Genomic DNA, 56,970 nt, shown 5'->3' with positions numbered 1-56,970 from the left:
CAAGGGCAAGTCGGTGGACCAGGCCACCAAGGAGGCGGACGCCGCGATCGACCAGCTGATCAACAAGGCGTCCTGAGCCGCCCCGCCGCCGTCCGCCCTCCCGTCTCCGGAGCGGCGGGCGGCGGGCGGTGGGTCGGACGGAGGTCCGACGGGAGGCCCGGAGACGGATCGCGCGCCGGGCGCGCGGGGCGCACGACGGGCGTGCGGCAGGGAAGTTCGGAGGTGCTCCGGGCCGGGCGCGCCCATAGGATTGCCGGGCACGAAGAACCGCCGCGAGTGTGCGGACTCGCCGCCGTAGAGGTCCCCGTCGGGCAGCCGCCCGGGCGGGGTCGAACCGTCTCATCGGAGGCAGACCCAGATGTCCGACCCGCACACCGCTCCCGTCCCCGGCCGGATCATGGCGGCGGAGATGGCCGAGCAGCCGGCCGTCCTCCAGCGCATCCTCGACGAGGGTGCCCCGAAGATCCGCGGGATCGCGGCCGAGATCGCCACCCGCAACCCGCGCTTCGTCCTGCTCACCGCGCGGGGCACGTCCGACAACGCCGCGCTGTACGCCAAGTACCTGGTCGAGATCCTGCTCGGCAAGCCGGCCGGTCTGACCTCGATGTCCACCACGACCGCGTACGGCGCCAAGCCGGACCTCACCGACGTCCTGGTGATCACCGTCAGCCAGTCCGGCGGCTCGCCGGACCTGGTGGCCTCCACCAAGGCCGCCCGCGAGGCCGGCGCCATCACCCTCGCGGTCACCAACAACGCCTCCTCGCCGCTGGCCGAGGTCTCCGAGTTCCACATCGACGTGCTGGCCGGCCCGGAGAAGGCGCTGCCCGCCACCAAGACCTACACCGCCGAGCTGCTGGCGCTCTACCTGCTGGTCGAGGGCCTCGCGGAGGCCTGGGGGTACTCCCGGCGGGAGCCCGGGGAGGGCTCGGCCGCCGAGGGGCTGCCGGCCCTGGCCGCGGGCGTGCTGGAGCGGCACGCCGAGGTGCGGGCACTGGCCGAGCGCTACCGCTTCGCCCAGCGCCTGGTCATCACCTCGCGCGGCTACGGCTACCCGACGGCGCGCGAGGCGGCGCTGAAGCTGATGGAGACCACCTACATCCCGGCCAGCCCGTTCTCCGGCGCGGACCTGCTGCACGGCCCGCTGGCCATGGTGGACAACGTCTCGCCGGTCATCGCGATCGTCCCGGACGGCAAGGGCGGCGAAGCCCTGCAGCCGGTCCTGGACCGGCTGCGCGGCCGCGGTGCGGACCTGGTGGTGATCGGCCAGCAGGCGCAGGTGGACGCCGCCTCGGCGGGCTTCGTGCTGCCGGCCGGGGTGCCGGAGGAGGTGCAGCCGATCCTGGAGATCCTGCCGCTGCAGCTGCTGGCGTACGAGGTCACCATCGCCCGCGGTCAGGACCCGGACTCCCCGCGAGCGCTGGCCAAGGTCACCGAGACGAGGTAGGCCCCGGTCGACCGAGGAAGACCGGCCCGCGCGCGGACCGGCCCCCGTCCACAGCCTGTGGACGGGGGCCGGTCCGCTGAGCGGCGGAAACGTGGTCCGGGGCCGCGCGGCGGCCGGAGAGCACTACGGGCCACGGCGCCGACACGGGACCCTCAACCCGTGCGGCACCGCAGCCCGGAGCTGTCGTCGGGCGCCGGGGACGATCGAGGACTGTGCGGGGTCCTCGTTCGGCGGCGTCCGACCGAGGAGGGGCCGCGCGCGGTCAGGGCAGTTGCGCGGGGTCCGCTCCTTGGTGCCCTTTCATTGTGGACTAGACCAATCTGGGTTGTCCAGGCCGCTCGGGGAATTGGTCTAAACAACTCCGGGCCGTCGGGAGGCCGTCACGCGCCGTCCGCCCGCCGGTCCGCCGCGCCCCGCCCGGACCGGCGGCGCTACCCTCGCCATGTGCCCTCGCTGAACGAACTCGTCCGCCGCCACACCACCCTCACCGGGGCCGACGTGGAATGGCTCCACATGCTGGTCTCGGAGTGGCAGCTGCTCTCCGACCTCTCCTTCGCCGACCTGGTGCTGTGGATCCCCACCTGGGACGGCATCCGCTACGTCTCGGTGGCGCAGATGCGGCCCAACACCGGGCCGACCTCCTACCAGGACGACATGGTCGGCCACCTCGTCCCGCGCGGTCGGCGCCCGCTGCTGGACGCCGCCTTCGACGAGGGCCGGATCGTGCGCGAGGGCGACCCGGAGTGGCGCGAGGAGGTCCCGGTCCGGGTCGAGTCGATCCCGGTCCGGCGCGAGGGCAAGGTGCTCGGGGTGATCGCCCGCAACACCAACCTGCTGACCGTCCGCACCCCCAGCCGGCTGGAGCTCACCTACCTGCAGAGCGCCTCCGACCTGGCCCAGATGATCGCCGCCGGCAGCTTCCCCTTCCCCGGCATCGAACAGGTCGACATGGACGCCGCCCCCCGCGTCGGCGACGGCCTGATCCGCCTGGACGCGGACGGCATCGTCACCTACGCCAGCCCCAACGCGCTCTCCGCCTACCACCGCCTCGGCCTCACCACCGACCTGGTCGGCAGCCACCTCGGCCGCACCACCGCGGACCTCGCCCCGCCGTCCCGCGGCGCCGTCCACGAGGCACTGGTGAAGGTGGCCAGCGGCTGGGCGCCCCGGCAGACCGAGGTGGAGGCGCAGGGGGGAGTGGTGACCGTGCGGGCGATCCCGCTCAAGCCCAAGGGCACCCTGACCGGATCGCTGGTGCTCTGCCGCGACGTCACCGAGCTGCGCCGCCGCGACCGCGAGCTGATGACCAAGGACGCCACCATCCGGGAGATCCACCACCGGGTGAAGAACAACCTGCAGACCGTCGCGGCCCTGCTGCGGCTGCAGTCCCGCCGGATGGAGTCGGAGTCCGGCCGGGCCGCGCTGGACGAGGCGGTGCGCCGGGTCGGCTCGATCGCGATCGTGCACGAGACGCTCTCCCAGGCCCTGGACGAGCAGGTGGCCTTCGACGAGATCGCCGACCGGGTGCTGGCGATGGTGATGGAGCTGTCCCAGGACGGCCGGGTGGCGACCCGCCGCACCGGCAGCTTCGGCATCCTGTCCGCCGAGGTCGCCACCCCGCTGTCGATGGTGCTGACCGAGCTGCTGCAGAACGCCCTGGAGCACGCGTTCGGCCCGACGGCCTCCGGGAACCTGGAGGTCAGCGCGCTGCGCGGGCGGGCCCCGGCGACCGGGATGGGCTGGTCGGACAGCTGGAACGGCGGCGCCCGACCGGAGGAGTACCTGCTGATCACCGTGCAGGACGACGGCCGCGGCATGCCGGAGGGGTTCGACCCGAAGACGGCGGGCAACCTCGGCCTGCAGATCGTCCGGACGCTGGCCACCGGCGAGCTGGGCGGCACTTTCGACATGGTGGCCGGTCCGAACGGCGGTACGAAGGTGGTGCTGGAGATCCCGGTCCGCTGAGGACCCGGGCCCGCTGCCGGCCCGGTGCGCCGGGTCCGGCCCGGCTGAGATTCTGCTGAGAATCCGTTGCACGAGGGCGTTCGCCGGGGGCGCGCGTTCGGCGGAAGCGCCGGCTCCGCGCTCCGGCCGCCCCAGGCCGCTTCGGCCGGACGCGGACGCGGAGGCGGAACGCGGGAGCGCGAACGGTCGCGGAAACAGAAACGAGGCCCTGTCGACCGGGGGGGGTGGGTCGACAGGGCCTCTCAACCCGTTCCGGCCGTCGGGGGGAGTCGGCCGGAACGGGGGCTCTGGGTAGAGCGACACCTCGCCGGTGCGTTGCACACGGTGAGCGTCACAGCTCCACGATATTGCTCTAAGTGAACAGTATCAAGTGGCTGGACGGGTCCGGTGTCGCGGGACCAAGCCGGGCAAGGTCCTTTGTGCGGAAGGCTTCACCAGGAGGTGCAGGGAAGCCTTTGATCATGTGTTGATCGGAACTGCGGTCACTGCTGGTGCTACGCCGTGTGATCGGCGCGATCAGGCGGTGCGGGCGCGGTTGCGGGCGGCGCGGCGCTTCATCGCGCGACGCTCGTCCTCGCTCATGCCGCCCCAGACGCCGGCGTCCTGGCCGGTTTCGAGGGCCCACTGGAGGCACTGCTCCATCACCGGACAGCGGCGGCACACGGCCTTGGCTTCCTCGATCTGCAGCAGAGCAGGACCGGTGTTCCCGATCGGGAAGAACAGCTCCGGGTCCTCTTCGCGGCAGACAGCGCGGTGGCGCCAGTCCATGGTCGTCCAACTCCTCCTGCCGACGGGGGTTGCCCGGGCGGCATAATCGATGGCTTTGTGAATGTGAACGCTTTCACGAATCCCGCAACAGCAAAAGAGACCAAAGGCCTACCGGGCCCGGGTGGTCTGTGCTGGGGGGGATTCGGCGATTCGAGGGACACCCCGCGGTCGGTGTTCCGTGGTTCCGGAGTCGCCGTCGCTGCGATGTGTCCCGATCGCCATGTAGAGGTTCGCAAACCTCGGGCTCGGATACAACCCCCTTCGGGGAGGAATTTTTGATTCTTCGGTGTCGCCTAGCTCACAGCCAGTACTTCTATGGAGTGAAGGGGGCTTGTGCGTTCGAGAAGAAGGGTGAACCCCGCTTCCGGTCACACAATCACACGCAGTGCCCGCCGAACGCCTGTGAAACTGACGCGACTCCTGTCTCCAAGATGGTCGCCGTCCACCTGGAACGGGGCCGGTTCCTCTGAAACCAAGGTGAAGTGCCGGACGTCGTGGTAGGAGACGACGTGCTTCCCGGACGGGCCGACCGGCGGTGCGCCGTCGCTCGAAGGCGTGTGTGACCGCAGGATCTGACGGATCGTTCGAGCCGTACCGAACGCCGTCATCCGGGTGATGCCGAAGACGTCGAGGTCCGTGTCGAAGGAGGCGAGCGGTGAGGGGTAGACCGGGCGGTTGCCGAGGAACGTCCACGGCGAGGTGTTGCTGACTATCGACAGCACGAGCCCCGGAACGGCCTCGCGGCCCGGCAGCTCCAGGGAAACCGGGCCGGATCGGCGCTGCTCACGCTGGGTGAAGTAGTGCCGGATCGCCTGCGTGACGTAGAGGGCGTGGGTGGACTTGCGCCCGGCCCTGCGCTGCTCCTCGACCCGGCCGACCACGCCGGCGTCGAAGCCGAGGCCGGCGGTGAAGGTGAACCAGCGGTCCGGCAGGCCGTCGGTCATCGCCTTGCCCAACCCGATCGGGCGCTCCTGCTTGTGTTCCAGCGCGTGCAGCAGGGCCCCGGTGGCCTCCACCGGGTCGTTGGGCAGGCCCAGCGCGCGGGCGAACACATTGGTCGAACCGCCCGGCACCACGGCCAGTCGCGGGACCTTCTCGCCCGGGCCGTGCGCCAGCAGCCCGTTCACCACCTCGTTGACGGTGCCGTCGCCCCCCAGTGCCACCACCAGGTCGACCGTGCCGTCCTCCGCCGCCTCGCGGGCCAGGTCGCGCGCGTGGCCCCGGTACTGCGTCTCGGCCACCTCCAGCTTGAGGTCGCTGCGCAGGGCGTGGATCAGGACGTCCCTGGTCCGGCCACTGGTGGTGGTGGCCTTGTGGTTCACGACCAGGAGAGCGCGCATGGGGAAAGCCTACGGGGCGGTACGGACCAACCGGCGGCTACCCTGCTGGAGTGACCGCAGAAACCTCCGCACCCGTACCCGCGGCCGACTCCGGCCGTCCGGCGTCCCTGACCCTGGGCGCCGCCATCACCGCCCTGGAGGGCGCCGCGCTGGCCGTCGTCGGCGCCTGGGACATGGTGGCCGCGCTGTCCGGCCAGTCCAAGCAGCTCGCCCTGAACGAGTTCGGCGGCGTGGTCATCGTGCTGCTCGGCGTGTTGCCGGTGCTGGCCGCCCGCGCGCTGCTGAAGGAGCGCCGCTGGGGCCGCAGCCCGGCGGTGCTGACCAACTCGATCTGCCTGCCGGTCGCCTACTACATGTTCCAGAGCGGCGGCACGATGATCGCCGTCGGCGCCCTGGTCGGCCTGCTCGGGCTGGTGGGCATCGGCTCGCTGCTCAACCCGAAGTCGACGGCGGCCCTGTACGCCCCGTCCGAGGACTGAGCGCACAGGGCCGCCGGAGGGCCGGACGGCCGCGCAGCCGGAGCTGAGCGGCCGTCAGCCCTACTCCTCCACCAGCAGCTTCTCCCTCAGCTGGGCCAACGTCCGGGCGAGCAGCCGGGACACGTGCATCTGGGAGATCCCCACCTCGGCGGCGATCTGCGACTGGGTCATGTTCCGGAAGAACCGCAGCACCAGGATCTTCTGCTCCCGGGGCGGCAGTTGGGCCAGCAGCGGCTTGAGCGACTCGCGGTACTCGACGCCCTCCAGCGCCTCGTCGGTCGCGCCCAGGGTGTCCGCGACGGCCGGCGACTCGTCGTCGCTGTCCGGCACGTCCAGGGACAGCGTGGAGTACGCGTTGGCGGACTCCAGGCCCTCCAGGACGTCCTCCTCGGAGATCCCCAGGTGCTCGGCCAGCTCGTGCACCGTGGGGGAGCGGCCGTGCCGCTGGGAGAGCTCGCTGGTCGCCGTGGTGAGCGACAGCCGCAGCTCCTGCAGGCGGCGCGGGACGCGCACCGCCCAGCCCTTGTCGCGGAAGTGCCGCTTGATCTCCCCGACGATGGTCGGCGTCGCGTAGGTGGAGAACTCGACCCCGCGCTCGTGGTCGAAGCGGTCCACCGACTTGATCAGGCCGATGGTGGCGACCTGGGTGAGGTCGTCCAGCGGCTCGCCCCGGTTGCGGAAGCGCCGGGCCAGGTGCTCGACCAGCGGGATGTGCATCCGCACCAGCTGGTTGCGCAGCTCGACCCGCTCCGGCGAGCCCTCGGGCAGCGCCGACAGGCGGACGAACAGGGCGCGGGCGGCCTCCCGGTCCGGGGCGCCGGAGCGGTGCGCGCCCTGCGCGGGCACGGCGCCGTGCAGCTCAGCCTCGGCCGTCTCGTCCGCCCGGTCCGCCGGCTCCGGCGGGGGGACGGAGTCGGGCGTCGGCTCAGACGTCGGCTCGGTCGGGTGGCTCATCCGGTGGGCGTCCTTCGGGTGCGCTTCGTCGTTGGCGGCGAGGCCGGGAACGCTCGCCTGGGTCGGTACGGCAGGTCCCGCCGTCGCGAGGCCGGTACGGTCCAGATCACTCACGGCCATTCCCCCGTTCCGTTCCGGGAGCACCGGGGCCGCGGCCCCGGAATCGTCTCGTTGGTCGTACCGCCCGGAGGCGGTACCGGGAGCCGTCCGCCCGGCCCCGGGAGGGGGTGCGGCGGACGGCCCTTGCGCGGGTGCTGCTCGGTCTGTGCGGTGCGGTCCGGCGCCCGGCTAGTGGGCCGTGGACCCGCCGCGCTTCTTGTGCAGGCTGATCGACACGGTGTTGTCCTCGCCGACCGAGGAGTCGACCTCGCCGGCCAGCGCGGAGAGCACCGTCCAGGCGAAGGTGTCCCGCTCGGGGGCCTTGCCGTCGGTGGTCGGGGCGGCGACGGTCACCTTCAGCGAGTCGCCGACCAGGCGGAACTCGCAGGAAAGGACGGAGCCCGGCACCGCCTGCTGCAGCAGGATGGCGCAGGCCTCGTCGACCGCGATCCGCAGGTCCTCGATCTCGTCGAGGGTGAAGTCCAGCCGGGCCGCCAACCCGGCCGTCGCTGTTCGCAGCACGGAGAGGTAGGCCCCCGCCGCGGGGAGCCGGACCTCCACGAAATCCTGAACACCGAGATCGCCGTCGATCTGGGACACCCTTGCCTCCTGGGTGACGCGCTGTGCTTGCTTGGTACCCCGCTTGTTACCCCTGCTTGCCGCCCCTCAAAGGAGGCACCGGGGTTGCGGGTCCGCCATCACTCTGCCTGCCCCGTTGCACCCCGGTTCGGGGTTACTCATGGTAAGGCATTGCGACGCAGGGTGGCAGACCCTTTCCCGGACTCCGTCGGTCCGCTCAGCGGCGGCCGGCGGCGGCGAGCGCCTCGTCGGTGAGCCGGTACACGGTCCACTCGTCCATCGGCACCGCACCGATCGACTTGTAGAAGTCGATCGACGGCTGGTTCCAGTCCAGCACCGACCACTCCACCCGGGAGTAGCCGCGCTCCACGGCGATCCGGGCGAGCTCCAGCAGCAGGGCCTTGCCGTGGCCGCCGCCGCGCGCCTCCGGGCGGACGTACAGGTCCTCCAGGTAGATCCCGTGGGTGCCGCGCCAGGTCGAGAAGTTGCGGAACCAGAGGGCGAAGCCCACCGGCTCGCCGGTCGTCCCGTCCTCGGCGATCAGGCCGAACACGGCCGGATCGGCCCCGAACAGGGCCTCGCGCAGCTGCTCCTCGGTGGCCACGGCCTCGTGCGGGGCCTTCTCGTACTCCGCGAGCTCACGGATCATGGCGTGGATGACGGGAACGTCGGTGGCGACTGCGGTGCGGATCATGCCAGCGAGCCTACTGCTCGGGCCCCGTCTCGTCCCAGGCCTGGACGGAGGTCTGGTCGACGATCCTTCCGTCCCGCAGGTCGGCCATCGAGGCCATCAGCACCCGGACGCCGTCCGGGTAGCGGCAGGACTCCAGGAAGGCGACGTGGTCGTCCTGGACCACCACCTGCTCCAGCTTGTGGGTCATCTCGCGGCCGTAGATGTCGCTCAGCATGGCGCCGATCTCCTCCAGCCCGTGCATCACCAGGGGGTGGCTGGGCTGGGTCTTCCGGTCGACCACACGCAGTTCGGCGTCCTCCGCGTAGAGCGCCAGGAGGGCGTCGGCGTCGCAGCGTTCGATGCCCTCGCGCAGGGCGCGGGCGTCGAAGGCGGCGGGGGCCGCCATGGTGGTCATGATTCGCTCCTCCGGTCGGGGTCCGTCGGCTCGTACCTAGAGCCTACGCCCGGCACCACCGACCGGAGGGGCCGGAGACCGGGCCGGTCAGCGGGCCGGCACGGTGCGCAGGTACTCGGCCAGGGTGCCGATCGCGGCCGGGTTGCGCGGGCTCTCCACCAGGTCGACGTAGTCCAGTACGAAGATCCGGTCGTTCCTGATCGCGGAGACGCCGGCCAGCGGCGGGAAGGACTTGAGGAACTTCCGCTTCTCCTCGGCGCCCGGGGTCGCGTAGTCGTTGATCACGATCACCTCGGGGTCGCGCTGCACCACGCTCTCCCAGCCGGCGGTGACCCAGGTGTCGGCGAGGTCGCCCATGATGTTGGTGCCGCCGGCCTTGGCGATGATCTCGTCGGCGGCGGCGAACTTCCCGGCGGTGTACGGCTTGTCCTGCCCGCTGTCGTACAGGAAGACGGACGGGCGGCGCTCGGGCTGCGGGACGGCGGCGATCCGGGCCCTGGAGTCGGCGATCAGCCGGTCGGCGCGGTCCTCGACGTCGAAGATCTCGCCGAGGTTGGCCAGGTCCGTGTAGAGCGCGTCCAGCGGGTCCATCACGCCGCGTTCGGTGCCCCTGCCGCTGCGGCAGGACTCGCTGAGCACGTACGAGTCGATGCCCAGGGCCTTGAACGCCTGCGGGGTGACGCCGCTGCCCTCGTCGAAGCCGTAGTGCCAGCCGGCCAGCACCAGGTCGGCCCTGGCGTCCAGGGCGATCTCCTTGGTGAGCACCTTCTTGGAGAGCCAGGCGGTCTGCTGGTAGCCGTCCTTCCACGGCACCTTGTCGACCCGGCCCTTGTCGTCGGGCATGACGTAGCCGGCCATCCGGTCGGCCAGGCCGAGGGAGAGCATCAGTTCGGTGATGTTGACGTCGTTGGTGACCACCCGGGCCGGCTTCTGCGGGAAGGTCAGCTCCTCGCCGCAGTTCTGCACGGTCACCGGGTAGTGGGCGGAGCCGGTCGAGGCCTCCCGGGGGGCGATCTCCGCGCCGCAGGCGGTGAGTCCGAGGACGAGCAGGGCGGCGGCGGCAACGGCCTTGGTGCGCACGGTGGTTCCTCCGGTGGTTCAGGCGTCGGTGGTTCGGGCGGTCCGGGCCCCGGGCGGCCGGGCGTCGGGGGAGCGGTCGAGGCGGTCGAACAGCAGCTGGAGGGCGCCGGTCTCCGGGTGCCGGACCGGCGTGGCCCGGACACCGAACACCTCGGCCAGCAGGGCGGGCCGGAGCACCTGGGCGGGCGGCCCGGAGGCCACGATCCGGCCGGCCCGCAGGACGTACAGCAGGTCGCAGTGGCTCGCCGCCAGGTTGAGGTCGTGCAGCGCGGTGAGCACCGTCGGGCCGGCCTCGCGGGCCAGCGCCAGGACCTCCAACTGGTGTGCGACGTCGAGGTGGTTGGTGGGTTCGTCGAGCACGAGAAGGCGCGGCTCCTGGACCAGCGCGCGGGCGAACAGCACCCGTTGCTTCTCGCCCCCGGACAGGCTCAGGAAGCCCCGTTCGGCGAGGTGCCCGGCCCGGACCTTGGCCAGGGCCCCGGCGCAGCGCTCCCGGTCCCCGTCGGCCGGGCCGCCGAGGCCGCGCCGGTGCGGCAGCCGGCCCATGGCGACCACCTCGGCCACCGTGAAGTCGAACTCGGCGGAGTGCTCCTGGGTCAGCGCGGCCACCCGCCGGGCCGTCTCCCGCGCGGAGAGCGCGTGCAGGTCGTCGCCGTCGAGCCGGACGGCCCCGCCGGTGGGCTTCAGCACCCGGTAGACGCAGCGCAGCAGGGTCGACTTGCCGCTGCCGTTCGGTCCGACCAGGCCGACCACCTGCCCGGCGGCGGCCGCCAGGCTCACCTCGTGGACGATCCGGGTGCCGGCCGACTCCACCGAGACGGTGTCGACGTCGAGGTCCTGGGCCTTCGCCCGGTCGGGCAGGGCGGTCGAGCCGGTCGAGCCGGTCGAGCCGGTCGGGCCGGTCGTGCGGATCGCGTCGGTCACCGTCGGCCTCCGAAGGCGTGGCCGCGCCGACGCATCATCAGCAGGAAGGCGGGCACGCCGAGCACGGCGGTGAACACCCCGACGGGCAGTTCGGCGGGTGCCAGCAGGGTGCGGGAGGCGATGTCCACCCAGACCAGCAGCAGCGCCCCGGCGAGCGGGGCGACCAGCAGCACCCGGCGGTGCCCGGCGCCGACCAGCATCCGCGCCACGTGCGGCACCAGCAGCCCGACGAAGCCGATCGCGCCGCTGACCGCGACCACCGTGCCGGTGACGGCGGCGGTCACCACGAACAGTTCGCGGCGCATCCGGTCCGGGTCCACGCCGAGCGAGGCGGAGGTCTCGTCGCCCATGGCGAGCGCGTCCAGCCGTCCGGCGGCGCAGCCGAGGTGGGCGAGGCCGGCCAGGACGGTGCAGGCGGCGATCGGCACCGAGCCCCAGGTGGCGCCGCCGAGGCTGCCGAGCAGCCACATCATGGCGTTCCGGGCGGCGTCGCCGCGGTCGGCGGCGAAGACCATCAGGGTGGTGGCGGCGGCGAAGCCGTAGGAGAGGGCGGTGCCGGTGAGCACCAGCCGCAGCGGCGTGAGCCCGTACGCGGTGCGGGCGGCGACGTAGACCAGCGTCATCGCGAGCAGTGCGGAGCCGAAGGCGGAGGCGGAGATCGCCCACACCCCGAGCGAGGCGAAGGCGCCGAACAGCAGGACGGCGTTGGCGCCGACGGCCGCGCCGGAGGAGATGCCGAGGACGAAGGGGTCGGCGAGGGCGTTGCGCACCAGCGCCTGGACGGCGACCCCGGTGGCGGCCAGCCCCGCCCCGACCACGGCGGCCAGGACGGTGCGCGGCAGCCGGATCTCCCAGACGATGGCGTACGCGGCCGCCTCGTCGGCCTCCAGCCGACCGCCCGTCAGTCCGGCTCCCAGCAGCCGCAGTACGTGCGGGAGTCCGATCCCGGAGGAGCCCAGCGCGACCCCGCAGACCAGCGACAGCAGCAGGGCGGCGCCGAGGCCGACGGTGAGCGGGAGCACGGGTGTCCGGTGGACGGACGGGCCGCCGGCTACGCGTGTCACGGCTACGCGTGTCACGGGTGCGCGGGTCACGGATGCGCGGGTCACGGATGCGCCTTGCCTCGGGCCGCGGGTACGCCGGGGCGGGCGCCGGCCGGGGGCGTGCCCGGGCGCCGTCCCCCTCGCAGTCCACGGCGAGTCGTCGGGAGTCCAACGGCCGAGGGCGATCGGGCTGGCGCGGCCGCACCGCGGGGGCGGGCCGTGCTCACCGTTGCGGGTCAGCGCCGGATTCTCACCGGACTTCCCCCTCGGACGCCCTGGCAGCATAACAGGCACTCAGGGTAGGCAACCCTTACCGGGGTCGGGCCGGGCGTGAACGCACGACCGCCCCCGTCCGGCGGTGCGGACGGGGGCGGTCGGGTGGCGACGCGTCAGGCTCAGGCCTGCTTGGTCTCCCAGAAGATCTTGTCGACCTCGGCGATCAGGTCCAGCAGGGCCTGGCCGGTGGCCGGGTCGGTGGACGCCTTGGCGGCCGAGGCGGCCTTCAGGGTGTCGTTGATCAGCTGGTGCAGCTGCGGGTACTTCTCGAAGTGCGGGGCCTTGAAGTAGTCGCTCCACAGCACCGAGATGTGGTGCTTGACGGCCTCGGCGCGCTGCTCCTTGATGATGACGGCGCGGGCGCGGAAGTGCGGGTCCTCGTTGGCCTGGTACTTCTCCTGGGTGGCCTTGACCGACTCGGCCTCGATCCGGGCCTGCGCCGGGTCGTACACGCCACAGGGCAGGTCACAGTGGGCGTGAGCGGTGGCACGCGGTGCAAACAGACGAGAGAACATGGGAGTCCTTCCTTAGATCGTCTTCCCGCGCCCGAGATTACCCTTCCGCCCTCGTGGTTTCGCGATCGGGCGGTGGGCCTAGGGCAAAAGGCGGACCCGGAACCGGGGTAATCCGGACACCGAACAGGTGACGGTCCGTACGGCAGACTGGGGGCGGGCGTGCGGGAGGAGGAGTCGTGGCACGGAGCGCGGAACCGGAGGGCCGGACCGGGGGCGGCGTGTTGCCGTTCGGGGTCGTCGACGTGGCGGGCCCGTCGATGGTTCCGACCCTGCGCGAGGGCGACCGGCTGCTGGTCCGCTACGGCGCGCCGATCCGGCCGGGCGCGGTGGTGCTCTTCCGCCACCCCTTCCAGCAGGACCTGCTGGTGGTGAAGCGGGCCGCCGGGCGCCGGCCCGGCGGGTGGTGGCTGCTGTCCGACAACCGTCCGGTGGACAGCGACAGCCGCAGCTACGGCGCGGTCCCGGACGAGCTGGTGCTCGGCCGGGTGCTGCTGCGGCTGAGCCCGCGCCCGTCCTGGCTGGCGCCGGGCCGCCGGCTGGAGCGGCTGCTGCTCGCCCCGCGGCTGGCCCGGGTGCCGGGTCTGGCCCGCCGCCTCGGCGCCTGGGTCGAGGACGTCTAGAAGGGCCCTGGGGCCTACTGCCCGCCGCCCAGCGCGGCCTCCGCCTCCTGGCGCTTGCGGGCCCGGTAGGCCGCGACGTTGGCCCGGGTCGCGCAGCGGTCCGAGCAGTAGCGGCGGGAGCGGTTGGTCGAGGTGTCCAGGTAGGCGTTGCGGCAGGGCGCGGCCTGGCAGATGCCCAGCCGGTCGGCGCCCAGCTCGGTCAGGTGGACGGCCAGGCCCATGCAGGCGACCGCGCTGAAGTGCGCGGTGGCGGTCGGCGAGTTGTCGGCCAGGTGCAGGTGCCAGCGGGGCCGTCCGGCGTCGTCCAGGTAGTCGTGCCCGGAGATCAGCGGGCTGACGGGGTACTCCATCAGCAGGCTGTTCAGCAGGTCGACGCCGCGGGTCTCGTCCCCGTCGGCGGCGGCCTCGAAGACCCCGCGCAGCCGGGTCCGCACGGCCCGCAGCCGGGGCAGGTCGGACTCGTCGGCGAGCGCGGCGGCCCGGGAGGAGTCGGAGAACAGGGCGCGCACCGCGTCCACGGAGGTCAGCGTGTCGGTGCCGCGCTCCGGCTCCTCGGTGTTCACCAGCCGAACGGCGAGGTCGGCGTACGAGGCGAGCTCCACGGCGGTCCTTCCAGAGAATCGGTAACGGGCTGACTGCTTCCAGCCTATTACCCGAGTGGGGAAAACGTCGGCGCCCGGCAGGAGCTGCCTGCCGGGCGCCGACGGGATGGGCTCAGAGCACCTTGGAGAGGAACGCCCTGGTGCGTTCGTGCTGCGGGTTCGTGAGGACGTCACGGGGGTTGCCGGACTCCACCACCACACCGCCGTCCATGAACACCAGCGCGTCGCCGACCTCGCGGGCGAAGCCCATCTCGTGGGTGACGACCACCATGGTCATGCCCTCCTCGGCGAGGCCGCGCATGACGTCGAGGACGTCGCCGACCAGCTCCGGGTCGAGCGCCGAGGTGGGCTCGTCGAACAGCATCAGCTTGGGCTTCATGGCCAGCGCGCGGGCGATCGCGACGCGCTGCTGCTGGCCGCCGGAGAGCTGCGAGGGGTAGCTCTTCGCCTTGTCGGAGAGCCCCACCCGCTCCAGCAGGGCCATCCCGCGCTCGCGGGCGTCGGCCTTGCTCTCCTTGCGGACCTGCACCGGCGCCTCGATGACGTTCTCCAGCGCGGTCATGTGCGGGAAGAGGTTGAAGTGCTGGAACACCATGCCGATGTCCCGGCGCTTCTCCGCGACCTCGCGGTCCCGGAGCTCGTGCAGCCGGTCGCCCTTCATCCGGTAGCCGACCAGCTCGCCGTCCACCGAGAGGAGACCGCCGTTGATCTTCTCCAGGTGGTTGATGCACCGCAGGAAGGTCGACTTGCCGGAGCCGGAGGGGCCGACCAGGACGAACACCTCGCCCTTGCGGACTTCGAGGTCGATGCCCTTGAGCACCTCCACCAGTCCGTAGGACTTGCGCACGCCCTGCGCCTCGACCATCGGGACGGCCGTGGCGTCCCCGGGTTGCGGCTTCGTCAGATCGGTCATACGTGGCCACCTCCTTCGAGGCCCGTGACCACGTCGTCCTTGGCCTTCGGCACGGGCTTGCCGGCGAAGAGCCGGCGCAGTCGCTGCAGCGGCGTGGGCGGGAGCACCCGGTTGGCGCCGCGCGCGTAGTGGCGCTCGATGTAGTACTGGACCACGGTGAGGATCGAGGTCATCAGCAGGTACCAGATGCTGACGACGAGCAGCAGCGGAATGGTCTGGAACGTGCGCGAGTAGATGTTCTGGCCCGCCCGGAGCAGTTCCTCCAGCGAGATCGCCGAGACCAGCGAGGTGGTCTTCAGCATCGAGATGGTCTCGTTGCCGGTCGGCGGGATGATCACGCGCATGGCCTGCGGCAGGATGATCCGCCGCATGGTGTTGAACTGGCTCATGCCGAGCGCGTGCGCGGCCTCGGTCTGGCCGAGCGGCACGGACTGGATGCCGCCGCGGACGATCTCCGCCATGTAGGCGGCCTCGTTGAGGCCGAGGCCCAGCAGGGCGGCGACGAACAGCGGGATCGCCTCGTTGGTCGGCTCGGACCAGAAGGCCGGGCCGAACGGGATGCCGATCGAGATCTCGGCCCAGAGCGAGCCGAGGAAGTTCCAGAACAGCAGCTGCACCAGGACCGGGGTGCCGCGGAAGACCCAGATGTAGAACCAGGCGGTGCTGGAGAGCACCGGGTTCGGCGACAGGCGCATGATCGCGAGCGTGATGCCGCCCGCGATGCCGATCGCCATGGAGAGGAACGTGAGTTCGAGGGTGACGCCGAGGCCGTGCAGGATCGAGGGATCGAAGAGGTACTGGCCGACGACGTCCCACTGGAACTGGGGATTCGTGGTGAGGGCGTGGATCAGCATCGCCGCGACGACCGCGACGACTGCTGCCCCGACCCAGCGTCCGGGGTGGCGGACCGGGACGGCCTTGAGGGTTTCGGGCCGTCCCGGGTGCGCCGACCCCTGGTCGGAAGTGTTCACTGTGTGGCCTCAGGGGTTGGTTTCAGGACCGCGGATTCAGCTGGTGGCGCCGTTGACGACGGACGAGTCGATCGCGCCCGCCTGAACGCCCCACTTCTCCAGGATGGCCTTGTACGTGCCGTCCGCCATCAGGGACTGGACGGCGCCCTGGACGGCCTTGGACAGCGGCGAGTCCTTCTGCAGCACGACGCCGTACGGAGCGGTGTCGGTCACGGTGCCGACCTTCTCCAGCTGGCCGTTGGTCTGCTTGATGGCGTAGTCGACGACCGGGGAGTCGGCCAGCATGACCTGGTCGCGGCCGGAGACCAGCGCCTGGGTGACGTCCGTCTGCAGGTCGAACTTGTCGCCGTCGTTCGGCACCGGCGGCTTGCCGGCCTTCACGCAGGCGGGGTTGATGGTGTCGGTGATCTCCTTGGCCTGCGTGGTGCCGGTCTGCACGGCGACCTTCTTGCCGCAGAGGTCGTTCGGGTCGATCTTGTCGGGGTTGCCCTTCTTGACCGCCGCACTGGTGCCCGCGCTGAAGTAGGTCACCATGTCGACCGACGCCTCGCGCTCCTTCGTGTCGGTGAAGGAGCTCAGGCTCATCGTGTACTTGTTCCCGGTGATGCCGGGGATGATCGCGTCGAAGGTGGCGTTCTGCACGTCGGCGTTCAGGCCGAGCTTCTTGGCGATGGCGTTGGCCATGTCGACGTCCATGCCCACGATGGCGCCCTTGTCGTCCTTGAACTCGTTGGGCGCGTAGGAGGCGTCGGTGGCGACGACGATCTTGCCGGCGGACTTCACGTCGGCGGGGACCAGGGCGGCCAGAGCCGGGTCGGCGGTCACGGCGGGGACCGACGCGCTCGGGTTGGCACCGGTGGACGAACCGGACGACGACTTGCTGCTGCTGCAACCGGTCAGCACGAGGGAGACCGAGGCGGCGACCACACCGGCCGCGAAGAGCCGGTTGCGCTTGGTACGGGCGGTCATGAGGGGGATCTCCTCCTGGGAGAGAAGGTCGGGCGGAGCGCGCCGCGGGAGCGGCGCACCGGGGTTGCGAGCCGTACGGCGCCGTACGGGTGTGCGTCGTACGTCGTCGTACGTGCAGGCCGGGTTTTGCAGTGCCTGGACGCTGGGACCGCCCAGGGTTGAACGAGGTACTGCATCCGCCACCCTCCGCCGAGGTGGACGTTGACCGAACCGCCTCGACCAGTGGCCGGCTCGATCCGAGATGGGGGGAATCCTGCCATCTGAGGACGGTCAGGTGACCCTCATCCAGATCAAAATCGGATAACGAGGGGTCACACCGTCCGCTATTCGGACCTATTCCTGGCCCCTGTCACCCTCCGCATAAGTATGCAGATCCCTCTGTGCTCTGCCCGGAGGCCCGCCGCCCGTCCGCTCAGATGCCCCCGTTGACCACGGCGTTCTGGGCCGCACCCGCGCTGACGCTCCACTTGGCGAGGATCTTGTCGTACTCGCCGCTGCGGATCAGCTGGTCGACCGCCTTGGCCATCGCGTCGCGCAGCTGGGTGTCGGTCTTGCGGACCGCGATCCCGTACGGGTTGGAGGTGGACTGCCCGCCGGTCACCTCGAAGCGGTTGCCGCCGTCGGTGGTCTTCGCCGCGTAGGCGGCCACCGGGAAGTCGTTCAGCCCGGCCTGGGCGGCGCCGGAGGCGACCTCGGCCAGCGCCTTGGCGTCGCTGTCCAGCTTGTGCGTGGTCAGCTGACGGCCGGTGCGGGCGCAGACCCCGACCTGCCGGGTGGCGATCTCGTCCTGGGTGGTGCCCTGCTGGAGCGCGATGGTCTTGCCGCACAGGTCGTCCAGGGTCTTGATCCCCTTGGGGTTGCCCTTCGGGACGACGATCGAGGTGCCGGCGATGAAGTAGTCCACGAAGTCCACGCCGGGGTTCGCCTGCTTGCCGCTGTCGTCCAGGCCGTCGCGGCGCTGGCGGATGTCGCTGATCGCGGACATCGCCACGTCGTACTGCTTGGACTGCAGGTTCGGTATCAGCTTGGCGAACGTGGTGTCCACGAACTCGATCCGCACGTCGAGGATCTTGCCCAGCGCGGTGGCGATCTCCGGGTCGAGACCGGCCGGCTTGCCGTCCGCGCCGCGGAACTCCACCGGGGCGTAGTTGACGTCCATGCCGATGCGCAGCACCCCGGCGGAGCGCTGGGCGGCGGGCAGCTTGTCCCGGACGTCCTTGACCGGGTCGTCCGGAGCGGCGGCCTGCCCGCCGCCTCCGCAGCCGGTCAGCAGCAGGGCACCGGCGGTGGCCAGGACGGCGCCGACGAGCACCGGACGACGGAAGGGGAGGAGGTGAGGCATGAGGGGCTGCTCCTGTGGGAGGGACGTGCGGCCGCCACGGTGTCGCGGTGGTGTACGCGAAATGGCGGCCACGCGATCCTGCCATCCCGCCCTGCCGGGCCCGGCGGCGGGTGTGTCAGAATTCGGTACCGGGTGACCCCCGAACGCTCGAACCAGACCGCCGGGCCCCGACAGGCTCGGGGTGCTCGGGAACGGAAGTCCTCACGCGGCTCCGTATCCGGAGTGCCGACTCCCCCTGCGTCTGAGTTCACTCCTGCGGGTGCGCGTGCGCTCATGCCGTTGCCGCCGCCGGTGCCCGGCGCTTCCGACGCCGGCCCAGTGACGCGACAGCGCGGCGATGAACCGCACGTGACGAGGACGAAAAGGCACAGGTGCGGTGCCTTCGTCCGACCTAGGCTCGGCCCGATAGCACTAACGCGGACAACACAAGACCCCATAAAACCCTCATCCGAGGGCGCCGCCCGACGGCAGCGCCCCGACCCCGTTCCGGGTCCGCTCAGGCGTACCCGGTTTCCGGTTTCCGGACGGGTCGCCCTGTCCGTCGGTCGCGCGTCCTCGCCAGATCAATGACGAAGAGGTCATCGTGGCAGCGGAGATCATCAGCAGCACCCAGGACACCGACGATCCGGTCGACGCGGTTTTCGCGCTCCACCGCGGCGGCAAGATGGAGATCCGGGCGACCGTCCCGGTGCGCGACGCGGACGACCTGTCCCTCGCCTACACCCCCGGTGTCGCCCGCGTCTGCACGGCCATCGCCGAGCAGCCGGAGCTGGTCAACGACTACACCTGGAAGTCCAACACCGTCGCGGTGGTCACCGACGGCACCGCGGTGCTGGGCCTCGGCGACATCGGCCCGCAGGCCTCGCTGCCGGTGATGGAGGGCAAGGCCATCCTGTTCAAGCAGTTCGGCGGCGTGGACGCGGTGCCGATCGCGCTGGCCTGCACCGAGGTCGACGAGATCGTCGAGACCGTGGTCCGGCTGGCGCCCTCCTTCGGCGGCGTCAACCTGGAGGACATCTCCGCCCCCCGCTGCTTCGAGATCGAGCGCCGGCTCCAGGAGGCCCTGGACATCCCGGTCTTCCACGACGACCAGCACGGCACCGCGATCGTCACCACCGCCGCCCTGTGGAACGCGGCCAAGGTGACCGGCCGTGAGATCGGCTCGCTGCGGGCCGTCATCTCCGGTGCGGGCGCGGCCGGCATCGCCATCGCCAAGATGCTGGTGGCGGCCGGCATCGGCGACGTGGCGGTCTGCGACCGCAAGGGCGTGGTGTACGAGGGCCGCGGCGACCTCACCGACGTCAAGGCCGAGATCGCCGGGCTGACCAACCGCACGGGCGTCAAGGGCTCGCTGGCCGACGCGCTGGCCGGCGCCGACGTGTTCATCGGCGTCTCCGGCGGCACCGTGCCGGAGGAGGTCGTCGCGACCATGGCCGAGGGCGCCTTCGTCTTCGCGATGGCCAACCCGACCCCGGAGATCCACCCCGAGGTCGCGCACAAGTACGCGGCCGTCGTGGCCACCGGCCGCAGTGACTTCCCGAACCAGATCAACAACGTGCTGGCCTTCCCGGGCATCTTCGCCGGTGCCCTGCAGGTCCGGGCCAGCCGGATCACCGAGGGCATGAAGCTGGCCGCCGCCAAGGCGCTGGCCGGCGTGGTGGCCGACGAGCTGACCCCGCAGAAGGTCATCCCCTCGCCGTTCGACGAGCGGGTCGCCCCGGCGGTCACCAAGGCCGTCGCCGAGGCGGCCCGGGCGGAGGGCGTCGCCCGGATCTGACGATCCGGTCCGACGATCCGACCGGACATCCCGTACACGGCCGAGGCCGGGACGCGCGTCACACCCACGCGTGGTTCCCGGCCTCGGCCGTCCGCCGCTATCGTCCGGATCATGTTTGCTGCCTACGCCGCACGTATCGATGCCGACGACCCGCTCAGCGGACTGGAGTTGGGCGAACTCCCCGAGCCGCAGGCCCGCCCCGGGTGGAGCGTGGTCACGGTCAAGGCCGCCAGCCTCAACCACCACGACCTGTGGTCGCTGCGCGGGGTCGGCCTCCCGGCCGAGAAGCTGCCGATGATCCTCGGGTGCGACGCGGCGGGCGTCGACGAGAACGGCAACGAGGTGGTCATCCACTCGGTGATCGGCCAGACCGGCCACGGGGTGGGCCCGAACGAGCCGCGATCCATCCTGACCGAGCGCTACCAGGGCACCTTCGCCCAGCAGGTGGCGGTGCCCACCTGGAACCTGCTGCCCAAGCCCGCCGAGCTGAGCTTCGAGGAGGCCGCCTGCCTGCCCACCGCCTGGCTGACGGCCTACCGGATGCTGTTCACCAACGGCGGGGTCAAGCCCGGTGACACCGTCCTGGTGCAGGGGGCCGGCGGTGGCGTGGCGACCGCGCTGATCGTCCTCGGCAAGGCGGCCGGCCTGCGGATCTGGGTCACCGGCCGGGACGAGGCCAAGCGCCGCCGGGCCGTGGAGCTCGGCGCGGACGCGGCCTTCGAGAGCGGCGCCCGGCTGCCCGCGCGGGTCGACGCGGTGATGGAGACCGTCGGCGCCGCGACCTGGTCGCACTCGGTGAAGTCGCTGCGTCCGGGCGGCACCATCGTCATCTCGGGTGCCACCTCCGGCCCCAACCCGAGCGCCGCCGAGCTGAACCGGATCTTCTTCCTGGAGCTCAAGGTGGTCGGCTCGACCATGGGCACCAAGGAGGAGCTGGCCGGGCTGCTCGCGCTCTGCGCCAACACCGGCGTCCGCCCGGTGATCGACTCGGTGCTGCCGCTGAGCGAGGCCCGGGACGGCTTCGCCCGGCTCGCCAAGGGCGAGGTCTTCGGCAAGATCGTCCTCAACCCCTGACGCGAGGGGGCCCGGCGCTCCGCGCGGGAGCACCGGGCCCGGTCCTTCGTCCGGTCGGCCTTGCGGCCGGCCGGGCCGGCCGGCCGCCCTGAGGCCGTCAGCCGAGCAGCCGCTTCAGCCGCTCGCCCGCGGCGCCCAGCACCCGGCGGGCCTCGGCCAGCTTGTCCCCGCTCACCCCGCCGTCCCGGGCCGCGTCGCGGACCTGGTCGCGGAAGCGGTCGAGCAGCCGTTCCAGCTCGCGGGCCGGGTCCTCGGCCGGGTCGGTGCGCGTCCACGCGGGCAGGTCGGCCGGTGCGGCCGGCTCGTCCTCGTCCAGGTCGATCCGGGTGACGGTGATCCGCTCGTCCGACGGGCCGGGCTCGTCCGACGGGTGGCCCCAGCGGGCCGCGTCGGCCAGCCCGGACAGGCCCTTGGTCAGCTCGGCCAGGCCCTCGGCCAGCCCGGTCGGCCAGTCGCCCTTCGCGGCGTGCTCGCGCACCTGCTGCTCGACCCGGCGCTTGATCCGCAGCGCCTCCTGCTGGGCGGCGGTGCGCGAGGCCTTGGCCTGCTCGCGCAGCCGGCGGGCCTCGTCCTCGGCCGCCTTCGCCTTGGCCTTGGCCGCCTTCTCCTGCTCCCGGGCGCGCTTGGCCTGGTCCTTGGCCTGCCGCTTGAACTCGGCGAACTCGTCCTTGGCGCGCTGCCAGGAGTCGTTGTCGCCCCAGGGGCCGGCCCACGGGTCGCCCGCGCGCTCGGCGCGCTCGGCGCGGTCCGGCCGCGGCGTCTGCTTGGCGGCCTTCCACAGCTCCTCGCGCAGATCCTTGGCGCTGTCCCGGACGTCCTCGCGGATCGCCCCGGCGAGCTGCGCCACGGAGTCCCGGATCTCCAGCTCCAGCTCGTCCAACTCACCCTGCCGGGCTTCGAGTTCGGCCCGTCCGGCGTCGGTCAGCCGGTAGACCTTGCGGCCTCCCTCGGTGCTGTGGGTGACCAGGCCCTCCTGCTCCAGCTTGGCCAGCCGCGGGTAGACCGTCCCGGCCGAGGGCGCGTACAGGCCCTGGAAGCGCTCCTCCAGCAGGCGGATCACCTCGTAGCCGTGCCGCGGGGCTTCGTCCAGCAGCTTCAGCAGGTAGAGCCGGAGCCGGCCGTGGCCGAACACAGGGGTCATCTCAGGCCTCCTTGGTGAAGTCGGGCTTGCCGGAGCCGGCCGGGAGCTCCTTCGCCGGGCCGTCGTCCTCCGGCTCCGGGCGGCTCAGCACGGTGACCGAGCCGGAGACGGTGGTGACGTTGAGCTTGCCGCGGCCCTCGCCGAGCTGGCCGGACAGCTTCTTGGCGCCCCAGGAGCCGCTCAGCTTGAGCTGCTCGAAGCTGCTGGAGATGTCGCCGCTGGTGGACCCCGCCTCGACCTTGGCGTCGGCGCGGGAGGGGATCCGGACCACGACCGGGCCGCTGACGGTGGTGACCTTGACGTCGGCCTCGCCGTCGACGTCGAGGTCCAGGGTGACGGCCCCGGTGACGGCGTTGGCCTGGACCCGGTCGGCGGTGCCGGCGACGACGGTCAGCTGCCCGGAGACGGTGTTGACCCGGAGCTGGCCGCCGACCGACTGGGCGTCGACGTCACCGGTGACGGTGTTGGCGTCGGTGCGGCCGGTCAGCCCGACCAGGGTGGTGTCGCCGTTGGCGCTCTGCACCGAGACGTGCCCGGTGACGCCGGAGACGGTGGTGCCGGCGGAGACCGTGCCGAGCTTGACCTCGGTGTCGGCCGGCACGGTCAGGGTGATGCCGGCGACCCGCTTGCGCTTGAGCGAGCCGAAGAAGCTCTTGACCGAGCCGACCGACTTGAGCCAGTCGCCGAACTCGCCCCAGCTGTTGATGTCCTTGTAGGTGACCGTCAGGACGCCGTCCACCACGGTCACGTGCAGGGGATCGCCCTGGAGCTCGGTGACCTCCAGGCGGGCCGGGCCTTCGGCCGCCACCACGTTCACCGTGCCCTCGATGATCCGCACGTGCAGCGCGCGGACCGCGTCGTCGATGGTGATCCTCTCGGGGCCCTCGACCGTCCACTGGCTCATCTCTGCCGCCTCCCGTTGCCGATCGCGATGTATCGCGTTCTCTTCTAAAGACGATATATCGCGTGCCGGGAGAGTCAAGCGTGCCCGACCCCGATCCCGACCCCGATCCGCCCCCGAGGCTTCCCCTACGGGCCGCCGGCCGGGGCCGTCCGCGGACGCGCGAGAGGCCCGGGAGGCGGTTGCCTCCCGGGCCTCTCGCAGGCCGTCACCGGGTCACTCGTCGTCCTCGTCGTCGAGCCGGGCCAGCCAGGTGGCCAGCCGCTCGACCGGGATCTCGAAGTCCGGGTTGAGGTCGACGAACTCGCGCAGGCGCTCGGCCAGCCACTCGAAGCTGACCTCCTCCTCGCCGCGCCGGTTCTGCAGCTCCTCGATGCCTCGGTCGGTGAAGTACACGGTTCGCTCCGGTCCGATGGGGGTTGACCCGGTCAGGATAGACCGGACGGGTCAGCCGTCGTTGCGCCAGTAGCTCAGCGACAGCTTGACCGCGCCGCTGCTCTTGTTGCCCTGCTCGATCACCTTGGCGATCACGACGCCGCCGTTCTTCCGGTTGCGCAGGCAGAACAGCCGGCCCGGGGGCAGGTCGTCGAACTTCAGGTCCTTGGTGGGCTCCCGGTCGATCGCCGCCGAGCAGCTCTGCGGGGTGAGCGTGTTCTCCCGGCTGATGTAGGCGTCGGAGTTGCTGTCCAGGTCGAAGGTGCCGATGCTGGTCGGGTCGAGGGCCCAGGTGGGGCTGGTGGAATCGGGCACGACCTTGCCGCCGGACAGGTCGAAGCTGTAGCTGTAGCTGGTCGCGTACAGCTCGGTGTCCTGGTAGACCACGGTGTAGACGCTGTTGCGCGGCACGGTGGCACCGGCCGTCGGGCTCTTCGAGGCGTCGGTGGAACCGCTGCTCTTCGTCGGGGTGGCCGAGGGGGAGGCGTCGTCGCCGCTCGTGCCGCTCGTGCCGGTCGGGGTGGACCTGGGCGTGGCCGCCGCCGGGTTGGGCGTGGACGGGCCGCTGCTACTGGCGGAGCTGTCCTTCTTCTTGCCGTCGTCCAGCTTCTTCATCAGCACCACGCCGCCCGCGGTGCCGCCGACCGCCATCACCAGGGCGACGGTGAGCAGCACCTTCCAGGACACCCCGCCCTTGCGCTTGGGCTCGGGCTCCTTCCCGGGCTGCGGGTCGGCGGTCACCACCGGGCCGGGCGGCGGGGTGTCGTACGACGGCGGCTCGGGCTGCAGGTGGACGGTCGGCGGGGTGGTCAGCACCGGGGCGGTCGGCGACTCGGTGGGTGGCTGCGGGGCGCCGTACGAGCCGAGCGGCGGCGGCGCGAAGCCCTGCGGGGGCGTCACGGGCGGCTGCTGCGGGTGCACCGCGGTGGCCGGGTGGGTCGGGGCGGCGACGGGGTGGGTCGGCGCGACGGGCGGCTGCGGGGGAGCGGTCGGGGCGGCGGCCGGCATCGCCGGCATCGCGGGCACCGGGGTCGGCGGGGTGGCGGGCGCGGCCGGCAGCGGCGTCGGCGGGGTCTTGGGCAGGTCGGAGCGGCGGGTGATCTCGGTGTTGACCTCGCGCGGCAGCCAGTCGTCGCCGAACCGCAGCTGGCCGCCGACCTCCGGGTGGTTGCGGGCGACCTGGATGATCTCGGCGGGGGTGGGGCGGTCCTCCGGGCTCTTCGCCAGGCAGCGCTGGATCAGCTCGCGCAGGTCGGCCGGGACGGCCGACAGGTCGGCCTCCTCGTGCACCACGCGGTAGAGCACGGCGGTGTCCGGGCCGTCGCCGAACGGCGGGGTGCCGCCGGCCACGTACGCGGCCAGGGCGCCGAGCGCGAAGACGTCGGTGGCCGGGGTGACCGGGCGCCCCTGGGCCTGCTCGGGGGACATGAAGGCGGGCGAGCCGATCCGGTAGCCGGTGCCGGTCAGCGCGGTGGCGTCGGCGGCCCGGGCGATGCCGAAGTCGATCACCCGCGGGCCGTCCCCGGCGACCAACACGTTGGCGGGCTTGAGGTCGCGGTGGACCACCTCGACGCTGTGGATCGCCTGCAGGGCCTCGGCGATGCCGCCCATCAGCAGCAGGACGGTGCGCACCGGCAGCGCGCCGTTCTCCCGCACCACCTGCTGCAGGGACGGGCCCGGGACGTACGCGGTGACCAGCCAGGGGGCGTCGCTGTCCAGCCCGCCGGAGTCGATCACCTGCGCGGTGTAGAGCCCGTGGATCCGCTGGGCGTTGCTGACCTCCTGGGCGAAGCGGCGGCGGAACTCGCCGTCCTCGGCGAACTCCGGGCGGACCACCTTGAGCGCGACCGGGCGCCCGCCCGGGGTGTACGACAGGTAGACCCGGCCCATGCCGCCGGCGCCGAGCCGGGCGAACAGGCGGTAGCCGCCGACCTCCTTGGGATCGTCCGGCAGGAGCGGCTGGAAGACCGGAGGGAGCTTTCCGGCGTCCCGAGGCGTGTCGGCGGTCATGTGGTGGTCCCCCTGGGAGAGCGGTGAGGCGGTACGGCCGGGGCGGCGGGCGCGACGACTGGCGTCCGACGTCCTTCTGGCGAGGCATAACCTATCGATCCGTCAGGAGTCCGTGCACAGCGGTTCCGGTTTGGTTGCAGAGCTGGAACCTTGACATGGCTCGACGGTGAAACGGTTCTCCCGGGAACGGGCGGTGGAGAGCGGGCGGCGGAGAACGACGCGGCCCCCGTCCTCCCGGGTGGGAGGACGGGGGCCGGTGAGCCCTCGGCGCCTCAGGGCGCCGCAGCGTCTGGCGTCAGAGCGAGAAGACCTCTTCGATCAGCGCCTGCTGCTCGGCGGCGTGCCGCTTGGCCGAGCCGACCGCCGGGGACGAGGCCGTCGTGCGGGCGACGCGGCGCAGGCGGGAGCCGCCGGCGCTGCGGCCGATGACGACCTGCAGGTGGTCGACCAGGTTCATCGCGATGAACGGCCAGGCACCCTGGTTGTCCGGCTCCTCCTGCGCCCAGACGAACTGGACGTTGTCGCCGTAGCGGGCCAGCTCCTCCTGGAGCTCGGCCACCGGCAGCGGGTAGAGCCGCTCGACCCGGACGATCGCGGTGTCGGTGACGCCGCGCTCGGTGCGGGCCGCCTCCAGGTCGTAGTAGAACTTGCCGGCGGTGATGACCACCTTGCGGACCTGCGCCGGGTCGACGGTGGTGTCGCCGATGACCGGGCGGAACGAGCCGGACAGGAACTCCTCGGTCGCACTCGCCGCGGCCTTCAGACGCAGCATCGACTTCGGGGTGAAGACGACCAGCGGCTTGTGGTGCGGGTTGTGCGCCTGCCAGCGCAGCAGGTGGAAGTAGTTCGACGGCAGGGTCGGCATGGCGACCGTCATGTTGTTCTGCGCGCACAGCTGGAGGAAGCGCTCCGGGCGGGCGGACGAGTGGTCCGGGCCCTGGCCCTCGTAGCCGTGCGGCAGCAGCAGGGTGACGCCGGAGTGCTGGCCCCACTTCTGCTCGGCGGACGCGATGTACTCGTCCACCATGGTCTGCGCGCCGTTGACGAAGTCGCCGAACTGCGCCTCCCACATGACCAGCGCGTTCGGGCGGGTCAGCGAGTAGCCGTACTCGAAGCCCATGGCCGCGTACTCCGACAGCAGGCTGTCGTAGACGGTGTAGCGGGCCTGGTCCTCGGTGAGGTACTGCAGCGGGGTGTAGTCCTCGCCGGTCTTGCGGTCGATCAGGACGGCGTGCCGCTGGCCGAAGGTGCCGCGGCGGCTGTCCTGGCCGGCCAGGCGGACCGGGTGGCCCTCCATGAGCAGCGAGCCGATGGCGAGGGTCTCGCCCATCGCCCAGTCGATGGTGTTGTCCTCGACCGAGCCGGCGCGGCGCTGCAGCTGCGGCAGCAGGCGCGGGTGGACGGTCAGCCAGTCCGGGTGGTTCACCTGGGAGGCGGCGATCCGCTTGACCATCTCCTGGGAGATGCCGGTCTGGATGGAGACCGGGAAGTCGGCGACCGGCTTGCCCGCGGTGGCGTCGGCCGGCGCCTGGGCCGCGTCACGGACCTCGGCGAAGACCTTCTCCAGCTGGCCCTGGAAGTCCTGGAGCGCCTGCTCCGCCTCTTCCATGGTGATGTCGCCGCGACCGATCAGGCCCTCGGTGTACAGCTTGCGCACCGAGCGCTTCTTGTCGATCAGGTCGTACATCAGCGGCTGGGTGAACGACGGGTTGTCGGCCTCGTTGTGACCGCGGCGGCGGTAGCAGATGAGGTCGATCACCACGTCCTTGTGGAACTCCTGGCGGAACTCGAAGGCGAGCCGCGCGACGCGGACCACGGCCTCCGGGTCGTCGCCGTTCACGTGGAAGATCGGGGCCTCGATCATGCGGGCCACGTCGGTGCAGTACATCGAGGAGCGCGAGGACGCCGGGGCGGCGGTGAAGCCGACCTGGTTGTTCACCACGACGTGCACGGTGCCGCCGGTGCGGTAGCCGCGCAGCTGCGACATGTTCAGGGTCTCCGCGACGACGCCCTGGCCGGCGAAGGCCGCGTCGCCGTGGATCTGGATCGGCAGCACCGGGAAGGTGGTGCCGCCCTGGTCCAGGATGTCCTGCTTGGCGCGGGCGATGCCCTCGACGACCGGGTCCACGGCCTCCAGGTGGGAGGGGTTCGCGGCGAGCGAGACCTTGATGGTCTCGCCGTCCAGGCCGGTGAAGGTGCCGTCGGCGCCCAGGTGGTACTTGACGTCGCCGGAGCCGTGCATCGACTTCGGGTCGAGGTTGCCCTCGAACTCGCCGAAGATCTTGCCGTACGGCTTGCCGACGATGTTGGCCAGCACGTTCAGGCGGCCGCGGTGGGCCATGCCGATGACGGCCTCGTCCAGGCGGTGCTCGGCGGCGGCGTCGATGGTCGCGTCCAGCAGCGCGATCAGCGACTCACCGCCCTCCAGCGAGAAGCGCTTCTGGCCGACGTACTTGGTCTGCAGGAAGGTCTCGAAGGCCTCGGCCGAGTTCAGGCGGCGGAGGATCCGCAGCTGCTCCTCGCGCTCGGGCTTGGAGTACGGCTTCTCCAGGCGCTCCTGCAGCCACTTGCGCTGCTTCGGGTCCTGGATGTGCATGTACTCGATGCCGACGGTGCGGCAGTAGGTGTTGCGCAGCAGGCCGAGGATGTCGCGGAGCTTCATCATCTTCTGGCCGCCGAAGCCGCCGACCGCGAACTCGCGCTCCAGGTCCCACAGGGTGAGGCCGTGCGTGGTGACGTCCAGGTCGGGGTGCTTGCGCTGCTTGTACTCCAGCGGGTCGGTGTCGGCCATCAGGTGACCGCGGACCCGGTAGGAGTGGATCAGCTCCATGACGCGCGCGGTCTTGTTGACCTCGTCGTCGTGGGTGGTGGCGACGTCGGTGGCCCAGCGGACCGGCTCGTACGGGATCCGCAGCGACTCGAAGATCTCGTCGTAGAAGCCGTTCTCGCCGAGCAGCAGGCGGTGGATCTCGCGCAGGAACTCGCCGGACGCCGCGCCCTGGATGACGCGGTGGTCGTAGGTCGAGGTCAGCGTCATGATCTTGGAGACGCCCAGGCGGGACAGGGTCTCCGGGGCGGAGCCCTGGAACTCGGCCGGGTACTCCATGGCGCCGACGCCGACGATGGTGCCCTGGTTCTGCATCAGGCGCGGCACGGAGTGCACGGTGCCGATGCCGCCGGGGTTGGTCAGCGAGACCGTGACGCCGGTGAAGTCGTCCATGGTCAGCTTGTTGGCGCGGGCCCGGCGGACGATGTCCTCGTAGGCCTGCCAGAAGCCGAAGAAGTCGAGGGTCTCGGCCTTCTTGATGGCCGCGACGACCAGCTGGCGGTCACCGTTGGGCTTGACCAGGTCGATGGCCAGGCCGAGGTTGACGTGCTCCGGCTTGACCAGGAAGGCCTTGCCGTCCTCCACCTTGTAGCTGTGGTTCATGCCCGGGGCGGCCTTGATGGCCTGGACCAGGGCGTAACCGATCAGGTGGGTGAAGGAGACCTTGCCGCCGCGGGCGCGCTGCAGGTGGTTGTTGATGACGATGCGGTTGTCGATCAACAGCTTCGCCGGCACGGCGCGGACCGAGGTCGCGGTCGGCACCTCCAGCGAGGCGTCCATGTTGCTGGCGACGGCCTTCGCCGGGCCGCGCAGCTGGACCAGCTCGGGGCCGGCGGTGGCGGCGGGCGCGGCCGGGGCCGGGGCGGCGGCCTTCGGGGCCGGGGGCGCGGCGGGCGCGGCGGCGAGCGGGGCGGCAGCCGGGGCCGGGGCGGCCGGGGCGGCCGGTGCGGCGGTGGCGGGCGCGGCCGGAGCAGCAGCGGCGGGCGCGGGGGCAGCGGCAGGGGTCGGCGTGGGGCCGGCCTGGGTCGCGGCCTGGGTCACTGGGGTCACCTCGGTACCGGGCTTGTAGTCGGCGAAAAAGTCCCACCAGGCTCGGTCGACCGAGTTCGGGTCCTGGAGGTACTGCTGGTAGATCTCGTCGACGAGCCACTCATTGGGGCCGAAGCCAGTGGAGCTTGCCGAGCTGTTGGGGGTTTCTTGGGACTGTGGCGACACGGCGGCAACCGCCCTCTTCCGCTTCCTTTTGGGATGTTTGGACAGCGGGGATTAAGGCTACGCCCCTGACCGATGATCGCGCAGTCCCCGGGGGCCAGGCGTCGTCCAGATCACAGTCCTGACCTGCAGTTTGGCTGAAAAAGTACGTTAGAAAGCCGTATCTGAGGGGAACCGATCGGCGTCGAAGGCGCCTGATACCCGGAGCAAACCGGACAAACCCGTACAGTAATCCGCTAACGATCTTCGTATGCGTCTGTGTCGGATCTGTGACAAATGTCCCGGCCGTCGCCCGGCCGTCGCCCGGGCAGGCGGACCTCGATCCGGCAGCCGCGCGGCGACTCGGCGACCGCGATCCGCCCGCCGTGCAGGTCCACCGCCCAGCGGGCGATGGCCAGGCCCAGACCGGTGCCGCCGTCCGCGCCCGGTCCGGCGGCGGTCGCGGTGCCGCTGCGGCTGAACCGCTCGAAGACCCGGGTGCGGTCGGCCGGGGGGATGCCCGGGCCCTCGTCCTGGACCTCCAGCAGCAGGGCGCCGTCCTCGCCGTCGGGCCGGGCGCGCACCGTCACGGTCCCGCCGGGCGGGGAGTGCTTGCAGGCGTTGTCGACCAGGTTGGCGACCACCTGGTGCAGCCGCTCCGGGTCCGCCACGCCGGTCAGGCCGGCCGGGCTGACCTCCAGGGCCAGCCGGACGTCCCCGCGTCGGGAGAAGGCCCCGCCGGCCGTCGCGCCGTCCACGGTGACCCCGCGCAGCACGCCGTCCAGGAACTCGCGCACCTCGAAGCGGCGCGCGTCCAGGTCGACCACGCCGTCGTCGATCTTGGAGAGGTCGAGCAGGTGGGTGACCAGGCGGCCGAGCCGCTCGGTCTGCTCCAGAGCCGCCCCCAGCGTCGCCGGATTGGGCTGGACGACACCGTCGACCACGTTCTCCAGGACGGCGCGCAGCGCGGCGATCGGCGTGCGCAGCTCGTGCGAGACGTTGGCGACCAGCTCGCGCCGGTGCTGGTCGGCGGCCTCCAGGTCGGCGGCCATCCCGTTGAAGGCGGCCGCGAGTTCGCCGATCTCGTCGCGCGAGTTCACCTCGACCCGGCGGCTGTAGTCGCCGGAGGCCATCGCGCGGGCGGCGTCCGTCATCTCGCGCAGCGGGGCGGTCAGCCCGTGCGCGAGGAACTGCATGAAGAGCAGCGAGGCGATCATGGAGAAGACCATGATGATCCGGATCTGGGTCTCGGACCGGATCGCCACGACCACCATCCCGGTGGCCAGGAACACGGAGACGATCACCAGCAGGGCGAGCTTGCCCTTGATCGAGCGGACCGGGTCGAGCGGCCGGATGTCGGCCCAGACCCGGTGGGCGGCACGGACGGCCAGCGGCTGCGGCCGCGCGCCGTCGGATTCCCCGTTGCGTTGCTGTGGAAAGGTCATTGGTTCCCTGTGGTCCCCGCGGGTGTCCCCCCGCGTGGTGGCCAGGCGTCGTCCGGACACGGGCCCCCCGGCGGCCCGTCGTCCGGGGTCGGCCTAGGAGAGCGGGGCTTCCAGGGCGTACCCGACGCCGTGCACGGTGCGGATCCAGCTGGCACCGATCTTCCGGCGCAGCGCCTTGACGTGGCTGTCCACCGTGCGGGTGCCGGACGCGTCCGTCCAGTCCCAGACCTCGGCCAGCAGCTGCTCGCGGGTGAGCACCGCGCGCGGCTGGGCGGCCAGGCAGGCGAGCAGGTCGAACTCGGTCGGCGTCAGGTGGACGTCGCCCGAGGCCAGCCGGACCCGGCGCTGCACGTGGTCGATCTCCAGCTCGCCGAAGCGCAGGCTGCCGAGCGCGGGCGTGCGGGCGGCCTGCTGGGCGCGCTCGACGCGGCGCAGCAGCACGTTGACCCGGGCGGCCAGTTCGCGCATCGAGAACGGCTTCGTCATGTAGTCGTCCGCGCCCACGCCGAGACCGACCAGCAGGTCCGTCTCGTCGTCGCGCGCGGTCAGCATCAGCACCGGCACCGGGCGCTGGGCCTGGATCCGGCGGCACACCTCCAGGCCGTCGAAGCCGGGCAGCATGATGTCGAGGACGACGAGGTCCGGCTGCCAGGTGTGGAAGCCGTCGACCGCGCCGGGGCCGTCGTGGGCCACGGCGACCTTGAAGCCCTCCGCACCCAGTCGGGCTGCGATCGACTCGGCGATCGTCGGCTCGTCCTCCACCACCAGCACTCTGCGTTGGCTGCTCACCGTGCCGCCGGTGTTGACGTTGTCCTGCTGAATTTCTGTCACGGTCACGCCACCGCCCCCAGGGCTGCGGGCCGGCCACCTGTGGGGATGGCGGGGCTCCGCTCGTAGTCTTGTTCCGTCGTGGACTGTGCCGGGTCCGCCGTCCCGTCGCGCGATCGGGAGGCGAGGACGGACTCGTCGGCCGCCCACTTCTCCCGCGCACTTCGCAGCGTACGGACAACGGATGCTTTCCGGCAGGTGGACCGGACGTTTCCGGCCCGTGGGCCGGCTGTTCGGGCCGCCCGCTGACCCACTGCACGAGTGGGCACGGGCCGATACCTTACCCGGCGAATTTTCACTGCGTAACGGTACGTATGCAGTCGAGTTGACGCCAAGTCGCCGGTCAGAGGCCCTACTGACGCGTCAATCGAAACAAGGTCTGGACCAATGTCGGGAATCCGGCACTCCGCCGAGGCGGCGGTCTTCACGGGCTTTTCCCAGCTGCCTCCCAGAACCTCGACGTACCGTGGCCACGACAACACCCGTCCGGGCGGAACCCGCGGTGCGTGCCGGTACGTTGGGCACGGGGAGTGAGCCGGCGGCCACGGGTGCGGAGCGGAGGCGGCATGGCGGGTCTGCGGCGGGACGCCGACGGCTGCGCGCCCGCGGGAGCGCCGTACGGGATGCTCCGGCACGGGCTTCGCACCGGCGTCGTGCGGTGGCTGCTGGAACGCGTGCCGACACCCCGGCGCAACCCCTTCACCCTCGGGTACCTCGCCGTCGTGGGAGCCACCACGACCTTCGCCGGGCTCGCGGACCCTGAACTCGTGCAGCGCCTGCAGGAGGCCTCCAGCTCGGACGGCCACAACCTGCTCCAGCATCCCGTCCGGGCCCTCGTCCTGAGCGGGTTCTGGGTGGCCGGCGAGGTGTGGATGCCGTACCTGTGGGGATTCGCCTTCACCCTCGCACCGCTGGAGCGCAAGGTCGGGCCGGCCAGGGCGGCGGCGGTCTTCGCGGCCGGGCACGTCGCGGCCACGCTGCTCTCCCAGGGCGTGGTGATCCTCGCGGTGGAGACCGGGCGGATGGCGCCCGAGGCGATGGACCACCTGGACATCGGGGTCAGCTACGGCGTGCTCGCCTGCCTGGGCGCGGTGGCCGGGTTGCTCTCCTGGCCCGGGCGGCTGCTCGCACTGGGCGGCGCCGGGCTGATGATCGCCGAGCAGATCGCCTCCGACAAGGACGTGGTCACCGCCGTGGGGCACCCGGCCGCGGTGCTCACGGGGGTGGCGCTCTGGCGCTGGCTGCGGCGCATCGAACGGCGCCCGCCCCGGTACCGCGCCGCGACGGTCGGCGCCGCGCCGGCGCGCGGCGGGGCGCGCGTGTGGACCGCGCGCTGAGGCTCGCGCGCCGAGGTTCGCGCCGAGGTCGACGCACCGGCATTCACGTGCGGGCATTCACGCGCCGACGTTCACGTGCAGCCGTTCATGCGCTGCCATTCACGTGCCGAGTTTCGCGTGCTGACGTTCATGCGCCGGGGTTCGGGGGGCCGGGCTCCCCCGGCGCGTCCAGGAATTCCCCAGATTCGACGGACGCTTCCCAGGTGCGCTTTTGACGGCCCGCCCGCGGGCCGCCCGCGCCGCCTTCCCGGCCGGATCGTGTTCGCTCACGGCGAACTGAACCCCGGGAACATCCGGCCCCCGCCAAGCCTTAGTCAGGTCGACTCAAGTTCACTGACTGGGGAGAGATCATGGCATCGACGTCCACACCGCTCACCCTGCCCGTCCTGCCGCTCGACGACGAGGTCGTCCTGCCGGGCATGGTGGTCCCGCTGGACCTGAAGGACACCGAGGTGCGCGCCGCCGTCGAGGCCGCCCGCGCCGCGGCCGCCGGCGGCGGCAAGCCGCAGGTCCTGCTGGTCCCGCGGGTGGACGGCTCGTACGCGGCGGCCGGCACACTGGCCGCCGTGGAGCAGGTCGGCCGGCTGGCCGACGGTCCGAACACCGCCGGCCAGCCGGTCGCGCTGGTGCGCGCCGTGCGCCGGCTCCGGATCGGCGTCGGCACCACCGGCCCCGGCGCCGCCCTCTGGGTGGAGACCACCCCGTTCCGGGAGTCCTCCGTGGGCACCCCGGTGGCCGGCCGGGCCGCCGAGCTGGTCAAGGAGTACAAGGCGCTGTCCACCCAGTGGCTGCGCAAGCGCGGCGCCTGGCAGATCGTGGACCGGGTCGCCCAGATCGAGGGCGTCGGCGAGCTCGCCGACAACATCGGCTACGCGCCCTTCGCCACCGCGGAGCAGAAGCTCAAGGTGCTCCTGGAGGCCGACCAGGTCGCCCGCCTGGAGTACGCGCTGACCCTGCTGCGCGACCACCTCGCCGAGGAGGAGGTCAACGACACCATCCGCAAGGACGTCGAGGAGGGCGTGGCCAAGCAGCAGAAGGAGTTCCTGCTCCGCCGCCAGCTGGAGGCCGTCCGCAAGGAGCTGGCCGAGCTGAACGGCGAGCCGGCCGACGAGGAGGGCGACTACCGCGCCCGGGTCGAGGCCGCCGACCTCCCCGCGAACGTCCGCGAGGCCGCGCTCAAGGAGGTCGACAAGCTGGAGCGCGCCTCCGACCAGTCGCCCGAGAGCTCCTGGATCCGCACCTGGCTGGACACCGTCCTGGAGCTGCCCTGGAACGAGCGCACCGAGGACGCCTACGACATCGCCGGCGCCCGCGCGGTGCTGGACGCCGACCACGCCGGCCTGGCCGACGTGAAGGAGCGCATCGTCGAGTACCTGGCCGTCCGCAAGCGCCGGGCCGACCAGGGGCTCGGCCTGGTCGGCGGCCGCCGGGGCGGCGCGGTGCTGGCCCTGGTCGGGCCTCCCGGGGTCGGAAAGACGTCGCTCGGCGAGTCGGTGGCCCGCGCCATGGGCCGCACGTTCGTCCGGGTCGCGCTCGGCGGCGTCCGGGACGAGGCCGAGATCCGCGGCCACCGGCGCACCTACGTCGGCGCGCTGCCCGGCCGGCTGGTGCGGGCGATCAAGGAGGCCGGCTCGATGAACCCGGTCGTCCTGCTCGACGAGATCGACAAGGTCGGCTCCGACTACCGGGGGGACCCGGCCGCCGCCCTGCTGGAGGTGCTGGACCCGGCGCAGAACCACACCTTCCGGGACCACTACCTGGAGGTCGAGCTCGACCTCTCCGACGTCGTCTTCCTCGCCACCGCCAACGTGCTGGAGGCCATCCCCGAGCCGCTGCTCGACCGGATGGAGCTGGTCCGGCTGGACGGCTACACCGAGGACGAGAAGGTCGTCATCGCCCGCGACCACCTGCTCCCGCGCCAGCTGGAGAAGGCCGGTCTCGGCGGCGAGCAGGTCAGCGTCGACGAGACGGCGCTGCGCCGCCTCGCCGGGGAGTACACCCGCGAGGCGGGCGTCCGGAACCTGGAGCGCTCGATCGCCCGGGTGCTGCGCAAGATCGCCGCGCAGGCCGAGCTGGGCGAGCGCGAGCTGCCCGCGGCGGTCGGCGCGGAGGACCTGCGCGCCCTGATCGGCAGGCCGCACCACGTGCCGGAGTCCGCCCAGGAGCCGACCGAACGCCGCACCGCCGTCCCCGGCGTGGCCACCGGCCTCGCGGTGACCGGTGCCGGCGGCGACGTCCTCTACATCGAGGCCTCGCTGGCCGACGCCGAGACCGGCGGCACCGGGCTGACCCTCACCGGGCAGCTGGGCGACGTGATGAAGGAGTCCGCGCACATCGCGCTCTCCTTCCTGCGCTCGCGCGGCGCCGAGCTGGAACTGCCGGTCACCTCGCTGCGCGACCGCGGCGTGCACCTGCACGTCCCGGCCGGGGCCGTCCCCAAGGACGGGCCGAGCGCCGGCATCACCATGACCACGGCACTCGCCTCGCTGCTCTCCGGCCGCAAGGTGCGCACCGACGTGGCGATGACCGGCGAGGTGTCGCTGACCGGGCGCGTGCTGCCGATCGGCGGGGTGAAGCAGAAGCTGCTCGCCGCCGACCGGGCCGGGGTCACCACGGTGATCATCCCCAAGCGCAACGAGGCCGACCTGGACGACGTCCCGGCCGAGGTGCTGGAGCGGCTCACCGTCCACCCGGTGTCGGACGTCCGCGAGGTGCTGGAGCTGGCGCTGGAGCCGGCCGAGGTACTGGTGGCGGCCGCCTGATCCGCGTTGCCGGTTCCAGGGGCCGACGGCATCTCCGCGTGCGAGACTGCGGAGATGCCGTCCCCCACGCAGCGCGCCCTGGCCCGGGTGCCGGACCGGCTGCGCCCCTTCCTGGTGCGCCACCGCCGGCTGGTGAAGTTCCTGCTGGTCGGGGGCACCTGCTTCGTGCTCACCATGGTGATCAACCTGGAGCTCAAGTTCACCGTGCTGCAGCACAAGCCGGTGGTCGCGCTGACCGTCGCGACCGTGATCGCCACCGTCGTCTCGTACGTGCTGAACCGCCGCTGGGCCTTCCGGGCCGGCGGCCGCCAGCGTGAGGCCCTGCTGTTCTTCCTGGTCAGCGCGGTGGCGATCGGCGTCAACGACGTGCCGCTGGCGATCTCGCGGTACGTGCTGGACCTGCGCGAGCCGTACGTCAGCTCCTTCACCCAGGAGGTCGCGGACTTCCTCAGCGGCATGGTGGTCGGCACCTTCATCGCGATGCTGTTCCGCTTCTGGGCGATGCAGCGGTGGGTCTTCACCCGGCTCGCCGACCGTCCGGCGGCCGGACCCGGCCTGGTCGGGACGGTGTCCCCGGAACCCGGTTACGCTGCACCCGAGATGCCACGGGATGTGTCGTAGGGGGCGAGGTGAGCCTGATGCACGAACCGGACGGTGTCCGGACCGGGCCCGCCAGCCAGCAGGGCATGCGCCGGGCCAACCTGGCGCTGGTGCTCGGGGTGATCGCGCGCGGCCCGCGCTCCCGCGCCGAGGTGGCCGCCGAGACCGGACTGACCAGGGCCGCGGTCTCCTCGCTCGCCGAACAGCTGATCGCCGCCGGCCTGGTGGTCGAGGCGGGCCCGGCCGCGCCCAGCGGCAAGGTCGGCCGCCCCGGCACCGCGCTCGGACTCAACCCGCTCGGCCCCGGCGGACTCGGCGCCGAGATCGGCGTCCGTCACCTGGGCGCCTGCGTGGTCGACCTGCGTGGGGAGGTCCGCGCCTCGCGGCGCCGGGAGATCTCCAGCCGCGGCCGGGAGCCCGCCGCCGTCATGGCCGACCTCGCGCAGCTGCTGCGCGCGGTCGTCGCCGAGGCGGGCCTGCGCCCGGCCGGACTCACCCTGGCCGTGCCCGGACTGGTCGGCGACTCCGGCGCGGTGCTGCAGCGCGCCGCCAACCTGGGCTGGCAGGACGTCCCGGTGGCCGCCGAACTGCGCGCGGCCCTGCGACCGGCCGCGGACGGCCTGGCCGAGCTGCCGGTCGAGGCCGACAACGAGGCCAACCTCGGCGGGCTGGCCGAGCGCTGGCTGGGCGACGGCCCGGAGGACTTCCTCTACGTCTCCGCCGAGGCCGGGGTCGGCGCCGCGATCGTGGTCGGCGGACGGCTGCTGCGCGGCGCGCGCGGCCACGCGGGCGAGTTCGGCCACGTACCGGTCCGCCCGGACGGACCCCGCTGCGCCTGCGGGGCGCACGGCTGCCTGGAGCAGTACGCGGGCGAGGCGGCGGTGCTGGCGGCGGCCGGACTGTCCGGCGCCCGGGGCGACTGGGTGACGCTGCTCGCCGAGCGGGCCGGGGCCGGCGAGCGGGCGGCCCGGGCGGCCCTGGCCGGCGCCGGGTCGGCGCTCGGCATCGCGGCCGCCGGCGCGGTGAACCTGCTGGACCCGGCCGAGGTCGTCCTGGGTGGCGGCTACGCCCGGCTGGCGCCCTGGCTGCTCCCCGCCATGCGCACCGAGCTGGCCGCCCGGGTCACCGTCCGGCCGTGGGCCGAGGACCGGCTGACCGTCTCCCGGCTGGGCCGCCGCGGCCCGCTGTCGGGTGCGGCGGTGAGCGTCGTGCGCGCCATCGTCGCCGACCCGGGGATGCTCTCGGTCGGCTGACCCTCCGTACGGTCCGCCCGCCCGGAACGCGGTGCCCCGGTCCGGAACGCGCCGAACCGCCGCCGGAACGGGCCGAGCCCCCGGCCGGTGGGGCCGGGGGCTCGGTGCTGCCGGGGAGCGGCGAGGATCACGCCTCGACGCTGACGGGCTCGCGCTCGGGCTGCTCGGCACGGGGGCCGCGCAGGACGGCCAGGAACGCGATGCCGATGCCGACCAGGGCCCAGATCACCAGGACCAGGATCGGCATCCCCAGGTTGGTCGCGTCGAAGTAGGCGATCGACTTGGTGACGCCGGTGCCGGCGCCGTTCGGGATCACCGAACCGATGGCCCGCCAGAACGGCGGCATCATCGGCGCCGGGTAGACCCCGCCCGCGCTCGGGTTGCCCAGGACGACGAAGACCAGCACCGCGATGCCGATGCCGATGATCCCGAACAGGCACTGCAGCGCCATGGTGAACGCGCCGACCGAGAAGACCACCAGGGCGCCGACGGCGGACAGGGCGAGGATCGAGCCGGGCAGGGCGTCCAGCACCGGCCCGGCGATGATCGTGCCGCCGATGCCGGCCGCGACCGAGTAGAGCGCCAGGACGCCCAGGCGGATCAGCAGGCGGTGGGCGTTGGCCGGCTTGGAGCCCGCGCTGATGCCGAGGATCGAGGCGACCAGGTAGCCGCCGACGCACCAGCCGATCACCAGGTAGAAGGAGGACAGGCCGTTGGTGTCGCCCTTGGCGAGCGGCACGACGTCCTGGACCTTGACCGTACGGCCCTGGGTCTGGTCGATCGCGGTGGTGATGCTCTCGGCGGCCTTGGCGGCGGACGGGCCGCGGGCGCCGCCGACCAGCAGGGTGTCCTCGGTGCCGGTCGGGTTCACGACCCACGCGGCGTAGATCTTCTGGTCCTTGATCTGCGCGGTCGCGGTCTCGGCGTCCGGCGCGGTGACGGCCTTGACGGCGTCGTTCGGGACCGCCTCCAGAGCGCCGACCAGCTTGGGCGTGACCTGCGGCGGGGCGACCACCGCGATGGAGAGGTTGTGCGGGGCGGGCTTGTGCAGCGCCCCGATGTAGGAGGTGATGAAGCCGAGCTGGAGGAGCAGCACTCCGATCACGAGCAGTGCCGCGCGCGGTGTGACCGCGCTCTTCAGTTCGGCGACGAAACCCTGCCCAGGGGCTGCCATCGACATCTCCTTGCGTAACGGCGGAAAACGGATCTTCAGAGCCGATACTTCATACCATGAAGTAGTTGGCTCGTGGCACCTCCCGCGCGCGGGGCGGGCCGGTGCCACTGGGCGATACTGACGCGGTGAGCGACGAGGAAGCCCTGGTGGCGGTGGAGCGAGAGGTCGCGCTGATGTTCCGGCGGGGCCGGGCCAGAGTGGCGGAACTCTCACGCCGGGTGCACCCCGGACTGGAGGGCATGGCGTACAGCATGCTCGGCTACATCGAGCAGGCCGGGCGGGTCCGGGTGACCGACGTCGGCGTGCACTTCGCGGTGGGCAAGGCGACGGTGAGCCGGCAGATCCGTGCCCTGGAGGAACTCGGGCTGGTGGCCCGGGAGGCCGACCCGCTGGACCGCCGGGCCGCGCTGGTGTCGCTGACCGAGGACGGGCGGCGGCGCTACCTGGCCGCCCGGGACGTCCGGATGCGGCGGGTGCGCGAGGTGATGGGCGGCTGGTCGCCGGACGACGTGGTCCGCTTCGCGGATCTGCTGCGCCGCTTCAACGACGTCCTGGGGGAGCCGTCGGCCGAGTGACCGGGGGCCGCGGGCAGGTGTGACCGGGGGTCGCGCACGGGTGTGACCGGGGCCTGCGGGCAGGTGGGGCCGGGGCCCGTGGAGCGGGCCTTTACCCACCCTTGAAGAAAGTTGCCTAATTCAACCATCTCCTCTTATGGTTGCTTAAGGCAACGAACTTTCATGATGCGCGTATCCCGCACGCCTGCGCCGAAGGACCCAGATGACCGTGACCACCGAGGCGGTGAGCGGCAGTGCCGCCGCCGTCGACGACCGACAGATGACCCACCGGCAGGTGATGGAGGCGCTCTCCGGCCTGCTGCTCGGCCTCTTCGTGGCCGTGCTCTCCTCGACCGTCGTCTCCAACGCCCTGCCGCACATCCTGGCCGACCTGCACGGCGGCCAGTCCGCCTACACCTGGGTGATCACCGCGGCCCTGCTCACCCTCACCGCCTCTACCCCGATCTGGGGCAAGCTCTCCGACCTCGCCAGCAAGAAGCTGCTGCTGCAGATCGCCCTGCTGATCTACATCGCGACCTCCGCCCTGGCCGGCCTCTCGCAGAACACCGGTGAGCTGATCGCCTGCCGCGCGCTGCAGGGCGTCGGCGCCGGCGGTGTCGTCGCACTGGGCCAGATCTGCCTGGCCGCGATGGTCCCGCCGCGCGAGCGCGGCCGGTACAGCGGCTACTTCGGCGCGGTCTTCGCGCTCGCCACCATCGGCGGCCCGCTGATCGGCGGCGTCATCGTCGACACCTCCTGGCTGGGCTGGCGCTGGTGCTTCTACGTCGGCATCCCGTTCGCGCTGGCGGCGATCGTGGTCGTCCAGCGGACCCTCAAGCTGCCGGTGGTCAAGCGCAAGGCGAAGATCGACTACCTGGGCGCACTGGTCATCACCGCCGCGGTCAGCCTGTTGATGATCTGGATCACGCTGGCCGGCAAGAACTACGCGTGGCTGTCCTGGCAGACCGCGGCCATGGTCGGCGGCGGCCTGGTGCTGGGCGCGCTGGCCGTCGTGGTCGAGCGCCGCGCCGCCGAGCCGATCATCCCGCCGGACCTCTTCAGGTACCGCACCGTCACCCTGGCCGCCCTCGCCAGCGTGCTGGTCGGCGTCGGGATGTACGGCGCGACCACCTTCCTCAGCCAGTACTTCCAGCTGGCCCGCGCCAAGTCCCCGACCACGGCCGGCCTGATGACCCTGCCGATGATCCTCGGCCTGGCCGTCTCCTCGGCCGTCGCCGGCCGGCTGATCACCAAGTACGGCAAGTGGAAGGCCTACCTCGTCGCCGGCACCGCGCTGCTCGCGGTCGGCTTCGCCCTGCTCGGCACCGCCCGGGCCGACACGGACTACGGGCTGCTCTCCCTCTACATGGCGATCACCGGCATCGGTCTCGGCCTGACCAGCCAGAACCTGGTGCTCGCGGTGCAGAACACGGTGCCCCGGCACGAGCTCGGCGCGGCCAGCTCGGTGGTCACCTTCTTCCGCACCATGGGCGGCGCGATGGGCGTCTCCGCGCTCGGCGCGCTGATGACGAACAAGGTCGGCCACTACCTGGCGGAGAACCTGGCCGCCGCGCACGTCCCGGCCGGGCACGCGGCGGCCGGCGGCGGCATCCCGGACCTGCACAGGCTGCCCGCCCCGATCGTCCCGCTGGTGACGGACGCCTTCGGCCACGGCGTCGGCACCGTCTTCCTGTGGGCCGCGCCCTCCGCGGCGCTGGCCTTCGTCACCGTGCTGTTCATCCGGGAGACGGCGCTGAAGACCACCCAGGAGAACTGACCGCCCAGGAGGGCCGATCGGCCGGTGGAGCCGATCGGCCGGGAGGACAGGACCGCCGGGAGGACCGGCCGGACGTCGGGATACGCGAAGGGGCCGGGGAGTGCGCACTGCACTCCCCGGCCCCTTCGCGTCGGGCCCCCGCCGGTCGCTAGTGACCGGCGATCAGCGACAGGCCGTAGCCGACGGCCGCGGCGCAGACCGCGAAGCAGGCGTACGCGCCGGCCAGGGCCAGCTTGCCGCCGCCGGAAGCCGGGGCGCTGCCGCCCTCGCGGGCGGCGCTCAGCGCGGCCTCGCGGCGGGACAGCGCCAGGATGCCGAGCGCGAAGACGGCGACGACGGCGACGGTGATGCCGAAGCTGAAGCCGGCGGTCTGGGCCAGGGCGTTCCACTTGATGTGCATGGTGAGTGCTCCTCAGCCGGCGGCGGTCAGGCCGCGACCGTGGTCGAGGCGGGGGTGGGGACGTTCGAGGTGGCTGCGGTCGGTGCGACCTCGACCGGGGTGACGTCGTTGACGTTGTCCGCTCCGACCGGCTGGCGGCGGGAGATCAGCCACATCGCGCCCGAACCGGCCACCAGCGCGGCGCCGACCAGGACGATGCCCCAGGTGCCCTGCTCGGCCAGCAGGGCCGCGCCGCCGGAGACCACGGCGGCGGCCGGGAGAGTCAGGCCCCAGGTGTAGACCATGCGGCGGACCAGGCTCCAGCGCAGCTCGCCCTTCGGGCCGCCGAGGCCGGCACCCATGATGCCGCCGGAGCAGACCTGGGTGGTGGAGAGGCCGAAGCCCATGTGCGAGGAGGTCAGGATGACGGTCGCGGCGGCCGACTCGGAGGCGAAGCCCTGCGGAGGCCGGATGTCGGCCAGGCCCTTGCCCATCGAGCGGATGATCCGCCAGCCGCCCATGTAGGTGCCGAGCGCGATCGCGGCACCCGCGGAGACGATCACCCAGGTGGGGGGCAGCGCGCCGTGCGGCAGGGCGCCGACCGAGACCAGGGTCAGGGTGATGATGCCCATCGTCTTCTGGGCGTCGTTGGTGCCGTGCGCGAGCGAGATCAGCGAGGACGAGAAGATCTGGCCGGTCTTGAAGCCCTTCTCGGTGGCCGCGTGGTCGCCCTTGCGGGTGATCGCGTAGGCCAGCTTCGTGGCGCCCCAGGAGGCCAGACCGGCGACGAACGGGGAGGCCACCGCCGGGATGATGATCTTGGTGACGACGGTGTCGAAGTTGACGCCGTTCATGCCGACGCCGACGATCGTGGCGCCGATCAGGCCGCCGTACAGTGCGTGCGAGGAGCTGGACGGCAGGCCGCGCAGCCAGGTCAGCAGGTTCCAGAGGATCGCTCCGGCCAGTGCGGCGAAGATGATCTCGGGGTGGATCCCGGCCTTCTCGTTGACGATGCCGCCGGAGATGGTGGTGGCGACCTTCACGGACAGGAACGCGCCCGCGAAGTTGAGGACGGCCGCGATGGTGACCGCGACCTTCGGGCGGAGGGCTCCGGTCGCGATCGCGGTGGCGGCCGCGTTGGCGGTGTCGTGGAACCCGTTGGTGAAGTCGAAGGCGAGCGCCGTGATGATCACAACGGCCACCAGGAACGAGATGTGTTCCATACCCAAACAATCGTCGTAGTTGTCGCACGGACGTTGATGACGTCGCGACCGTAGGTCGGCTGGGTAAACGGAAGGTGAACTGGGCCCCGAATCGTGGTTCCGATGGTTGCCTCGGGGTGACTTTGAGCTTTCGTTAGGGTGACTCAGGGTGTGCTGAACTGGACATTAGCGAAGATCGTCCCGGTTCATTCCGGTTTGGTGAGAGCTGTCTCACAGATCAATCGAGAATTAACCTCCCGGTCCGCGTGCGCCCTGTTTCCGGCGAGTAACCCGTGGGAGGATCTGCGGGATCCGGGAGACCGGGACGGGGCACGGGCGGGGAGGACCAACCCATGGGCGGGGCTGCACAGCGAGCGGAGACGTCAGGAGTGCGTCCCTGGGTACGGGCGGCCCTGCACTGCGGAGCCGTCCTCGCGGCCGCCGCACTCGCCCTGCCGGTCGCCGCCGGCGCCGCCTGGGCGGCGCCCGACCCGGGAGCCGGCACGGTCGTCACCGCCTCCGACCCGCTCGCCGCCGCCAAGGCCACCCTCGGGCCGCTGCTCGACCAGCTGCACACGCTCTACCAGAGCGCCGAGGCCGCCACCGAGCAGTACAACGGCACGGTGGCCAAGATCGCCGAGCAGCAGGCCTCCCTCACCGACCTGCAGGGCAGGCTGGAGCGCCAGCAGAAGCAGGTCGACACCGGCACCGACATAGCCGCGCAGCTCGCCGCCGCGCAGTACCGCAACGGCGCCGCCTCCGCGTACGCCGAACTGCTGCTCTCCAAGGACCCGTACGAGGCGGTCGTCATCGCCGAGCTGCTCGCTTCGGCCAGCCGCTCGCAGTCGGAGTTCCTGGACCGGCTGAAGAGCGACCGGGACGCGCTCGACGGGCTGAAGAAGCAGAACGAGGAGGCCCTGAAGACCTCCCAGGGGCTGGTCGCCCAGCAGGAGGCCGCCAAGGCCAAGGTGGCCGCCGACCTCGCCTCGGTCGAGCAGGTGGTCTCCTCGCTGACGGGCGCGCAGCGGGCCGAGCTGGAGCAGCTGGAGAAGGCGAAGGCGGACGAGGCGCAGCTCGCGTTCCTCGCCTCCGGAGCGCTCGGCAAGGGCGAGCGCACGCCCTCGCAGCAGGGGCGCGGGGCCGTGGCCTTCGCGCTGGCGCAGGTCGGCAAGCCGTACCTGTGGGGCGGCACCGGACCGGACTCCTACGACTGCTCCGGTCTCACCTCGCAGGCCTGGCTGCACGCCGGCAAGGCGATCCCGCGCACCAGCCAGGAGCAGTGGGCGCAGCTGCCGCACGTGGCGCTGAACCAGCTGCGGCCCGGTGACCTGGTCATCTACTTCCAGGACGCCTCGCACGTCGGGATGTACATCGGCGGCGGGCTGATCGTGCAGGCCCCGCGACCGGGGGCGTTCATCAAGGTGTCGCCGATCGGATCGATGCCGATCCTCGGGGCCGTCCGACCGGACCCGTCCGCCGGGGCCGACGACGCGGGCGGTGCCTGGAAGGTGCCCGACCTGCCGGCCGGCTGGGACTCCGTGACGCCGATCGCGCCGAGCCCGACCAAGCCGACGCCGCCGGCCACCGGCGGCCCGACGACTCCGCCGGTCACCCCGGGCCAGCCCACCGGCACGCCGACCGCGCCGACCACCCCGACCGAGCCGCCGACCACGCCGGGCGGGACCGGCACCCCGACCGACCCGGGGACGCCGTCGGGCACCGGCACGCCGGCACCGACCCAGACCCCGACCCAGACCCCGACCGGTCCCGGTACGCCGACCGGCACCCCGACCACGCCCGCCCCCACCGGCACGGGCACCCCGACGGGGACCCCGGCCGGCACCCCGAGCCGGACGGGCTCGGCCACGGCGACGCTGCCGCTGGGCACGCCGACCCACTGACCCTCGGGCCCGACGCGAAAGGCCGCCCCACGTCCTCGGACGTCGGGCGGCCTTCGCGTTCGCGGAGCGGGGCGGGGCGGGGGCCGGGCCGGGCGGGAGCGCGCGGCCCCCGGGGTCACTCGCCGGTGTCGGCGGCGAAGCGGATCACCACGGCCTTGGAGGTCGGGGTGTTGCTGATGTCGGCGGTCGAGTCCAGCGGGACCAGGACGTTGGTCTCGGGGTAGTAGGCCGCCGCTCCGCCACGGGCGACGGGGTAGTGGACGACGCGGAAGTGCGGGGCGCGGCGCTCGACGCCGTCCTTCCACTCGCTGACCAGGTCGACGTACCCGCCGTCGGTGAGGCCCAGGTCGGCGGCGTCGGCGGGGTTGACCAGCACCACGCGGCGGCCGCCCTTGATGCCGCGGTAGCGGTCGTCGAGGCCGTAGATCGTGGTGTTGTACTGGTCGTGGGAGCGCAGCGTCTGCAGGAGCAGCCGGCCCGGCGGCACCTCGGGGGCGGTCATCGGGTTGACGGTGAAGTTGGCCCGGCCGGTCGCGGTGGGGAAGGTGCGGGAGTCGCGGGGACCGTGCGGGAGGGTGAAGCCGCCGGGGCGGCGGACCTTCTCGTTGAAGTCCGCGAAGCCCGGGACGACGCGGGCGATCCGGTCGCGCAGGGTGTCGTAGTCGGTGGCGAAGTCCTCCCACGGCACGGTGTCCCGCGGGCCGAGGACGGTGCGCGCGAGGCGGCAGACGATCGCGGTCTCGGAGAGCAGGCCGGGCGCCGGCGGGCGCAGGCCGCCGCGCGAGGCGTGGACCTGGCCCATCGAGTCCTCGACGCTGACGAACTGGGCGCCGGAGCCGGTGACGTCCCGGTCGGTGCGGCCGAGGGTGGGCAGGATCAGGGCGCGGGCGCCGGTGACCACGTGCGAGCGGTTGAGCTTGGTGGAGACGTGGACGGTCAGCCGGCAGCGGCGCATCGCGGCCTCGGTGACCTCGGTGTCCGGGGTGGCCGCGACGAAGTTGCCGCCCATCGCGAAGAAGACCTTGACCTTGCCGTCGCGCATCGCGCGGATGGTGTCCACCGAGTCGAGGCCGTGCTCGCGCGGCGGCTCGAAGCCGAACTCGTTCTCCAGCGCGTCGAGGAAGGCCTTGCTCGGGCGCTCGAAGATGCCCATCGTCCGGTCGCCCTGGACGTTGCTGTGCCCGCGCACCGGGCAGACCCCGGCGCCGGGGCGGCCGACGTTGCCGCGCAGCAGCAGGAAGTTGACCACCTCGCGGATGGTGGGGACGGCGTGCTTGTGCTGGGTGAGGCCCATCGCCCAGCAGACGATGATCTTCTTCGAGCCCAGTACCAGGCGGCCGAGCTCCTCGATCTGCTCCCAGGGCAGGCCGGTGGCGGCGAGCACCTCGTCCCGGTCGGTCTTCCGGGCCTGGGCCTCGAACTCCTCGAAGCCGTGGCAGTGTTCGGCGACGAAGGCGCGGTCGACGCCGTCCGCCTCCAGGACGATCCGGTTGAGCGCGCGGAACAGCGCGAGGTCGCCGCCGAGGCGGATCTGCAGGAAGAGGTCGGTCAGCTTGGTGCCGTGGCCGACCAGCCCGCGGGCGTGCTGCGGGTTCTTGAACCGCTCCAGGCCGGCCTCGGGCAGCGGGTTGACGCTGACGATGGTGGCGCCGGCCCGCTTGGCGCGCTCCAGGGCGGAGAGCATCCGGGGGTGGTTGGTGCCCGGGTTCTGGCCCGCCACGATGATCAGATCGGCCTGGTAGAGGTCCTTGAGGCTGACGCTGCCCTTGCCGACGCCGAGCGTCTCGGTGAGGGCCGAGCCGGAGGACTCGTGGCACATGTTGGAGCAGTCCGGCAGGTTGTTGGTGCCGAGCCGGCGGGCGAACAGCTGGTAGGCGAAGGCGGCCTCGTTGCTGGTGCGGCCGGAGGTGTAGAAGGCGGCGCCGTCCGGGGTGTCCAGGGCGCGCAGCTCCTCGGCGATCAGCGCGAAGGCGTCGTCCCAGGAGACCGGGGTGTAGTGGGTGGCGCCCTCGTCGAGCAGCATCGGCTGGGTCAGCCGGCCCTGCTGGCCGAGCCAGTAGCCGGAGCGCTCGGCGAGGTCGGCGACCGGGTGGGCGGCGAAGAACTCGGCCCGGATCCGGCGCTCGGTGGCCTCCTCGGCGACGGCCTTGGCGCCGTTCTCGCAGAACTCGGCGGTGTGCGTCCTGTCCGGCTCGGGCCAGGCGCAGCCCGGGCAGTCGAAGCCGTCGGGCTGGTTGACCTTGCGCAGGGTGGCGAGGGTGCGCAGCGGGCCCATCTGCTCGGCGGCCATCCGCAGGCTGTGGCCGACGGCGGGCAGCCCGGCGGCCGCGTGCTGGGGCGCGGACACCTCGGGTGCGTCCTGCGCCGGGTCGCTCTGCGGGGCCTGCTTGGCCATGACGGGGCTCCTCGGGTTCTGCCGGTGCGGGCCGTCCGCGCCGTCGCGGGGCCCGGTGCCCATCCTCGCACCTGGCCGGGGGTGGGGGGAGGGGCCTCTCAGGGGCAGGTCGGGTGCGGGCCGGGGCGCCGGTGCGGTGGGCGGGCGGACGGCGGGGAGCGGCGGGAGGCCACGGGCCGGGGCGGTGGACGGCGTCGGTAGAGTCCTGTGCGTCATGGCGGATGGGGGAGGGGCGCGTGCGAGTCGGTGACGTCCTGGACGGCCGGTACGAGCTGGTGGAGAAGCTCGGCCAGGGCGGTTTCGGAGTGGTGTGGCGGGCCCAGGACGCCCGGATGCGGCGGCCGGTGGCGGTCAAGGTCATCGGGCACCACGGTGGCGACCAGGCGAAGGCGGCGCTGCGGTTCGTGCGGGAGGCCTGCGCGGCCGGCAACCTGTCGCACCCGCACATCGTCACCGTCCACGACCTCGGCCAGTGCGAGGTCGGTGACCGGGAGGTCACCTTCCTGGTGATGGAGCTGCTCACCGGCCGCACCCTGACCGAGGTGCTGCGCGAGGGGCTGCCCGAGCCCGCGCTCGGCCTGCGCTGGGGGCGGCAGATCAGCGGTGCGCTGGCGGCGGCGCACGACGCGGGCATGGTGCACCGGGACATCAAGCCGGACAACGTGATGATCACCGATGCCGGGCACCTGAAGGTGCTGGACTTCGGCATCGCCCAGCTGGACACCGGCGCGGGCGGGCTGACCACCACCGGGACGATCGTCGGCAGCCCGGCGTACATGGCGCCCGAGCGGTGGACCGGCGGCCGGGTGGACGGCCGGGCCGACCTGTACGCGCTCGGCTGCGTGCTGGTCGAACTCTTCACCGGGGCAAGGCCGTTCGGCGGGGACTCGACGCCGGTGCTGATGTACCAGCACCTCAACGAGGCGCCCCCGGCGCTGGATCCGGCGCAGTTCGGGCTGCCGCCGCAGGTGGCCGGGCTGGTCGCGGAGCTGCTGGCGAAGGACCCGGCGGACCGTCCGGCCGACGCCCGGGCGGTCGAGCGGCGGTTGGCCGAGCTGGCCGCGGCACCGGTCGCCGGGGCAGGCTCGGTGGGGGCGGTGCCGACGGTGGTGGACCGGGCCCCGGCCGAGGCCGTCGCGCCGGTCGACGCGGTGGCGCCGGCCGGACCGGTGGTGCCTCCCGCGCCTACCGCGCCGCCTGCGGTGCCCCCGCCCGTCGTGCCCCCGGTCGTCCCGACGGCCGCGCCCCCGGTGGTCCCCGTGGCCCCGCCGGCCGCTCCGCCCGCCGTGCCGGGCGCGTCCCCGTCGGTGCTGTCGCCGCTGACCACACCGCCGGTGCTCGCCGCGCCGCCGCCGGACGCCGTACGGGCCGCGCTGCGCGAGCGGCGGTCCGCCGCGTTCCGGGCGGCGACGGCCGGGGAGTCGGCGATCCAGCTGCAGGCGGTCGCCCAAGAATGCGTGGCCGCGCTCGGCGCGAGCGACCGCGACACCCTCTGCACCTGGCGGGACTTCACCTGGTACCTCAGCCGCACCGGGGACCTGGACGGCGCGATCCGACTGCTGACGAGCGTCGTCGACGACATGCGCTCGGCGCTCGGCCCGCACGACCCGGACACCCTCGGCGCCCGCTACCACCTCGTCTGGTGCATCGGCGAGAGCGGCGCGGCGGTCACCGCGATCCGACTGCTGTGCGAGCTGCTGCCCGACCTGCACGCCGTCTGGGGCCCGCAGGACACCCGCGTCCTGAAGGCCCGGCACGACCTCGCGGTGCACCGGGCCAACCGGGACGACCTGCAGGGTGCCGTGCTCGAACTGCACGGCCTGCTGCCGGACCTCGCCCGGGTGCTGGGCGAGCACCACCCGAGCACCGTCCAGGCCTGGCAGGACCTGGCCGGCTACCAGCAGCGGCTCGCCCAGTCGGGCCGCCGCGGCGGGGGCGGCCCGCACCGGCGCCGGGCACCGAGGATGAGCCCGATGGAGGTGCTGGTGCTGGTGCGCCGGCTCCGGGTCTGGGACTTCGCCACCGACGAGGAGGCCCGGGCCTGCATGGCCGCGTTGGACCGCGGGATCGGCCTGAAGGGCGTCGCGGACGTGGTGTTCCAGGCCCCGGACCACGTCTCGGACGAGGACCTGGTGGAGGAGATCTTCGGGCCGTAGGCACCGTGCTCAGGCCGCGCTCCCGGCCGCGAGCGCCGCGGCCGGGAGCGCGGCCAGCGCCCGCAGCAGCGCCCGGGCGGCCGCGTCGTTCTGCCGGAAACTCGGGGCGTCGGTGCGCGGGCGGGCGAAGGCGGCGGCCGAGCGCAGGCTGGTGTGCGGGCCGAGCGCGGTGCGGCGCGGGTGCGGGGCGCCGCCCAGGGCCGGGTCGAGCAGCCGGCCGTCGGCGGGGTCGACGGCGACCAGGCCGGAGCGGTGGGTGTGGTCCGGGTCGCGCACCACCTCCTCCACGATCCGCCCGGTGCGGTGCAGTTCGCGCAGGAGGGGGTCGAGGGTGCGGGCCGGCGCGTGCTCGGGCAGGTACGCCTCGACGAGCGCCGTCGCGTGGACGGTGTGGCCGGGCACGGTGGTGCCGCCGGCCCGCCAGGTGCCGGTGGCCTCGTCCCGTTCGATCCGGACGCCCGCGCCGAGGAAGCGCACCACCCCGGCCTCGGAGAGCGCCAGCAGTTGGCGCAGCCGGAAGCCGGGCGGGCCGGAGGCGAGGAAGCCGAAGTAGCCGAAGAACCACTCGTCCACCTCCTCGGCGATCGAGCGGGCGGTGAGCCGGCCGCTCGCGAGGACCCGCTGGAGCTGCCCGAACAGTGAGAGCAGGGCGAGGAAGGCGCCGAGGTCGGCGCTGTGCGCGGGGTCGGCGCGGCGGTCCGCGTCGGCGGTGACGTGGTCGCGCAGGTGCCTCTGGAGCTCCTCGGCGGAATCGAGTTCGAGGCCCGCCAGCGGGTGGTCCAGCCGTTCGAAGTCGATCCGGTCGGCGGGGTCGGGCACGGCCTCGGCGATGAGGGCGGCGAGCTCGGGGGTGTACCAGCCGTGCCGGTCGTACCGGGCCAGGAACTCCGGCCAGGGCAGGGCGGTGCGCCCGGGGTGGGCGTGGAACAGCTCGTGGTAGTGGCCGAAGGCGATCTCCTTGGCCATCGACGGCCAGAAGTCGCGCCGCAGCCGCAGCGGGCCGTCGCCGGCGAGCACGGTGTCGACGGCGGCCGCGTCGAAGTACCGGGGGAGCGGGGCGGGCGGGCCCTGCAGCCGGTAGCCGGTCTTGGAGTGGTAGGGGACGCCGCGCCGGGAGCCGAGGTGGAGCACCGGCTCGCGGCCGGACGGGCGGTAGCGCAGTGCGTCGCCGCGGCCGGTGGGCTCGAAGCGGCCGCCGCGGCCCTCGGTGAGCAGGGAGACCAGGTCGACGGCGGCCAGGCCGAGGCCGCGCAGCACCACCTGCTCGCCGGGGGCGATGCCCGCCAACTCGGCGGCCACGTCGGCGGAGTAGGCGGGCGGGAGGTGGAAGCGGCCGTGCCGGGCGGCGAACTCGGCGTCGGCGGTGTGGCGCGGGTGCGGCGCCGAGTCGAGGTGGCCGAGGGTGAGGGCGACGTGGTCGGCGGTGAGCGTGCGGTCGCCCAGCCGGACGGTCTGCGGACCGTCGGCCGGGCCGTCGATCCGCCGCACGGTGTCCCGGTGGACGGTGACGCCGACGTGCGGCGGCAGGTCGGCGACGGCGCGGCGGAACACCCAGTCCAGGTAGGCGCTCTGGGCCCGGCGGGTGGGGAAGTCGGTCGGCAGGAGGGCGTCCAGTTCGGCCCGGACCGCCGGGTCGGCGACCTCTTGGTACGGCGCGAACTCCCGCCGCCGCCGGGCCCATTCGGCGAGCGAGGGGCCGGGCCGGACCGGCCCTTCGAGGGTGGAGCGCTCGTCGGTGAACATGGTGACGTCCTCGGCCATCGAGTTCATCCGCAGCAGCGGGGACTGGTCGTGGCGCCAGATCCGGCCCGCGCCCGGCGGGTACGGGTCGACCAGATGGATCGTCAACGGCCTCTCGGAGGGCAGGAGTTCGGCGGCATTGGCGGCGATCCGCTCCAGCAGGCCGGTGCCGCGCGGGCCGGCACCGGCGATCACCAGCGTGCTCATGCCCGCACCACCTTCACGACGGCCGCGCGGGCCCGCTGCAGCGGCCCCGGCGGCAGGCCGTCCCGGGTGGCGCCCTTGGCGAAGTGCCGCTCCACGTAGTACTGGCCGACGGACAGCAGGGTGGTGACCACCAGGTACCAGACGGTCGCGACCATCAGCATCGGGATGACCTGGTACGACTGCAGGTAGACCAGCTGCACCGAGTAGAGCAGGTCGGACACGGCCAGCACGCTGACGATGCTGGTGCCCTTGAGCGCGCCGATCAGCATGTTCCCGGCGGACGGCACGATCGCGCGCATCGCCTGCGGCACGACGATCCGGCGCAGCACCCGCCATCGGCCGAGCCCGAGCGCGGCCGCCGCCTCCAGCTGGCCGCGGTCCACCGAGAGGATGCCGCCGCGGATCACTTCGGCGGCGTAGGCGGTCTCCAGCAGGGTGAGGCCGATGACGGCGGTCAGGGTGGGGCCGATCAGGTCGACCGTGCGGACCGTGACGAACTCGGGGCCGAACGGGATGCCGAGGCCGAGCGTCGGGTAGAGCGCGCCGATGTTGAAGAAGAACAGCAGCAGCACCAGTGGCGGGGTGGACCGGAAGATCCAGGTGTAGACCCAGGCGATGGTGCGCAGCACCGGGTTGGCGGAGAGCCGCATGGTGGCGAGGACGGTGCCGAACACGAAGCCGAGGGCGAGGGTGACAGCGGTCAGCCAGAGGGTCAGGGCGAGTCCGTCGAGCACCGACCGGGCGGTGAACCAGTCCGCGACCACGCTCCACTGGAAGGCCTCGTTGCGGATCACCGAGGTGACCGCCATGGACGCCAGCAGCAGCGCGACCGCGGCGGCGGCCCACTGGCCGGGCCTGCGGCGGGGGACGATCCGGGGCGCGCGGTTCTCGTCGTCCTCGTCGGGCGCGGGCGGCGGGCCGGACCGGCGGAGTGCGGAGGGGGTGGGCAGGACGTCCTGCGGGGTGGCCATGGCGGAGGCTCCTGGCGGGGTTGCGGGAGTGCGGGCGGGTACGGCTGTCATCACGTACGTGGGGCCTGGACGCCGGCCCGCGTCCCTCAACGCGGCCGGCGCACTGCACTGCACTCCGCGCCGATCGTACGCATGCGCGATCGACGGCTGTCAAGGTCGGCCGGGGGGTGCGGCGAGGCCGTCGGAAGGACGACAAGAGATCGCAACAGTGCTGACATGATGGATGGTTGACGTACCGCTCGGCCGACTGCTCAACTTGACGGCATGTACGCCGAGCAGCCCCTGGTCACCCGCGACCACATCGACTTCGGTCGGGTGTGGTCGGCGGCGTGTCGCGGCTGACCCGGCAGCGGGCCGCCCGCCCGGCCTGATCGCCCGCGGGGAAGCCTCCCTCGGCTCGCCCCGTCGCGGGTCGGACTCCCGCTCGATCCGACGACGCGCCGCGCATCCGCCGTCGTCCCCCGCTCCGCACTGCGCTCCAGCAGCTCCCCGCCCGATCGGCGCTCGCCGTGACGTGCCCGAACGGCCGCCCGCCGCGGCCTCCGCCGGTGTGCCCGCACCCTGCGGCAGTCCGCCCGCACTCCCCGAAAGGCCCCCTCCGTGAGAACCACCACCGTCCGCCGCCGCCTGCTCGCGGCCACCGCCCTGCTGCCGGTCCTCGCGCTGGCCGCCTGCGGCTCGGACCCGAAGATCGCGGGCGCGGCGGGGGCGGGCGGCCCGGTCGCCTCCGCCACCGAGGACGTCGTCTCCGGCCTGGCCGTCTCGGCGGCCGCGGCCGCGCTGCTGCCCGAGGAGGTCCGCAAGGCCGGCACGGTGACGTTCGGCTCCTCCTTCGGCACGGCGCCCACCGCCTTCTACCTCGACCAGGTGAGCAAGAAGCCCGCCGGGATCGACGTGGACTTCACCGACGCGGTGGCCAAGGTGCTCGGCCTGACCGTGGAGCGGCAGGAGGCCGCGTTCGAGACCATCCTGCCCGCCCTGGACAGCGGGAAGTTCGACGTCGGCACCGGGAACTTCGGAGTCACCACGGCCCGACTGAAGACCGTCGACTTCGTCACCTACATCGACGACGGCCAGGGCTTCGCGGTGCGGAAGGACGACACCGTGCTCCAGCCGATCACCGACCTGGTCAAGCTGTGCGGGCTGACCGTCGGCACCGGCGCCGGCACCACCTTCGAGACCACTCTCAACAGCCACCGGAACGTCTGCACCGACGCCGGGAAGAAGCCGTACGAGGTCAAGGCGTTCAGTGAGAGCGGCGCGCTGCTGACCAGCCTCCGGCAAGGGCGGGTGGACATCGAGATGTCCACCATCAACGGCCTGCGCCACCAGGCCGCCCAGGAGGCCTCCGGGACCCGCTTCCTCGGCGAGTTCCACCGCCTCGACGTCGGCTTCGCCTTCAAGAAGGGCTCCAAGCTCACTCCGGCCTTCCAGGCGGCGGTCAACCAGCTGATCAAGGACGGGACGTACCAGCGGATCCTGCGCAAGTGGGGGGTCGCCGACTCGGCGATCACGGAGTCCCGGATCAGCCCGCCCGAGAACGCGTGAACGCCGGCCCCGCCACGACACCAGGAGGAAACCCGTGACCACCCCGACCGGGACCGGGCCGACCACGGCCGCCCCGATGGTGCGGGTCCGCGGCCTGCACAAGAACTTCGGCCGGCTGGAGGTGCTGCGCGGCGTCGACCTGGACGTCCCCGCGGGCTCGGTGACCGTGGTGCTCGGCCCGTCCGGCTCCGGGAAGTCCACCCTGCTGCGCGCGATCAACCACCTGGAGAAACCGTCCCGCGGCCACGTCGCGATCGGCGGCGAGCCGATCGGCTACCGGCGGGCCGGGGACCGGCTGTACGAGCTCAGCGAGCGCGAGGTGCTGCGGCAGCGCACCGGCATCGGCTTCGTGTTCCAGAACTTCAACCTGTTCCCGCACCTCACCGTGCTGGAGAACCTGGTCGAGGCGCCGGTCGCCGCGCTGCGCCGGCCCCGGGCCGAGGCGAGGGCGACGGCCCTGGCGCTGCTGGAGCGGGTCGGGCTGGCCGACAAGGCCGCCTGCCACCCGCGGCAGCTGTCCGGTGGGCAGCAGCAGCGGGTGGCGATCGCCCGGGCGCTGGCGCTGGAGCCGAAGGTGCTGCTGTTCGACGAGCCGACCTCGGCGCTCGACCCGGAGCTGGTCGGCGAGGTGCTGGACGTCATCAAGGACCTGGCCCGCAGCGGCACCACGATGATCGTGGTCACCCACGAGATCGGCTTCGCCCGCGAGGTCGCCGACACCGTGGTCTTCATGGACGGCGGCGTGGTGGTCGAGCAGGGCCCGCCGGCCGAGGTCCTGGACCGGCCGCGGCACGAACGCACCCGGGCCTTCCTCGCCAAGGTCCTCTGAACCCCGGAGTGCGTGACGACGACCGCAGCGCCCGGCCGGCGGCCGTTCACCCGTTCGTCCCCGCCCGCCGCTATGGTGACCCTCCGACGTGAACCCCGGGCGGGCGCGGTCGAGTTGGGGGAGGGCATGGAGAAGGACGAGGTGCTCGGCGGTCGCTTCCGGCTGGAGGAGCGGCTGGGCCGGGGCGGCTTCGGCGTGGTCTGGCGCGCGACCGACACGACCATCGACCGGCAGGTCGCGGTCAAGGTGCTGCTCGCCGAACACGCCACCGACCAGGAGGCGGTCAGCCGGTTCGTCAGCGAGGCCAGGACGGCCGGCGGCCTCAACAACCCGCACATCGTCACCGTGTACGACTACGGCTGGACGGCGGCCGGCTCCGGGCGGATCCCCTACCTGGTGATGGAGCTGGTCCTCGGCGAGGCGCTGTCCGACGTGCTCAAGGACGGCCTGCCGGACCACGCGAAGGCGCTGCGCTGGATGCGGCACGTCTGCAAGGCGCTGGACGCCTCGCACCGCTCGGACGTCGTGCACCGGGACATCAAGCCCGAGAACGTGATGATCGTGCGGGACGGGGAACGGGCCAAGGTCCTGGACTTCGGCATCGCCCGGCTGGTCACCCAGACCGTCCGGCTCACCTCCACCGGCAACGTGATCGGCACCGTCCCGTACCTCGCGCCCGAGTGCTGGTCCGGCGGACCGGTGGACGGCCGGGCCGACCTCTACGCGCTCGGCGTCATGCTGTACCAGGTCTGCACCGGCGAGCGGCCCTTCCGTGCCGCACAGCCCACCGAGTACATGTACAAGCACCTGGAGGAGGTCCCGCCGCGGGTGCGCAGCAAGGACCCGGCGCTGGCCGACCTGGTCGCCGAACTGCTCGCCAAGCGGCCCGCGGACCGGCCGTCCAGCGCCGCCGAGGTCCTGGAGCGGCTGCGCGCCGTCCGCCCCGGGATGCTGGGCCCGGGCGACCCCAGCCCGGACCAGCTGCGCAAGCGGGCCGACCGCGCCTGGCAGTACGGCACGGCGGGCGAGCCGGCCGAGGCGGTGGAGATCCTCACCGCCCTCGTCCCCGACTTCGCCCGGATCTGCGGCCCGAGCGATCCGCGCACCCTGCGCACCTGCCACGACCTGGCCCTCTGGCTCGCCCGGGACGGCAGCCCGGGTGCGGCGGTCGCCCTGCTGACCGAGCTGACCAGGGCGCCGGGCGCCGCCCCGGAGGCCTGGGCCGACGCCCGGCGGGACCTCGCGCACTGGCAGCGGGAGGTCGCCCGGCTCGGCCCGGGCCGGCCGCGCGGGCTGAGCCTGGGGGAGCTGCTCGGCGGCGCCCGGGCCGGCTGAGGCGCCCCCGGCCCGGGCGGGCGGTGGCGGTTGGCGGAGAAGGTGGCGGGGGCGAGGGCGTGGCCGGACCGGGCCCCGATGTCAACCGTGCGGCCACCCGATCCGGGCCCCGGGCGGCGACCGGAACCGGGAGGATTTCGCCCATCGGGACGGTCTGGTCCGCCGCCCCGGCGCGTTGGTATACCTCGTTGCCGGACTCGGGTGCGGTGTCCGAACCGCCCCGTGAGCTGCGACGAAAGGCTGGTGACGGATCGATGAAGCTCCTGCGCGTCGGACCCCCGGGCGCCGAACGCCCGGTCGTCCTGGGCGAGGACGGTACCGCGTACGACCTCTCCGGGCGGGCCCGCGACCTCGACGGGGCCTTCCTGGCCGGGCTGGACCCGGCCGCGCTGGCCCGGGACGTGGCCGCCGGCGTCCTGCCGGTGGTGGACCTGGCCGGGCAGCGCGTGGGCGCGCCGGTGGCCCGCCCGGGCAAGGTCGTCGGGATCGGGCTCAACTACCGCGACCACGCGGCCGAGGCCGGGGCCGCGATCCCGGACGAGCCGGTGATCTTCCTCAAGCCGAGCTCCACGGTGGTCGGCCCGTACGACGAGGTGCTGGTGCCGCGCGGCGGCGAGAAGACCGACTACGAGGCCGAGCTGGCCGTGGTGATCGGCCGTACCGCCCGCTACCTGGACTCGCACGCCGAGGCCGCCGAGGTGATCGCCGGCTACACGATCGCCAACGACGTCACCGAGCGGGCCTTCCAGTTCGAGCGCGGCGGCCAGTGGGACAAGGGCAAGTCGGCGGAGACCTTCACCCCGCTCGGGCCCTGGCTGGTCACCGCCGACGAGGTGGCGGACCCGCAGGGCCTGGCGCTGCGGCTCTGGGTCAACGGCGAGCAGCGGCAGCACGGCAGCACCGCCGAGATGATCTTCCCGGTGCTCGAACTGGTCCGCTACGCGAGCCGGTTCATGGTGCTGGAGCCCGGGGACGTCGTCATCACCGGCACCCCGGCCGGGGTCACCCTGGGCCGCCCGGGCACGCCGTTCCTCGCCCCGGGCGACGTCGTCGAGATCGAGATCGACGGCCTCGGCCGCCAGCGTCAGGTGCTGGGCAAGGCCTGACGCGGGCGTCCGCCCGGTCCCTGCCGAGGGCGGCCGGGCCCGGTCGCGCCGGACGGCCCCGACCCCGGGCACGGGGGTCGGGAGCGTCAGCGCCGGTCGTCCAGGACCTCCCGCAGCCGCGCGGCCCGCGGCGCCTGCGGGCCC

Annotated in this window: 48 protein-coding genes (2 of these 48 cut by a window edge); 19 read left to right on the top strand and 29 right to left on the bottom strand. The window is 72.7% G+C overall.

Going from position 1 to position 56,970, the window contains the following annotated elements; translation table 11 throughout:
* The 3 genes from ACZ7KX_RS15080 to ACZ7KX_RS15070 form a co-directional block, all read left to right on the top strand.
* A protein-coding gene (locus ACZ7KX_RS15080; protein WP_470326969.1) for an extracellular solute-binding protein crosses the window boundary here: on the top strand, positions 1-76 show its 3' end. 1,199 nt of this gene lie to the left of the window's left edge; the window shows 76 of its 1,275 coding nt (coding positions 1,200-1,275); its start codon lies beyond the left edge, outside the window; it ends in the stop codon at positions 74-76.
* Between the two features lie 282 nt (positions 77-358).
* On the top strand, positions 359-1,444 hold the full coding sequence (locus tag ACZ7KX_RS15075; RefSeq protein ID WP_470326806.1) for an SIS domain-containing protein: 1,086 nt from the start codon (positions 359-361) through the stop codon (positions 1,442-1,444).
* A 444-nt stretch (positions 1,445-1,888) separates the two neighbouring features.
* A complete protein-coding gene (locus tag ACZ7KX_RS15070; RefSeq protein ID WP_350522976.1) occupies positions 1,889-3,409 on the top strand; it encodes a sensor histidine kinase in 1,521 nt (506 codons plus the stop codon).
* Between the two features lie 516 nt (positions 3,410-3,925).
* Here ACZ7KX_RS15070 and ACZ7KX_RS15065 read toward each other — a convergent pair.
* Together ACZ7KX_RS15065 and ACZ7KX_RS15060 are read right to left on the bottom strand one after the other, a co-directional pair.
* Positions 3,926-4,177, bottom strand: a complete 252-nt coding sequence (locus ACZ7KX_RS15065; RefSeq protein WP_014138019.1) for a WhiB family transcriptional regulator — start codon at positions 4,175-4,177, stop codon at positions 3,926-3,928.
* Between the two features lie 368 nt (positions 4,178-4,545).
* Entirely contained in the window at positions 4,546-5,517 is a 972-nt protein-coding gene (locus tag ACZ7KX_RS15060; RefSeq protein ID WP_350522975.1) for a diacylglycerol/lipid kinase family protein, read from the bottom strand.
* Between the two features lie 50 nt (positions 5,518-5,567).
* Between ACZ7KX_RS15060 and ACZ7KX_RS15055 the strand changes: the two genes are divergently transcribed.
* A complete protein-coding gene (locus ACZ7KX_RS15055; RefSeq protein ID WP_470326805.1) occupies positions 5,568-5,996 on the top strand; it encodes a hypothetical protein in 429 nt (142 codons plus the stop codon).
* A 60-nt stretch (positions 5,997-6,056) separates the two neighbouring features.
* On the opposite strand, the gene ACZ7KX_RS15050 is transcribed toward ACZ7KX_RS15055, so the two are convergent.
* The 8 genes from ACZ7KX_RS15050 to sodN form a co-directional block, all read right to left on the bottom strand.
* Positions 6,057-7,070, bottom strand: coding sequence for an RNA polymerase sigma factor SigF (locus tag ACZ7KX_RS15050; RefSeq protein WP_350522973.1), 1,014 nt, complete (start codon positions 7,068-7,070; stop codon positions 6,057-6,059).
* Between the two features lie 168 nt (positions 7,071-7,238).
* A complete protein-coding gene (locus ACZ7KX_RS15045) occupies positions 7,239-7,649 on the bottom strand; it encodes an ATP-binding protein (RefSeq protein ID WP_218203464.1) in 411 nt (136 codons plus the stop codon).
* Between the two features lie 196 nt (positions 7,650-7,845).
* Positions 7,846-8,322: a GNAT family N-acetyltransferase gene (locus tag ACZ7KX_RS15040; RefSeq protein ID WP_350522972.1), complete on the bottom strand. Its 477-nt coding sequence runs from the start codon at positions 8,320-8,322 to the stop codon at positions 7,846-7,848.
* 10 nt (positions 8,323-8,332) lie between these two features.
* Positions 8,333-8,716 carry a nuclear transport factor 2 family protein gene (locus ACZ7KX_RS15035; protein ID WP_470326804.1) on the bottom strand — a complete coding sequence of 128 codons (384 nt, stop codon included), beginning with the start codon at positions 8,714-8,716 and terminating at the stop codon, positions 8,333-8,335.
* A gap of 87 nt (positions 8,717-8,803) precedes the next feature.
* Positions 8,804-9,796 carry an ABC transporter substrate-binding protein gene (locus ACZ7KX_RS15030; protein WP_470326803.1) on the bottom strand — a complete coding sequence of 331 codons (993 nt, stop codon included), beginning with the start codon at positions 9,794-9,796 and terminating at the stop codon, positions 8,804-8,806.
* Positions 9,797-9,814: 18 nt separating this feature from the next.
* Positions 9,815-10,657 carry an ABC transporter ATP-binding protein gene (locus ACZ7KX_RS15025; protein ID WP_470326968.1) on the bottom strand — a complete coding sequence of 281 codons (843 nt, stop codon included), beginning with the start codon at positions 10,655-10,657 and terminating at the stop codon, positions 9,815-9,817.
* 59 nt (positions 10,658-10,716) lie between these two features.
* Positions 10,717-11,784: a FecCD family ABC transporter permease gene (locus tag ACZ7KX_RS15020; RefSeq protein ID WP_470326802.1), complete on the bottom strand. Its 1,068-nt coding sequence runs from the start codon at positions 11,782-11,784 to the stop codon at positions 10,717-10,719.
* 374 nt (positions 11,785-12,158) lie between these two features.
* Positions 12,159-12,554 carry a superoxide dismutase, Ni gene (gene sodN, locus ACZ7KX_RS15015; protein ID WP_350628137.1) on the bottom strand — a complete coding sequence of 132 codons (396 nt, stop codon included), beginning with the start codon at positions 12,552-12,554 and terminating at the stop codon, positions 12,159-12,161.
* A 257-nt stretch (positions 12,555-12,811) separates the two neighbouring features.
* On the opposite strand from sodN, the gene sodX reads away from it, so the two are divergent.
* Complete coding sequence (gene sodX, locus ACZ7KX_RS15010; RefSeq protein WP_396544727.1) at positions 12,812-13,174, top strand: nickel-type superoxide dismutase maturation protease; 363 nt, start codon at positions 12,812-12,814, stop codon at positions 13,172-13,174.
* Positions 13,175-13,188: 14 nt separating this feature from the next.
* Here sodX and ACZ7KX_RS15005 read toward each other — a convergent pair whose 3' ends face one another.
* From ACZ7KX_RS15005 to ACZ7KX_RS14985, 5 genes are all read right to left on the bottom strand, one after another.
* Positions 13,189-13,776 (bottom strand): CGNR zinc finger domain-containing protein, encoded by a 588-nt coding sequence (locus ACZ7KX_RS15005; protein WP_470326801.1) that lies wholly within the window; start codon positions 13,774-13,776, stop codon positions 13,189-13,191.
* A gap of 112 nt (positions 13,777-13,888) precedes the next feature.
* Positions 13,889-14,689: an amino acid ABC transporter ATP-binding protein gene (locus ACZ7KX_RS15000; RefSeq protein WP_470326800.1), complete on the bottom strand. Its 801-nt coding sequence runs from the start codon at positions 14,687-14,689 to the stop codon at positions 13,889-13,891.
* Entirely contained in the window at positions 14,686-15,660 is a 975-nt protein-coding gene (locus ACZ7KX_RS14995; protein ID WP_470326799.1) for an amino acid ABC transporter permease, read from the bottom strand. Before ACZ7KX_RS14995 ends, ACZ7KX_RS15000 begins: the two co-directional genes overlap by 4 nt.
* A gap of 36 nt (positions 15,661-15,696) precedes the next feature.
* Entirely contained in the window at positions 15,697-16,629 is a 933-nt protein-coding gene (locus ACZ7KX_RS14990; RefSeq protein ID WP_470326798.1) for an ABC transporter substrate-binding protein, read from the bottom strand.
* 412 nt (positions 16,630-17,041) lie between these two features.
* Positions 17,042-17,971, bottom strand: a complete 930-nt coding sequence (locus tag ACZ7KX_RS14985; protein ID WP_470326797.1) for an ABC transporter substrate-binding protein — start codon at positions 17,969-17,971, stop codon at positions 17,042-17,044.
* 583 nt (positions 17,972-18,554) lie between these two features.
* Here ACZ7KX_RS14985 and ACZ7KX_RS14980 point away from each other — a divergent pair.
* Positions 18,555-19,748 (top strand): NAD(P)-dependent malic enzyme, encoded by a 1,194-nt coding sequence (locus ACZ7KX_RS14980; protein ID WP_350522961.1) that lies wholly within the window; start codon positions 18,555-18,557, stop codon positions 19,746-19,748.
* Between the two features lie 111 nt (positions 19,749-19,859).
* Positions 19,860-20,822: a zinc-binding dehydrogenase gene (locus ACZ7KX_RS14975; RefSeq protein ID WP_470326796.1), complete on the top strand. Its 963-nt coding sequence runs from the start codon at positions 19,860-19,862 to the stop codon at positions 20,820-20,822.
* Positions 20,823-20,919: 97 nt separating this feature from the next.
* On the opposite strand, the gene ACZ7KX_RS14970 is transcribed toward ACZ7KX_RS14975, so the two are convergent.
* The 7 genes from ACZ7KX_RS14970 to ACZ7KX_RS14940 all read right to left on the bottom strand — a co-directional run bounded on the left by ACZ7KX_RS14970 (position 20,920) and on the right by ACZ7KX_RS14940 (position 31,603).
* A complete protein-coding gene (locus ACZ7KX_RS14970) occupies positions 20,920-21,963 on the bottom strand; it encodes a PadR family transcriptional regulator (RefSeq protein WP_470326795.1) in 1,044 nt (347 codons plus the stop codon).
* 1 nt (position 21,964) lies between these two features.
* Positions 21,965-22,867: a DUF4097 family beta strand repeat-containing protein gene (locus tag ACZ7KX_RS14965; protein WP_396544377.1), complete on the bottom strand. Its 903-nt coding sequence runs from the start codon at positions 22,865-22,867 to the stop codon at positions 21,965-21,967.
* A 213-nt stretch (positions 22,868-23,080) separates the two neighbouring features.
* A complete protein-coding gene (locus ACZ7KX_RS14960) occupies positions 23,081-23,260 on the bottom strand; it encodes a DUF6104 family protein (RefSeq protein WP_350522957.1) in 180 nt (59 codons plus the stop codon).
* A 51-nt stretch (positions 23,261-23,311) separates the two neighbouring features.
* Positions 23,312-25,309: a serine/threonine-protein kinase gene (locus ACZ7KX_RS14955; RefSeq protein ID WP_470326794.1), complete on the bottom strand. Its 1,998-nt coding sequence runs from the start codon at positions 25,307-25,309 to the stop codon at positions 23,312-23,314.
* A gap of 295 nt (positions 25,310-25,604) precedes the next feature.
* A complete protein-coding gene (locus tag ACZ7KX_RS14950; RefSeq protein WP_470326793.1) occupies positions 25,605-29,351 on the bottom strand; it encodes a multifunctional oxoglutarate decarboxylase/oxoglutarate dehydrogenase thiamine pyrophosphate-binding subunit/dihydrolipoyllysine-residue succinyltransferase subunit in 3,747 nt (1,248 codons plus the stop codon).
* Positions 29,352-29,584: 233 nt separating this feature from the next.
* A complete protein-coding gene (locus ACZ7KX_RS14945) occupies positions 29,585-30,772 on the bottom strand; it encodes a sensor histidine kinase (protein ID WP_396544369.1) in 1,188 nt (395 codons plus the stop codon).
* A 93-nt stretch (positions 30,773-30,865) separates the two neighbouring features.
* On the bottom strand, positions 30,866-31,603 hold the full coding sequence (locus ACZ7KX_RS14940; protein ID WP_350522953.1) for a response regulator transcription factor: 738 nt from the start codon (positions 31,601-31,603) through the stop codon (positions 30,866-30,868).
* Between the two features lie 563 nt (positions 31,604-32,166).
* On the opposite strand from ACZ7KX_RS14940, the gene ACZ7KX_RS14935 reads away from it, so the two are divergent.
* From ACZ7KX_RS14935 to ACZ7KX_RS14920, 4 genes are all read left to right on the top strand, one after another.
* The gene (locus tag ACZ7KX_RS14935) at positions 32,167-32,937 is read left to right on the top strand and encodes a rhomboid-like protein (protein ID WP_470326792.1); all 771 of its coding nucleotides are present in this window, start codon (positions 32,167-32,169) and stop codon (positions 32,935-32,937) included.
* A 350-nt stretch (positions 32,938-33,287) separates the two neighbouring features.
* Positions 33,288-35,699, top strand: a complete 2,412-nt coding sequence (gene lon / locus ACZ7KX_RS14930) for an endopeptidase La (RefSeq protein ID WP_470326791.1) — start codon at positions 33,288-33,290, stop codon at positions 35,697-35,699.
* A 54-nt stretch (positions 35,700-35,753) separates the two neighbouring features.
* A complete protein-coding gene (locus ACZ7KX_RS14925) occupies positions 35,754-36,320 on the top strand; it encodes a GtrA family protein (protein WP_470326790.1) in 567 nt (188 codons plus the stop codon).
* Positions 36,321-36,337: 17 nt separating this feature from the next.
* Positions 36,338-37,552, top strand: coding sequence for an ROK family transcriptional regulator (locus ACZ7KX_RS14920; RefSeq protein WP_470326789.1), 1,215 nt, complete (start codon positions 36,338-36,340; stop codon positions 37,550-37,552).
* A gap of 127 nt (positions 37,553-37,679) precedes the next feature.
* Here ACZ7KX_RS14920 and ACZ7KX_RS14915 read toward each other — a convergent pair whose 3' ends face one another.
* Complete coding sequence (locus ACZ7KX_RS14915) at positions 37,680-38,726, bottom strand: ABC transporter permease (RefSeq protein WP_470326788.1); 1,047 nt, start codon at positions 38,724-38,726, stop codon at positions 37,680-37,682.
* A 125-nt stretch (positions 38,727-38,851) separates the two neighbouring features.
* Here ACZ7KX_RS14915 and ACZ7KX_RS14910 point away from each other — a divergent pair, with 125 nt between their 5' ends.
* Positions 38,852-39,301, top strand: coding sequence for a MarR family winged helix-turn-helix transcriptional regulator (locus ACZ7KX_RS14910; protein ID WP_402800814.1), 450 nt, complete (start codon positions 38,852-38,854; stop codon positions 39,299-39,301).
* Positions 39,302-39,560: 259 nt separating this feature from the next.
* Positions 39,561-41,057 carry an MDR family MFS transporter gene (locus ACZ7KX_RS14905; protein ID WP_470326967.1) on the top strand — a complete coding sequence of 499 codons (1,497 nt, stop codon included), beginning with the start codon at positions 39,561-39,563 and terminating at the stop codon, positions 41,055-41,057.
* Positions 41,058-41,205: 148 nt separating this feature from the next.
* Here ACZ7KX_RS14905 and ACZ7KX_RS14900 read toward each other — a convergent pair whose 3' ends face one another.
* Both ACZ7KX_RS14900 and ACZ7KX_RS14895 read right to left on the bottom strand, forming a co-directional pair.
* On the bottom strand, positions 41,206-41,457 hold the full coding sequence (locus ACZ7KX_RS14900) for a hypothetical protein (RefSeq protein ID WP_350522945.1): 252 nt from the start codon (positions 41,455-41,457) through the stop codon (positions 41,206-41,208).
* A gap of 26 nt (positions 41,458-41,483) precedes the next feature.
* Positions 41,484-42,659 carry an inorganic phosphate transporter gene (locus ACZ7KX_RS14895; RefSeq protein ID WP_470326787.1) on the bottom strand — a complete coding sequence of 392 codons (1,176 nt, stop codon included), beginning with the start codon at positions 42,657-42,659 and terminating at the stop codon, positions 41,484-41,486.
* A gap of 368 nt (positions 42,660-43,027) precedes the next feature.
* Between ACZ7KX_RS14895 and ACZ7KX_RS14890 the strand changes: the two genes are divergently transcribed.
* On the top strand, positions 43,028-44,539 hold the full coding sequence (locus tag ACZ7KX_RS14890) for an NlpC/P60 family protein (protein ID WP_470326786.1): 1,512 nt from the start codon (positions 43,028-43,030) through the stop codon (positions 44,537-44,539).
* A 115-nt stretch (positions 44,540-44,654) separates the two neighbouring features.
* On the opposite strand, the gene ACZ7KX_RS14885 is transcribed toward ACZ7KX_RS14890, so the two are convergent.
* Complete coding sequence (locus ACZ7KX_RS14885; RefSeq protein WP_470326785.1) at positions 44,655-46,934, bottom strand: FdhF/YdeP family oxidoreductase; 2,280 nt, start codon at positions 46,932-46,934, stop codon at positions 44,655-44,657.
* A gap of 236 nt (positions 46,935-47,170) precedes the next feature.
* Here ACZ7KX_RS14885 and ACZ7KX_RS14880 point away from each other — a divergent pair, with 236 nt between their 5' ends.
* Complete coding sequence (locus ACZ7KX_RS14880; RefSeq protein ID WP_470326784.1) at positions 47,171-49,090, top strand: serine/threonine-protein kinase; 1,920 nt, start codon at positions 47,171-47,173, stop codon at positions 49,088-49,090.
* 9 nt (positions 49,091-49,099) lie between these two features.
* Here ACZ7KX_RS14880 and ACZ7KX_RS14875 read toward each other — a convergent pair whose 3' ends face one another.
* Together ACZ7KX_RS14875 and ACZ7KX_RS14870 are read right to left on the bottom strand one after the other, a co-directional pair.
* A complete protein-coding gene (locus ACZ7KX_RS14875; protein ID WP_470326783.1) occupies positions 49,100-51,037 on the bottom strand; it encodes an FAD/NAD(P)-binding protein in 1,938 nt (645 codons plus the stop codon).
* Positions 51,034-52,008 carry an amino acid ABC transporter permease gene (locus ACZ7KX_RS14870; RefSeq protein WP_470326782.1) on the bottom strand — a complete coding sequence of 325 codons (975 nt, stop codon included), beginning with the start codon at positions 52,006-52,008 and terminating at the stop codon, positions 51,034-51,036. Before ACZ7KX_RS14870 ends, ACZ7KX_RS14875 begins: the two co-directional genes overlap by 4 nt.
* 600 nt (positions 52,009-52,608) lie before the next feature.
* Here ACZ7KX_RS14870 and ACZ7KX_RS14865 point away from each other — a divergent pair.
* From ACZ7KX_RS14865 to ACZ7KX_RS14850, 4 genes are all read left to right on the top strand, one after another.
* The gene (locus ACZ7KX_RS14865) at positions 52,609-53,556 is read left to right on the top strand and encodes an ABC transporter substrate-binding protein (RefSeq protein WP_470326781.1); all 948 of its coding nucleotides are present in this window, start codon (positions 52,609-52,611) and stop codon (positions 53,554-53,556) included.
* A gap of 76 nt (positions 53,557-53,632) precedes the next feature.
* Positions 53,633-54,385, top strand: coding sequence for an amino acid ABC transporter ATP-binding protein (locus ACZ7KX_RS14860; RefSeq protein WP_470326966.1), 753 nt, complete (start codon positions 53,633-53,635; stop codon positions 54,383-54,385).
* Between the two features lie 126 nt (positions 54,386-54,511).
* Positions 54,512-55,720 (top strand): serine/threonine-protein kinase, encoded by a 1,209-nt coding sequence (locus ACZ7KX_RS14855; RefSeq protein ID WP_470326780.1) that lies wholly within the window; start codon positions 54,512-54,514, stop codon positions 55,718-55,720.
* A 254-nt stretch (positions 55,721-55,974) separates the two neighbouring features.
* Positions 55,975-56,826, top strand: a complete 852-nt coding sequence (locus tag ACZ7KX_RS14850; RefSeq protein WP_470326779.1) for a fumarylacetoacetate hydrolase family protein — start codon at positions 55,975-55,977, stop codon at positions 56,824-56,826.
* An 86-nt stretch (positions 56,827-56,912) separates the two neighbouring features.
* Here ACZ7KX_RS14850 and ACZ7KX_RS14845 read toward each other — a convergent pair whose 3' ends face one another.
* Positions 56,913-56,970, bottom strand: the 3' portion of a protein-coding gene (locus ACZ7KX_RS14845) for a TetR/AcrR family transcriptional regulator (RefSeq protein WP_470326778.1). The gene runs 701 nt beyond the window's last position; 58 of the gene's 759 nt are visible here — the last part of the coding sequence; the start codon falls outside the window, past its right edge; the stop codon is at positions 56,913-56,915.

It is taken from the genome of Kitasatospora sp. NPDC038210 (assembly GCF_055600605.1).
This window is presented reverse-complemented; position numbering and strand designations above follow the sequence as displayed.

Bases quoted from the DNA above. Each gene is read 5' to 3' on its own strand.
- ACZ7KX_RS14945 (WP_396544369.1), bottom strand. From the start codon at position 30,772: ATGACCTTTCCACAGCAACGCAACGGGGAATCCGACGGCGCGCGGCCG.
- ACZ7KX_RS14905 (WP_470326967.1), top strand. From the start codon at position 39,561: ATGACCCACCGGCAGGTGATGGAGGCGCTCTCCGGCCTGCTGCTCGGC.
- sodN (WP_350628137.1), bottom strand. From the start codon at position 12,554: ATGTTCTCTCGTCTGTTTGCACCGCGTGCCACCGCTCACGCCCACTGT.
- ACZ7KX_RS15000 (WP_470326800.1), bottom strand. From the start codon at position 14,689: ATGACCGATCTGACGAAGCCGCAACCCGGGGACGCCACGGCCGTCCCG.
- ACZ7KX_RS14860 (WP_470326966.1), top strand. From the start codon at position 53,633: ATGGTGCGGGTCCGCGGCCTGCACAAGAACTTCGGCCGGCTGGAGGTG.
- ACZ7KX_RS14885 (WP_470326785.1), bottom strand. From the start codon at position 46,934: ATGGCCAAGCAGGCCCCGCAGAGCGACCCGGCGCAGGACGCACCCGAG.
- ACZ7KX_RS14875 (WP_470326783.1), bottom strand. From the start codon at position 51,037: ATGAGCACGCTGGTGATCGCCGGTGCCGGCCCGCGCGGCACCGGCCTG.
- ACZ7KX_RS14955 (WP_470326794.1), bottom strand. From the start codon at position 25,309: ATGACCGCCGACACGCCTCGGGACGCCGGAAAGCTCCCTCCGGTCTTC.
- ACZ7KX_RS15060 (WP_350522975.1), bottom strand. From the start codon at position 5,517: ATGCGCGCTCTCCTGGTCGTGAACCACAAGGCCACCACCACCAGTGGC.
- ACZ7KX_RS14850 (WP_470326779.1), top strand. From the start codon at position 55,975: ATGAAGCTCCTGCGCGTCGGACCCCCGGGCGCCGAACGCCCGGTCGTC.
- ACZ7KX_RS15040 (WP_350522972.1), bottom strand. From the start codon at position 8,322: ATGATCCGCACCGCAGTCGCCACCGACGTTCCCGTCATCCACGCCATG.
- ACZ7KX_RS14925 (WP_470326790.1), top strand. From the start codon at position 35,754: ATGCCGTCCCCCACGCAGCGCGCCCTGGCCCGGGTGCCGGACCGGCTG.
- ACZ7KX_RS14900 (WP_350522945.1), bottom strand. From the start codon at position 41,457: ATGCACATCAAGTGGAACGCCCTGGCCCAGACCGCCGGCTTCAGCTTC.
- ACZ7KX_RS15065 (WP_014138019.1), bottom strand. From the start codon at position 4,177: ATGGACTGGCGCCACCGCGCTGTCTGCCGCGAAGAGGACCCGGAGCTG.
- ACZ7KX_RS14975 (WP_470326796.1), top strand. From the start codon at position 19,860: ATGTTTGCTGCCTACGCCGCACGTATCGATGCCGACGACCCGCTCAGC.
- ACZ7KX_RS14965 (WP_396544377.1), bottom strand. From the start codon at position 22,867: ATGAGCCAGTGGACGGTCGAGGGCCCCGAGAGGATCACCATCGACGAC.
- ACZ7KX_RS14970 (WP_470326795.1), bottom strand. From the start codon at position 21,963: ATGACCCCTGTGTTCGGCCACGGCCGGCTCCGGCTCTACCTGCTGAAG.
- ACZ7KX_RS14990 (WP_470326798.1), bottom strand. From the start codon at position 16,629: ATGACCGCCCGTACCAAGCGCAACCGGCTCTTCGCGGCCGGTGTGGTC.
- ACZ7KX_RS14915 (WP_470326788.1), bottom strand. From the start codon at position 38,726: ATGGCAGCCCCTGGGCAGGGTTTCGTCGCCGAACTGAAGAGCGCGGTC.
- ACZ7KX_RS15075 (WP_470326806.1), top strand. From the start codon at position 359: ATGTCCGACCCGCACACCGCTCCCGTCCCCGGCCGGATCATGGCGGCG.
- ACZ7KX_RS14985 (WP_470326797.1), bottom strand. From the start codon at position 17,971: ATGCCTCACCTCCTCCCCTTCCGTCGTCCGGTGCTCGTCGGCGCCGTC.
- ACZ7KX_RS15050 (WP_350522973.1), bottom strand. From the start codon at position 7,070: ATGGCCGTGAGTGATCTGGACCGTACCGGCCTCGCGACGGCGGGACCT.
- ACZ7KX_RS14935 (WP_470326792.1), top strand. From the start codon at position 32,167: ATGGCGGGTCTGCGGCGGGACGCCGACGGCTGCGCGCCCGCGGGAGCG.
- sodX (WP_396544727.1), top strand. From the start codon at position 12,812: ATGGTTCCGACCCTGCGCGAGGGCGACCGGCTGCTGGTCCGCTACGGC.
- ACZ7KX_RS14870 (WP_470326782.1), bottom strand. From the start codon at position 52,008: ATGGCCACCCCGCAGGACGTCCTGCCCACCCCCTCCGCACTCCGCCGG.
- ACZ7KX_RS14920 (WP_470326789.1), top strand. From the start codon at position 36,338: ATGCACGAACCGGACGGTGTCCGGACCGGGCCCGCCAGCCAGCAGGGC.
- ACZ7KX_RS14895 (WP_470326787.1), bottom strand. From the start codon at position 42,659: ATGGAACACATCTCGTTCCTGGTGGCCGTTGTGATCATCACGGCGCTC.
- lon (WP_470326791.1), top strand. From the start codon at position 33,288: ATGGCATCGACGTCCACACCGCTCACCCTGCCCGTCCTGCCGCTCGAC.
- ACZ7KX_RS14855 (WP_470326780.1), top strand. From the start codon at position 54,512: ATGGAGAAGGACGAGGTGCTCGGCGGTCGCTTCCGGCTGGAGGAGCGG.
- ACZ7KX_RS15035 (WP_470326804.1), bottom strand. From the start codon at position 8,716: ATGACCACCATGGCGGCCCCCGCCGCCTTCGACGCCCGCGCCCTGCGC.